General features: G+C 73.4%; 36 protein-coding genes and 1 pseudogene. 19 read left to right on the top strand and 18 right to left on the bottom strand.

Annotation, left to right across the window (positions count from 1 at the left end; genetic code table 11):
• Positions 1-173 precede the first annotated feature (173 nt).
• The 4 genes from AB0J10_RS31010 to AB0J10_RS30995 all read right to left on the bottom strand — a co-directional run bounded on the left by AB0J10_RS31010 (position 174) and on the right by AB0J10_RS30995 (position 3,703).
• Entirely contained in the window at positions 174-548 is a 375-nt protein-coding gene (locus tag AB0J10_RS31010) for an RNA polymerase-binding protein RbpA (protein ID WP_003959706.1), read from the bottom strand.
• A gap of 268 nt (positions 549-816) precedes the next feature.
• The gene (locus AB0J10_RS31005) at positions 817-2,184 is read right to left on the bottom strand and encodes an MFS transporter (RefSeq protein ID WP_363066304.1); all 1,368 of its coding nucleotides are present in this window, start codon (positions 2,182-2,184) and stop codon (positions 817-819) included.
• Positions 2,185-2,228: 44 nt separating this feature from the next.
• Positions 2,229-3,002, bottom strand: coding sequence for a glycerophosphodiester phosphodiesterase (locus AB0J10_RS31000; RefSeq protein WP_363066302.1), 774 nt, complete (start codon positions 3,000-3,002; stop codon positions 2,229-2,231).
• Positions 2,999-3,703, bottom strand: a complete 705-nt coding sequence (locus AB0J10_RS30995; protein ID WP_363066300.1) for a hypothetical protein — start codon at positions 3,701-3,703, stop codon at positions 2,999-3,001. Before AB0J10_RS30995 ends, AB0J10_RS31000 begins: the two co-directional genes overlap by 4 nt.
• A 64-nt stretch (positions 3,704-3,767) precedes the next feature.
• Here AB0J10_RS30995 and AB0J10_RS30990 point away from each other — a divergent pair, with 64 nt between their 5' ends.
• Positions 3,768-5,267 (top strand): PLP-dependent aminotransferase family protein, encoded by a 1,500-nt coding sequence (locus AB0J10_RS30990; RefSeq protein ID WP_363066298.1) that lies wholly within the window; start codon positions 3,768-3,770, stop codon positions 5,265-5,267.
• Between the two features lie 230 nt (positions 5,268-5,497).
• Here the strand turns inward: AB0J10_RS30990 and AB0J10_RS30985 are convergent, their stop codons facing one another.
• Both AB0J10_RS30985 and AB0J10_RS30980 read right to left on the bottom strand, forming a co-directional pair.
• On the bottom strand, positions 5,498-7,204 hold the full coding sequence (locus tag AB0J10_RS30985; RefSeq protein WP_363066296.1) for a hypothetical protein: 1,707 nt from the start codon (positions 7,202-7,204) through the stop codon (positions 5,498-5,500).
• A 47-nt stretch (positions 7,205-7,251) separates the two neighbouring features.
• Positions 7,252-7,446 carry a hypothetical protein gene (locus tag AB0J10_RS30980; RefSeq protein WP_363066294.1) on the bottom strand — a complete coding sequence of 65 codons (195 nt, stop codon included), beginning with the start codon at positions 7,444-7,446 and terminating at the stop codon, positions 7,252-7,254.
• Positions 7,447-7,802: 356 nt separating this feature from the next.
• On the opposite strand from AB0J10_RS30980, the gene AB0J10_RS30975 reads away from it, so the two are divergent.
• From AB0J10_RS30975 to AB0J10_RS30950, 6 genes are all read left to right on the top strand, one after another.
• A complete protein-coding gene (locus AB0J10_RS30975) occupies positions 7,803-8,195 on the top strand; it encodes an ankyrin repeat domain-containing protein (protein WP_363066292.1) in 393 nt (130 codons plus the stop codon).
• 219 nt (positions 8,196-8,414) lie between these two features.
• Positions 8,415-9,833: a HEAT repeat domain-containing protein gene (locus tag AB0J10_RS30970; protein ID WP_363066290.1), complete on the top strand. Its 1,419-nt coding sequence runs from the start codon at positions 8,415-8,417 to the stop codon at positions 9,831-9,833.
• A 376-nt stretch (positions 9,834-10,209) separates the two neighbouring features.
• Positions 10,210-11,325 (top strand): glycosyltransferase family 1 protein, encoded by a 1,116-nt coding sequence (locus AB0J10_RS30965; RefSeq protein ID WP_363066288.1) that lies wholly within the window; start codon positions 10,210-10,212, stop codon positions 11,323-11,325.
• Positions 11,322-12,575, top strand: coding sequence for a glycosyltransferase (locus AB0J10_RS30960; protein ID WP_363066286.1), 1,254 nt, complete (start codon positions 11,322-11,324; stop codon positions 12,573-12,575). The genes AB0J10_RS30965 and AB0J10_RS30960 overlap by 4 nt, the downstream gene beginning before the upstream one ends.
• A 443-nt stretch (positions 12,576-13,018) precedes the next feature.
• The gene (locus AB0J10_RS30955) at positions 13,019-13,888 is read left to right on the top strand and encodes an SGNH/GDSL hydrolase family protein (protein ID WP_363066314.1); all 870 of its coding nucleotides are present in this window, start codon (positions 13,019-13,021) and stop codon (positions 13,886-13,888) included.
• A complete protein-coding gene (locus tag AB0J10_RS30950) occupies positions 13,885-17,487 on the top strand; it encodes a hydantoinase B/oxoprolinase family protein (protein WP_363066284.1) in 3,603 nt (1,200 codons plus the stop codon). The genes AB0J10_RS30955 and AB0J10_RS30950 overlap by 4 nt, the downstream gene beginning before the upstream one ends.
• Before the next feature lie 234 nt (positions 17,488-17,721).
• Here the strand turns inward: AB0J10_RS30950 and AB0J10_RS30945 are convergent, their stop codons facing one another.
• Genes AB0J10_RS30945 through AB0J10_RS30930 form a run of 4 tightly spaced genes read right to left on the bottom strand, consistent with a single transcriptional unit; the run spans position 17,722 to position 21,261 of the window.
• Positions 17,722-18,585: a biotin-dependent carboxyltransferase family protein gene (locus tag AB0J10_RS30945; protein WP_363066282.1), complete on the bottom strand. Its 864-nt coding sequence runs from the start codon at positions 18,583-18,585 to the stop codon at positions 17,722-17,724.
• Complete coding sequence (locus tag AB0J10_RS30940) at positions 18,582-19,208, bottom strand: allophanate hydrolase subunit 1 (RefSeq protein ID WP_363066280.1); 627 nt, start codon at positions 19,206-19,208, stop codon at positions 18,582-18,584. Before AB0J10_RS30940 ends, AB0J10_RS30945 begins: the two co-directional genes overlap by 4 nt.
• The gene (locus tag AB0J10_RS30935) at positions 19,205-19,969 is read right to left on the bottom strand and encodes a 5-oxoprolinase subunit PxpA (RefSeq protein WP_363066278.1); all 765 of its coding nucleotides are present in this window, start codon (positions 19,967-19,969) and stop codon (positions 19,205-19,207) included. The genes AB0J10_RS30940 and AB0J10_RS30935 overlap by 4 nt, the downstream gene beginning before the upstream one ends.
• A 14-nt stretch (positions 19,970-19,983) precedes the next feature.
• The gene (locus AB0J10_RS30930; protein WP_363066276.1) at positions 19,984-21,261 is read right to left on the bottom strand and encodes an MFS transporter; all 1,278 of its coding nucleotides are present in this window, start codon (positions 21,259-21,261) and stop codon (positions 19,984-19,986) included.
• 221 nt (positions 21,262-21,482) lie between these two features.
• Between AB0J10_RS30930 and AB0J10_RS30925 the strand changes: the two genes are divergently transcribed.
• The 4 genes from AB0J10_RS30925 to AB0J10_RS30910 all read left to right on the top strand — a co-directional run bounded on the left by AB0J10_RS30925 (position 21,483) and on the right by AB0J10_RS30910 (position 29,880).
• Positions 21,483-22,190 (top strand): GntR family transcriptional regulator, encoded by a 708-nt coding sequence (locus AB0J10_RS30925; RefSeq protein WP_363066312.1) that lies wholly within the window; start codon positions 21,483-21,485, stop codon positions 22,188-22,190.
• 77 nt (positions 22,191-22,267) lie between these two features.
• Entirely contained in the window at positions 22,268-23,794 is a 1,527-nt protein-coding gene (locus tag AB0J10_RS30920) for a hypothetical protein (RefSeq protein WP_363066274.1), read from the top strand.
• Between the two features lie 211 nt (positions 23,795-24,005).
• Entirely contained in the window at positions 24,006-24,869 is an 864-nt protein-coding gene (locus AB0J10_RS30915; protein WP_363066310.1) for a hypothetical protein, read from the top strand.
• Positions 24,870-24,948: 79 nt separating this feature from the next.
• The gene (locus AB0J10_RS30910; protein WP_363066272.1) at positions 24,949-29,880 is read left to right on the top strand and encodes a hypothetical protein; all 4,932 of its coding nucleotides are present in this window, start codon (positions 24,949-24,951) and stop codon (positions 29,878-29,880) included.
• A 104-nt stretch (positions 29,881-29,984) separates the two neighbouring features.
• Here AB0J10_RS30910 and AB0J10_RS30905 read toward each other — a convergent pair whose 3' ends face one another.
• Complete coding sequence (locus tag AB0J10_RS30905) at positions 29,985-30,398, bottom strand: hypothetical protein (RefSeq protein WP_363066270.1); 414 nt, start codon at positions 30,396-30,398, stop codon at positions 29,985-29,987.
• A 473-nt stretch (positions 30,399-30,871) separates the two neighbouring features.
• On the opposite strand from AB0J10_RS30905, the gene AB0J10_RS30900 reads away from it, so the two are divergent.
• Genes AB0J10_RS30900 through AB0J10_RS30885 form a run of 4 tightly spaced genes read left to right on the top strand, consistent with a single transcriptional unit; the run spans position 30,872 to position 35,163 of the window.
• A complete protein-coding gene (locus AB0J10_RS30900) occupies positions 30,872-33,730 on the top strand; it encodes a nitrate- and nitrite sensing domain-containing protein (RefSeq protein WP_363066268.1) in 2,859 nt (952 codons plus the stop codon).
• Positions 33,727-34,161 (top strand): roadblock/LC7 domain-containing protein, encoded by a 435-nt coding sequence (locus tag AB0J10_RS30895; protein ID WP_363066266.1) that lies wholly within the window; start codon positions 33,727-33,729, stop codon positions 34,159-34,161. The genes AB0J10_RS30900 and AB0J10_RS30895 overlap by 4 nt, the downstream gene beginning before the upstream one ends.
• 11 nt (positions 34,162-34,172) lie before the next feature.
• Positions 34,173-34,577, top strand: a complete 405-nt coding sequence (locus tag AB0J10_RS30890) for a DUF742 domain-containing protein (protein WP_363066264.1) — start codon at positions 34,173-34,175, stop codon at positions 34,575-34,577.
• Positions 34,558-35,163: an ATP/GTP-binding protein gene (locus AB0J10_RS30885; protein WP_363066262.1), complete on the top strand. Its 606-nt coding sequence runs from the start codon at positions 34,558-34,560 to the stop codon at positions 35,161-35,163. Before AB0J10_RS30890 ends, AB0J10_RS30885 begins: the two co-directional genes overlap by 20 nt.
• A 96-nt stretch (positions 35,164-35,259) precedes the next feature.
• On the opposite strand, the gene glpK is transcribed toward AB0J10_RS30885, so the two are convergent.
• The 4 genes from glpK to AB0J10_RS30865 form a co-directional block, all read right to left on the bottom strand.
• Positions 35,260-36,780, bottom strand: a complete 1,521-nt coding sequence (gene glpK / locus AB0J10_RS30880; RefSeq protein ID WP_363066260.1) for a glycerol kinase GlpK — start codon at positions 36,778-36,780, stop codon at positions 35,260-35,262.
• Positions 36,781-36,869: 89 nt separating this feature from the next.
• Positions 36,870-37,631, bottom strand: coding sequence for an MIP/aquaporin family protein (locus AB0J10_RS30875; RefSeq protein ID WP_363066258.1), 762 nt, complete (start codon positions 37,629-37,631; stop codon positions 36,870-36,872).
• A 267-nt stretch (positions 37,632-37,898) separates the two neighbouring features.
• Positions 37,899-39,086: a lipid-transfer protein gene (locus tag AB0J10_RS30870; RefSeq protein ID WP_363066308.1), complete on the bottom strand. Its 1,188-nt coding sequence runs from the start codon at positions 39,084-39,086 to the stop codon at positions 37,899-37,901.
• The gene (locus AB0J10_RS30865) at positions 39,083-39,514 is read right to left on the bottom strand and encodes a zinc ribbon domain-containing protein (protein WP_363066306.1); all 432 of its coding nucleotides are present in this window, start codon (positions 39,512-39,514) and stop codon (positions 39,083-39,085) included. The genes AB0J10_RS30870 and AB0J10_RS30865 overlap by 4 nt, the downstream gene beginning before the upstream one ends.
• Before the next feature lie 405 nt (positions 39,515-39,919).
• Here AB0J10_RS30865 and AB0J10_RS30860 point away from each other — a divergent pair.
• Together AB0J10_RS30860 and AB0J10_RS30855 are read left to right on the top strand one after the other, a co-directional pair.
• Positions 39,920-40,045, top strand: a pseudogene (locus AB0J10_RS30860) (D-alanyl-D-alanine dipeptidase); the annotation flags it as partial.
• A gap of 35 nt (positions 40,046-40,080) precedes the next feature.
• On the top strand, positions 40,081-40,656 hold the full coding sequence (locus AB0J10_RS30855) for an NUDIX domain-containing protein (RefSeq protein ID WP_363066256.1): 576 nt from the start codon (positions 40,081-40,083) through the stop codon (positions 40,654-40,656).
• Here AB0J10_RS30855 and AB0J10_RS30850 read toward each other — a convergent pair.
• On the bottom strand, positions 40,647-43,028 hold the full coding sequence (locus AB0J10_RS30850; protein WP_363066254.1) for a TIM-barrel domain-containing protein: 2,382 nt from the start codon (positions 43,026-43,028) through the stop codon (positions 40,647-40,649). The two genes, AB0J10_RS30855 and AB0J10_RS30850, sit on opposite strands and share 10 nt — an antisense overlap.
• 289 nt (positions 43,029-43,317) lie before the next feature.
• On the opposite strand from AB0J10_RS30850, the gene AB0J10_RS30845 reads away from it, so the two are divergent.
• Both AB0J10_RS30845 and AB0J10_RS30840 read left to right on the top strand, forming a co-directional pair.
• On the top strand, positions 43,318-45,306 hold the full coding sequence (locus AB0J10_RS30845) for an acetoacetate--CoA ligase (RefSeq protein WP_363066252.1): 1,989 nt from the start codon (positions 43,318-43,320) through the stop codon (positions 45,304-45,306).
• 105 nt (positions 45,307-45,411) lie between these two features.
• A complete protein-coding gene (locus tag AB0J10_RS30840) occupies positions 45,412-46,428 on the top strand; it encodes a hypothetical protein (protein ID WP_363066250.1) in 1,017 nt (338 codons plus the stop codon).
• 97 nt (positions 46,429-46,525) lie between these two features.
• Here AB0J10_RS30840 and ptsP read toward each other — a convergent pair whose 3' ends face one another.
• Together ptsP and AB0J10_RS30830 are read right to left on the bottom strand one after the other, a co-directional pair.
• On the bottom strand, positions 46,526-48,196 hold the full coding sequence (gene ptsP / locus AB0J10_RS30835) for a phosphoenolpyruvate--protein phosphotransferase (protein ID WP_363066248.1): 1,671 nt from the start codon (positions 48,194-48,196) through the stop codon (positions 46,526-46,528).
• A gap of 75 nt (positions 48,197-48,271) precedes the next feature.
• Positions 48,272-48,721 (bottom strand): PTS glucose transporter subunit IIA, encoded by a 450-nt coding sequence (locus AB0J10_RS30830; RefSeq protein WP_363066246.1) that lies wholly within the window; start codon positions 48,719-48,721, stop codon positions 48,272-48,274.
• Positions 48,722-49,144 lie beyond the last annotated feature (423 nt).

Below are 49,144 nucleotides of genomic sequence, written 5' to 3'. Positions count from 1 at the left end.
AAAAATACGGGAGTTCCCGTCGTGGCGCAGTGGTTAACGAATCCGACTAGGAACCATGAGGTTGCGGGTTCGGTCCCTGCCCTTGCTCAGTGGGTTAACGATCCGGCGTTGCCGTGAGCTGTGGTGTAGGTTGCAGACGCGGCTCGGATCCCGCGTTGCCGGACGGTGCGCCCCTACGCGGACTTCCGGCTGTCACGCGGGTGCACCGCGATGTTCATGGCCCCGGAGCGGAGGACGGCCAGCCGCTCGGCCAGCACCTCCTCGAGCTCCTCCCGCGTGCGCCGCTCCATGAGCATGTCCCAGTGCGTACGCGCGGGCTTCCCCTTCTTCTCCTCGGGGCCGTCCCCGTCCACCAGGAGTGCCTGGGCGCCGCACGCCTTGCACTCCCACTCCGGCGGAATCTCCGCCTCGACCGAGAACGGCATCTCGAAACGATGTCCGTTCTGGCATGCGTACTCCACCGCCTGGCGCGGGGCCAGATCGATGCCGCGGTCGGTCTCGTAGCTGGTCACCACGAGGCGCGTGCCGCGAAGAGCTCGCTCACTCATGAATCGTGCCTCCCGGGCTTGTCGCCCACAGGACAGGTGTCGCTGTCGTCGTCATCCGGTCAACGTCCGGTCGGCGGTAAAGATTCCCGTTGCCGGTCATGCGTCGTCGCCCGTCGTGCCGCTGCTTTTCCAGGGTTTGGGTACCCACCAGTGCCCGGTTTGTCACATCTGGCAGAAAGTGTCACCCAGCGTTTGGAGCTTTTCAGCGCGCAGTAACGGTCCGCCTGGCAGGCCAAAGGCGTACACTACCGGCCCTTCGCTTCAACGTCTAAATCCGCTCCGGTACCGGGTTCCCCGCCGCGGCCACCGCACGCCTCACCGGGACGCGCGCCAGGAGCACGAATCCCAGTGCGAAGAAGATCACCAGTGAGATGATGGCAGTCCGGTAGCTTCCCGTCAGCTGGAACGCCAGACCGAACACCAGCGGTCCCAGCCAGCTCAGCCCCCGGTCGCTCATCTCGTACGCGGAGAAGTACTCCGCCTCCTTGCCGCGCGGGACGAGATGGGAGAACAGCGAGCGGGACAGCGCCTGGCTCCCGCCGAGCACCAGGCCGATCGCGGCGGCCAGCGCGTAGAACCACACCGGCGTCCGCGCGGGCAGGAAGTATCCGGCTGCGAGGATCAGCGTCCACACGGCGAGCGAGCCCAGGATCGTGCGCTTGGCTCCGTGGAGGCGGGCCAGCCGGCCCATGCCCAGTGCGCCGGCCACCGCCAGCACCTGCACCAGCAGCACCGCCGTGATCAAAGTGGTCTGGTCGAGGCCCAGTTCCTCGGAGCCGTACACCGATGCCTGGGAGATCACCGTCTGCACCCCGTCGTTGTAGACGAGGTACGCGAGCAGGAAGGACAGCGTCAGCGGATGGCGGCGCATGTCCTTCAGGGTTGCGACCAGCTGGCGCCAGCCCGCCCCGACCGCGCCCTGAGTGAGGATCGGCGTCCCGTCCGCGGCGGTCCGACGGTCCCGCAGCCGCCGCAGCGGCACGAGCGCGAAGGCGCCCCACCACACCCCTGCCGAGGCCAGGCAGATGCGGACCGCCTCCGACTCGGAGAGCCCGAACGACTCGTGGCCGGTGTAGAGGACGAGGTTCAGTACCAGGACCAGCGCCCCCGAGGTGTAGCCGAAGGCCCAGCCGCGCGAGGAGACCGTGTCCCGCTCCTCCGGCCCGGCGATCTGGGGCAGGTACGCGTTGTAGAGGACCATCGAGACCGACAGCGAGGCGTTGGCGACGATCAGCAGGAACGCGCCGAGGAGATAGCGGTCCCCGTCGAGGAGGAACATGGCCGTCGTCGCCGTCGCCCCCAGGTACGCGGCGACCGCCAGGAGCGGCTTCTTGCGGCCGGTGCGGTCGGCGACGGCGCCCGCCAACGGCATCACCAGCACCGCCAGCACCACGGATACGGACACCGCGTAAGGGAACACGGAACCGGCGCGGACCGGGATGCCGAGCGGATGGACGAAGCCGTCGGAGTCCGCCGCCGCCTTCGCCACGGCGGTGAGGTACGGGCCGAGGAAGACCGTCAGGACGCTCGTCGAGTAGACGGAGCAGGCGAAGTCGTAGAAGTACCAGCCGCGCTGTTCGCGGCGGCGATCGGCGTCGTCGGCGCCGGTGGTCCGGTCCGCGGTGTCAGCGGTCACGGCCCGCCCCCCTCACTCGTCCCCGTGGGAAGACGCCGCGACGCTCAGACCCAGACCCCCCGGTCGGTCATCACCGTACGCAGCATCTCCAGATGATCGGTCATGATGCCATCCACTCCCAGGTCCAGGAGAGCGGCCGTACGGTCCGGATCGTTCACCGTCCACACGTGCACCTGGAGCCCGCGGGCGTGGGCCTCGCGGACGAAGCGCCGGTCCACCACACGCATCCCGCCCTGCGACTCCGGCACCTGTGCGCACACCGCGCCGGGGCGCACCACCGCCGGGATCCCGAGCGAGCGCAGCCGCAGGCCGAGCACCCCGCGCACGCCGTACGAGGTCGCCAGCCCCGGGCCGGCGAGCCGCGCCGCCCGCGACACCCGGCTCTCCGAGAACGAGCCCACGCAGACCCGGTCCCAGGCGTTGGTCCGCCGCACGAGGTCGACCAGCGGCTCCAGAGCGCCCTCGGCCTTGATGTCCACGTTCCATCGGGACTCCGGGAACTCCTCCAGCAGGTCCTCGAAGAGGGGGAGGGGCTCCTTCCCGGCCACCCGTGCCCGTTCCACCTCGGCCCAGGGCAGCCGGTCGATCCGGCCCCGGGCGTCGGTCACCCGGTCCAGCGTCGGGTCGTGGAACGCGACGAGCCTGCCGTCCGCGGTGGTGTGCACGTCCGTCTCGAAGTAGCGGTAGCCGAGCGCGGCCGCGCGCCGGAACGCCGCCGCCGTGTTCTCCAGGCCGTCGGCCGTGCCGCCGCGGTGGGCGAACGGTATGGGGGCGGGGTGGTCGAGGTACGGATGCCGGGGGCGCGCTGCGGAAGTCACGAACGCAGTATCGCTCGTTCGGGTGACGATCCGGCGACGACGGTGCTTCCTCCACCGCTGGACGGGATGGCGAACACGCGCAGGAACAACTGCGCCAGCGGGCCGATGGACAGGGCGTAGAGGACGGTGCCCGCGCCCACCGTGCCGCCGAGGAGGAACCCGGTGGCGACGACCGCGACCTCGATCGCCGTCCGGACCAGCCGGATCGACCGCCCCGTGAGCCGGTGCAGCCCGGTCATCAGCCCGTCGCGCGGACCCGGGCCGAAACGGGCGGAGATGTAGAGGCCGGTGGCCGCGCCGTTGAGGACGATCCCGGCGGCCATCACCGGGATCTGCACGGCCAGGCCGGTGGTGTCCGGTACGACGGCGAGGGTGCCGTCCATGGCGATGCCGATGACGAAGACGTTGGAGACGGTTCCGAGTCCGGGCCTCTGGCGGATCGGTATCCACAGCAGCAGGACGACGGCGCCGACGATGATCGAGACGATGCCGATGGTGAGACCCGTCCGCTCGGCCAGACCCTGGTGGAGCACCCCCCAGGGTTCGAGGCCGAGACCCCCGCGGACCAGGAGCGCGGAACTCGCCCCGTAGAGCGCCAGGCCGAAGTAGAGCTGCAGCAGTCTGCGGGGCAGATGCCTGCCCCGCAGACCGGACGTGATGGACAAGGTTCTGCCCCCGGTGGTGGAAGTGGACTGATGCATGACACTCTGTGGCCAGGACGTTGAGGTCAACCATGGCCAATCCGAGGAAGGTGGACTGACTGCGATGGCTCAGTGGACTTCGGCCGTGGGGGCGCCCGCGCTGGCCCGGCAACTGCAGGCACAGCAGCCGCGCCCGGCGGGCCCCGGCACTCGCAGACCGCCCGCGTACCGCGCCCTCGCGGACGGTATCCGGCTGCTCGTGCTGGAGGGCCGGGTCCCCGTCGCCGCTCGGCTGCCCGCCGAGCGTGAACTCGCACTGGCCCTGGCCGTCAGCCGTACCACCGTGGCGGCGGCTTACGAGGCCCTGCGGAACGAGGGCTTCCTGGAGTCCCGCAGAGGGGCCGGCAGTTGGACGGCCGTGCCCGCAGGCAATCCGCTGCCGGCGCGGGGGCTCGAACCGCTGCCCCCGGAGTCCCTCGGGTCGATGATCGACCTCGGCTGCGCGGCGCTGCCCGCCCCCGAACCCTGGCTGACCCGGAGCATCCAGGGAGCGCTGGAGGAACTGCCGCCGTACGCGCACACCCACGGCGACTACCCGGCCGGCCTGCCCGCGTTGCGCCGGACGCTCGCCGACCGGTACACCGAGCGCGGCATCCCCACCATGCCCGAACAGATCATGGTGACCACCGGCGCCATGGGCGCCATCGACGCGATCTGCCACCTCTTCGCGGGACGGGGCGAGCGCATCGCCGTCGAGTCGCCGTCGTACGCCAACATCCTCCAGCTGATGCGCGAGGCCGGAGCCCGGCTGGTGCCGGTCGCCATGGCCGAGGGGCTCAGGGGCTGGGACCTGCCTCGCTGGCGGCAGGTCCTGCGCGACGCCGCACCCCGGCTCGCCTACGTCGTCGCCGACTTCCACAACCCCACCGGGGCGCTCGCGGACGAGGACCAGCGGCGCGGGCTCGTCGACGCCGCCCGGTCCGCCGGGACGGTGCTGGTCGTCGACGAGACGATGGCCGAACTCCGCCTCGACGACGAGACCGGGATGCCCCGGCCCGTCTGCGCCTTCGACCCGGCGGGCTCGACCGTCCTGACGGTCGGCTCGGCGAGCAAGGCGTTCTGGGCGGGCATGCGGATCGGCTGGGTACGGGCCGCTCCGGACGTGATCCGCTCCCTCGTCGCCGCGCGAGCCTACGCCGACCTGGGCACCCCGGTCCTGGAGCAGCTCGGCGTCAACTGGCTGATGGGCACCGGCGGCTGGGACGAGGCAGTGGCCCTGCGCCGGGAGCAGGCCCGCCGGAACCGGGACGACATGGTGACGGCGCTGCACCGGGAGCTGCCGGACTGGGAGTTCGAGGTTCCGCACGGCGGGCTGACGCTGTGGGCCCGCGCGGGCGGTCTGTCCGGATCCCGTCTGGCGGAGGTCGGCGAACGGGTGGGCGTGCGCGTCCCCTCCGGGCCGCGGTTCGGTGTGGACGGTGCGTTCGAGGGGTACGTCCGGCTGCCGTTCACCGTCGGCGGACCCGTCGCCGAGGAGGCCGCGGCCCGGCTGGCGGCGGCGGCCCGGCTGGTGAGGACGGGCGTGACCACGGGCACGGAGGCTCCGAGGACGTTCGTGGCATAAGGGGTGCCCGCGGCGTCCGGCCCTCGCGCCGTCCGGCCTCCGCGGTGCGGACCGGCGGGTCCGACGGCCGGTGGACCCGCCGTGGCGGCCTGACGGGCGACGGCCCGGTGGGAGGGCTCTCCGGTGCCGTCGGGTCGGCCGGGTGCGAGGGGTGCGCCCGGCCGCGACGAGAGCCGACACGCCGGGGTGGGGCGGGCGGCCGGACGGTGTGAGCCGGTCCGGCGCCGTGTTCAGCCCTCCGCGGGCACCGGCGTCGAGGAGGCCCTTACGGGTGCGCTCGCCGCCGGTTCCGGCGCGGGCCCGGTGCGCCGATCCCCTGCCGCACCGGCCGGAGGCTCCTCGTGCGGCCCGGTCGGCGTCTCGCCGGGAGCCGCCGGATCGGCCTCCCGCTCCGTGCCCCGCCCGTCCCCGGGCACGTCCGTCGCCCCGGTGGTCCGCCTCTCCGGGAGCAGACGCAGCACGGCCTGCCGGTGTGCCTCGCTCGCCGCCTCGTCGTACGGGTCGGGCGTCGCGGGCACCTGGAGCCTGAGCACCGCTCCGGTCCCCAGCCGGGCATAGCCCCGGCCGGGCGGCACGTCGGAGGTGGGGGTCGTGTGCGGGGGAGCGCCGAGCACGGCCTTCACCTGCTCCGGCGTGGCCGGGCCGAGCACGAGCCGGGCGCGTGTGTGCGTGCGCACCGTCTCGCTCAGGAACTCGAGGCCGTCGAACTGTTCGGCGACCACCACGGTCACGTGCGCGGCCCGGCCGTGCCTGAGCGGGACCTGCAGGAGCTGCTGGGGGTCGGGTCTGCCGTCCGCGGCCGCCAGATGACTGAAGACACTGGGCCTGTCCACCAGGATGCACAGTGGGCGCCGGGTGTCCTCGGGCGCGGGGTGACCGGCCTGCCGTGCCCGATTGGCTGCGATGAGCCGGCGCTCCGTCTCGTGCGCCGCCCATTCCAGACCGGCCAGTGCCCCGGTCAGTCCGCACTCGACGGCGAGCACTCCGGCGCGGCCCGTCAGACAGGCGTACTCGCCGGTGCCACTGCCCTCCACGACGAGGACGTCCCCGTGCGGCAGCGCCTGCAGGGCGAGGGAGCGCAGCAGGGAGGTGGTGCCGCTGCCCGGGTGTCCGACGGCCAGCAGGTGCGGCTCCGTCGAGCGCGGGCCGGTGCGCCACACCACGGGGGGCGCGTCCCTCGTCGCGTCGCCGTCGAGGACGGGCACGGTCCGCTGGACGGAGTCCGGGTCGGTGAAGCCGAGGACCAGTTCGCCGGGAGCGGTCACGAAGCGCTGGGCGGCGATGGAGGTCGGAAGCGGGGGCAGGACGCTCATCAGCAGCTGGTTGGCCTCCTCGTCCCAGACGAACAGGTACTCGCGGCCGCGACCCGACTTGGCGTGGAGCAACTGCTCGATCCGGGCACGGGCCTCGGCCTCGCCGTCGGGGAAGTACGCCGGGTACCGCACGCGCAGCCGGGTCAGCCGGCCGTCCCCGTCGAACTCGTGGTCGCTGAGGGCCTTCGCCCACTCCCCGCCGTGCGCGAAGAGCGGACTCGGATCCTCCGGGACGGAGAAGTACGGCACGAGCGCGTCGTGGAGCGCCTGGAGCCGCGCGACCTGCGACTCGTCGGGGCCGGTGCGCACCGGCGTGCGCTCCCGCCCCTTCCAGGCCGCCACTCCCATCAGGCCGATCAGCCCCAGCAGCGGCCCGTACGGAAGGAGGGCGACGGCCAGGACGCAGACCGCCGCCAGGAACAGCGCGGGGCCACGCCGGTCCTTGGGCGTGTCGGCCCACTTGCGCAGTCCGGCGGCGGCCAGCAGCCGTAGCCCGCGACTGATCGTGATGAGCGGATGGAGGACGTCGGTGGCGTTGTCGGCGGCCGTCCGCGCAAGCTCACGGCTGCGAGCGATCCGGTCGTTGGCGCTGATCGGAATGCGGGGGAGTGCTCGCCGGGCCACGTGGTTCTCCTGCTCCTCATGAGTGTGGGAGGGGTGGTGCGGGGAGGTCAGAACTTGATCCCGCCCAGGAGGCCGGCAAGGCTCGCGCCTCCCGCGGTGATGCTCGGGGCGATGGCCGTGCCCGCGAGGTAGAAGCCGAAGAGCGCGGAGACCAGCGCGTGCGACGCCTTCAGCCCGTCCTTCTTGAAGAACAGGAAGACGATGATGCCCAGCAGCACGACGCCTGAGATGGACAGAATCATGAGCGGTTCTCCTGGTTGAGGGGACAGTCACCATGAGTCCTTCCATCCTCACAGAAGGTATCTATACGATAAAAGGTGCATTCGGGTGAATGCTGGCAATTTTCACCGGATCGGCGGATGGCGGATCGTTGCCGAACGGGTGTTGATCTTCGCGATGCCACTTCGCGTGATCCTCGCCAGGGGCCGCGGGATCGTCCTGACGGGTACGGGGAGTGATCCCCCCGAGGGTGGCGCAGTACCCTGTCGGTTCGCTCGTGCGGCGCCGCCGCGCCCTACGAAGCGGCAGGTCAAACCCCTGTCGGGGGTCCGGGACGCACCGGGCGCCCGTGTCGGCGCAGTGAAAGGCGGTCCTTCGGATGAGTGAAGCCCCGGATCCCGAGGTGGTCGAGCTGGCCTCCAGGATCTTCGACCTGGCACGCCGGGGGGACGCCGAGGCGCTCGCCGCCTACGTGGACGCGGGCGTCCCGGCGAACCTCGCGAACGACAAGGGCGACTCGCTCGTCATGCTCGCCGCCTACCACGGCCACGCCGGCTCGGTGACCGCCCTCCTGGCACGCGGTGCCGACGCGGACCGCGCCAACGACCGCGGCCAGACACCTCTCGCCGGTGCCGTCTTCAAGGGCGAGGACGAGGTGATCCGGGCTCTGCTGGACGGTGGGGCCGACCCGGAGGCGGGAACTCCGTCCGCGGTGGATACCGCGCGGATGTTTGGGAAGACAGACCTCCTGGAGCTGTTCGGCGCCCGGTGAACGGGAGTTGAACGCCAGGCGGAACAGCCGCCCTAAATGTGGTCGCGGCGACGAAATGGCTGGGTCATCATGACGTCGGGCCCGCAAGGGGACACCGACGAGAGGCAGAGGAAGATGGTTTGCACCAAGCGGAAGACGACGGGCAGCCGATCATGTTGCCGCGTGGCCTAGGCGAACACACCCCCGGTCGCGTCGACAGCTTGATGTGAGGCACTTTCCATGTTCGAACCAGTCATAGCGCCGAGCGGCACCTTGCTCGGCATGCTGCAGAGGGGCCGCGGCGACGGCACGCTGCACGCGCTCGCCGCGCCACGCGCCGAAGCCCTCGCGGCCCTCAACCACTGCGTGCTCCACGACCCCCGCCACGACTGGCAGATGGAGAACCGCTCCCTCTACTACGCCCGCCTCTTCCTGGACCTGGGCGGGGGCCTCGACGAGATCGAGGCCCATCTCTTCGCCGCCGAGGACCACCTCGACACCGACGACACCCGGACCGGGCTCGCGCTCTCCGTGCTGGGCCACCTCGCCTCGTACGGACGCGACGACGCGCTCGTGCTGCTGCGCAGGTACGCGGCGACCGGCGCCAACTGGGCCTGGGCCCTCGACGAGCTCGCCCTGCGCGACGACGACTCCGGGCTCCGCTCACTCGCGGGAGCCGTGCTCGGCCGCTTCCCGGCCACCCCGGAGGGCGACGCCGAACTGGCCGCCGCCGTGCGCGACGCCTTCGAGCCGAGGCCCTGGCGGCTCTGGGCCGAGGACCGCCGGAAGGCGGTCGGCGCCCGGGTGCGCGCCGCCCGGGAGCACGGGTCCTTCGACCGCTGGCAGCGTCAGATGCGGCCCACGGGGCCACGCCCCGGCTGGAGTGTCGAGTCGGTGCTCGACTGGGCCCAGCAGAGCCTGGAGCGCGGCGGCGCTCTGCACGTGCCCGCGGCGCGCTGTCTCGGCGCCGTCGCAGGACCCGACGACCGGCCGCTGATCGCCGAGGCCGCGCGCGGCGGGCCCGACGGCGCACGCTGTGCCGCCCTGCACTACCTGGCGGAGGTGCGAGATCCCGCCGTCCTCGATCTCATCGAGGCCGCGGCCGCCGACCCTTCCCGTACCGTCGCCGACGCCGCCGTCGCCGCGTTCGAGCGGATGTGCGGCGAAGCCGCCGTCGACCGGGCGCGTGGCTGGATCCACCGTCCCGACGCGCTCGGCGCCTCCGCCGCAGGCGTGCTCGCCTGTCGTGGCGACGCCCGGGACAGCGAGCTCGTCCTCGGCGCACTCCGCGAGACCGTCCGCGCCGACGGACCCGACGCCCCCCTGTTGTGGGCCCTCGTCGACGGCGCCGGCCGGCTGGGCATCGCCTGCGCCGCACCCGTGCTGCGCCACGTCTACCGCGAGACCGCGTCCTCCCGGTTGCGCGGCCGCACGGCCCGCGCCCTGGCCGCCACCGACCCCTCCTTCGCGACCGGCTTCGCCGTCGAATGCCTCTGGGACTGCGAGGAGACCACGAGAGAGGTCGCCGCACTGCACGCCGAGACCGGTGACGCCCGCGTCGCCGAGCGTCTCCGTCGGCTCGCCGCCGACCCGGCGGAGGAGGCCGAGGTGCAGACGGCCGTCCGCAGCCGTATCGCGCCGGAGGCCCCTCCGCGCTGACCTGACGTGCCGCGGTGCCCGCTGACCGGCGCACCGCGGCGCGTGGAGCGGAGCGAATCGATCCGGTCCGGGCCGCCACCGTGCGGCGCGATGACGGGCAGCGGGCGAGCCCGGCGAGGGCGGGGCCGGCCCGGGCGGCGGGCTCCCCGGCTCCCGGCTCGTCGGCGGCGACGCTCGGCGACGCACGCCTCCCGCCGCCGCCCAGGAGGCCGGCGGCCGAAACCGCAACGGCGCCGTGGCCGAAACGGGCACCCCGGGGCAACGCGGGGCAGGTCCGGTGGGTACACGCGGGGCGGGGCCAAACGCTCATGGGACGTTCGACGCGCGGAAAGATCCACGTTGGCCGCGCCACCCCCGGCGGGACGAGAACACGAGTATGCGTGTCGTCATCGTCACCGAGTCCTTTCCACCCGACGTCAACGGTGTGGCGCACTGCGCCCTGCAGACCGCCCGGCATCTCGCCGCACGCGGCCACGACCCCCTCGTCATCGCCCCGACCGTGGCCGGACCCGACACCACCGCCCCCTGCCCCGTCGTGCGCGTGCCGTCCCTGCCCCTGCCCGGCTACCCCCAGGTCCGGGTCGCGCTGCCCAGCCGGCGGCTGGCCGCGGCGCTCACCGAGCACCGGGCCGATGTCGTCCACCTCGCCAGCCCGTTCGTGCTCGGCGTGCGCGGCATGGGCGTCGCCGCGAGGCTCGGGCTCCCCGCCGTCGCCGTCTACCAGACCGACCTCGCCGGGTACGCCCGTACGTACATGGGCGCGGGGGAGAACACGGCCTGGCGGCGCATCCGCACCGTCCACACGGCCGCGGACCGGACCCTGGCACCGTCCAGTGCCGCCGTCCGGGACCTGGAGGAGCGCGGTGTGCCACGGGTGCGGCTGTGGCCGCGCGGGGTGGACACCGTACGCTTCCGGCCCGAGCTGAGGGACGAGTCGTTGCGGCGGGAACTCGCCCCGGGCGGCGAGACGATCGTCGGCTACGTCGGCCGCCTCGCGCCCGAGAAACGCGTCGAGCTGCTCTCCGGGGTCTGCGCGCTGCCGGGTGTGAAGGTCGTCGTCGTGGGCGACGGGCCCAGCGGCGCCACGCTGCAGAGCTCGCTGCCGGGGGCCGTGTTCCTCGGCCGTCGCACGGGCGACGACCTGGCGAGGGTCTTCGCCTCGCTCGACGTGTTCGCCCACACCGGCCCGTACGAGACGTTCTGCCAGACGGTGCAGGAGGCCATGGCCAGTGGCCTGCCGGTGGTCGCGCCCGCGGCCGGCGGCCCGCTCGACCTCGTCGACCACGGCCGGACCGGCCTCCTCGTACCGCCGCACGACGCGGGTGAGCTGCGGGACGCGGTGGCGGCCCTCGTGGCCGACCCGGAGCGGAGACAGGCGTACGGCCGCGCCGCCCGGGCCACCGTCGAGGGCCGGACCTGGGCCGCCGTCGGCGACCAGCTCCTCGGCCACTACGCCGAGGTGCTCCGCGAGCGCACGGCGGTGGCGGCATGAGCGCGGCGGGCGTCACGAGCGGAGCCGGCCGCGCGGTCCGAACCCACGGCGCACACCTCGCGGGGAGCGCCCGCCGTGCGGGGGGCGCGGACGGCACGCGCGGGCTGCGGATCGTAAGGCTCGCCAACTTCGTCACACCCTCCTCCGGCGGCCTGCGCACCGCGCTGCGCGAGCTGGGGCGCGGCTATCTGGCGGCCGGCCACGAGCCGGTGCTGGTGGTTCCCGGCGACACCGGGAGCGACGAACGCACGGCGCAGGGGCGGGTCATCACCGTGCCCGGGCCCGAGCTGCCGGGCACCGGCGGGTACCGGGTCCTCGCCGGCCGCACCCGGCTGCGCACGCTGCTGGAGGAGCTGGCCCCCGACCGGCTGGAGGTCTCCGACCGGACCACGCTGCGCTGGACGGGGGAGTGGGCACGGCGCCGTCGTGTTCCCTCGGTCATGGTGTCCCACGAGACCGCCGACGGCGTGCTGCGCGCCTGGGGCGTCCCCGGAGCGTTCGCCGAGGGCGCCGCCGACCGGCTGAACAGGCGCAGTGCCTGGTCGTACTCGCGGATCGTCTGCACCACGGAGTGGGCCGAGCGCGAGTTCGTCCGGATCGGCGCGCGGAACGTGGTGCGCGCGCCCCTCGGCGTCGAACTCGACCGCTGCCGGCCGGGACGCCGCAGCCGGGTGCTGCGCGCCCGCTTCACGGAGGGCTCCGACGTCCTGCTGCTGCTCTGCTCCCGGCTCTCCGTGGAGAAGCGTCCCGGCATGGCCCTGGACGCACTCGCCGGGCTGCGCGGGAGCGGGGTGCGGGCGGTCCTCGTGGTCGCCGGGGACGGCCCGCTGCGCGCCGGACTGGCCCGGCGGGCGCGCGAGGAGCGGCTGCCGGTGCACTTCCTCGGCCATGTCGCCGACCGCGAGGCGCTGGCCGACCTCCAGGCCGCGGCGGACATCTGCCTGGCGCCGGGTCCCGCAGAGACGTTCGGGCTGTCCGCGCTGGAGGCGCTCGCCTGCGGCACACCGGTCGTCGCCAGCGCTTCCTCGGCCCTGCCCGAGGTCGTCGGCGACGCGGGAATCGCCGCGCACGACAGACCGGAGGCCTTCGCCGGAGCGGTCAGGGAACTCCTCGCCCGGGCCGAGGGCCCGCGCCGCGCCGCCGCCCGCGCCAGGGCCGAACTCTTCGGCTGGGACCGCGCGGTCGCCGCCTTCCTCACCGCCCACGACGCCCCCACCGGGGTCGCGGGCCGCCCTGGGACGGCGGCATGACCACCGAGCTGGTCCCGCCCCTCGGCGTTGCGGCGGCGGACGCCCCGGTCGGCACGGACGTGCCCGCCCGGGGCCACCGGCACTCGCCGGCCGCGCCCGGTGCGCGGGAGGCCGCTGCGGGAGCGGTAACCGTGCCTGGCGCGGGGGAGAAGCCCCTCGGCCCGGTGGCCGCCGGTTCCGCGGGCGTCACCGTTGCCGAGGAGCCGGTGGAGGTTCCTCCCGGCTCCGGTGACCGAGCCGCCGCGGTGCCGGCGTCACGCGTGGCGGGCGGCACGGTCCGTCGCGGATGCGCCGGCGGCGAACCGTCCGCTACGCCCGCCCCCGCCCCCGGTCCGCGTAACGGTGCCCACGCGGGCGAGCTGCCCCGGGTACTCGTCCCGGCCCCCGGGGCGGGGTCCGCGGCCGTGGGCGTCGTGCCCGGTTCGGCGTTCGCGCCCGCGGCCGTGGCCGCCGCGCGCGTCCCGCGCTTCGCCGCCCTCGGCGATTCGCTGACCGAAGGCGTCGGCGACCGCGTCGACGGGGCGTGGCGCGGCTGGGCCGCGCTGCTGGCCCAGGGGCTAGGCACGAGCGGTGAGCCCGCGGAGTTCCGCAACTTCGCGGTCAGCGGCGCGCTCGCCCGCGATGTGCAGGAGACGCAGGCCCCCGCCGCCCTTGCCTACGCGCCCGACCTCACCTCCGTCATCGTCGGCGTGAACGACACCCTCCGGCACACCTTCGACATCCGCGACCTCGCCGTACGCCTCGACGAGATCTGCTCCGCCCTCAGCGGGAACGGCAGCCGGCTGCTGACGGCCTGCCTACCCGACCCGGGTGCGATGCTCGCGCTGCCCGCCCCCCTCGCCCGCCCGCTCGCGCGCCGTCAGCGCGCCGTGAACGCGGTCGTCCACGCGCTGTCCGAGCGGTACGGCGCCGTCCATCTCCATCTGGCCGACCGGTCCTGGGTCGAGGACCGGTCGATGTGGAGCGCCGACCGGCTCCACCCTGGCGAACGGGGCCACCGGGTGATCGCCCGCCGGTTCCACGAACTGCTCACCGCGGGAGGACTCGCCCTCGGCGCCGCGCCGGGCGGCGAACCCGAACAGCCCGCGCCCAGCCGCACGGCCAAGGCCGTGTGGCTCGCCACGGCCGGTACCGCGTGGGTGGCGCGCCGGTGCACCGACCTGCTGCCCCAACTGCTCGGCCTCGCGGGCGCCGAGCTGGGGCACTGGGCCCGCGGCACCAGCGCCCGACTGGACCACGTCGCCGAAAACGCCCTCACCGCCGCCCTCGCCTCGCTGTCCCCGGTCCCGCCGCTTGCCAGAATGGGGGAATGAGCGGGCGCTGGGAGTTCTGGATCGACCGTGGCGGGACGTTCACCGACGTCGTCGGCAGACGGCCCGACGGGCGTCTCGTCACCCGCAAACTGCTGTCCCACGACCCGGAGCACTACGCCGACGCGGCCGTCGCCGGCATCAGGCTCCTCCTCGGCCTCGGACCGGACGATCCCGTGCCCGCGGACCGCGTCGAGGTCGTGAAGATGGGCACGACCGTGGCCACCAACGCGCTGCTGGAGCGCCGCGGCGAACCCACCGTGCTCCTGGTCACGGAGGGTTTCCGGGACGCGCTGCGCATCGCGTACCAGAACCGCCCCCGGCTCTTCGACCGCCGCATCGTCCTGCCCGAGGCGGTGTACGACCGCGTCATCGAGGTCCCCGAGCGGATCGCCGCCGACGGCGAGGTCGTGCGGCCGCTGGACCTCGCCCCGGTGCGGGAGCGGTTGGGGCAGGCCCGCCGGGACGGCTTCGCGAGCGCGGCGGTCGTCTTCATGCACGGCTACCGCCACCCGGGCCACGAGTCGGCCGTCGCCGCCGCGGCGCGTGAGCTCGGCTTCACCCAGGTGAGCTGCTCCCACGAGGTCAGCCCGCTCATCAAGCTCGTACCCCGCGGCGACACGACCGTCGTGGACGCGTACCTCTCGCCGATCCTGCGCCGCTACGTCGAGGAGGTCGCCAAGGAACTCCGCGCCATCCGCCTGATGTTCATGCAGTCCAACGGCGGGCTGCGGGAAGCCGCCCACTTCCGGGGCAAGGACGCCGTGCTGTCCGGTCCCGCCGGTGGGGTCGTCGGCATGGCCCGCACCTCCGAACAGGCGGGCCACAGCCGGGTCATCGGCTTCGACATGGGCGGTACGTCGACCGATGTGTCCCACTACGCGGGCGAGTTCGAACGGGAGCTGGGTACCCAGGTCGCCGGTGTGCGGATGCGCGCGCCGATGATGAACATCCACACCGTCGCCGCCGGCGGCGGCTCGATCCTCCACTTCGACGGCCGGCGCTACCGGGTCGGCCCCGACTCGGCGGGCGCGGCACCGGGCCCCGCCTGTTACCGGCGCGGCGGTCCGCTCACCGTCACCGATGCCAACGTGATGCTCGGGAGGATCCAGCCGGGGCACTTCCCCGCCGTCTTCGGACCGGGCGGCGACCAGCCGCTCGACGCCGGTGCCGTACGGGAGGGGTTCGAGCGGCTGGCCGAGGAGGTACGGGAGGCCACGGGCATCGAACGCAGTCCGGAGGAGGTCGCGGCGGGTTTCCTCGAGATCGCGGTCCTCAACATGGCCAACGCCGTCAAGAAGATCTCCGTCCAGCGCGGCCACGACGTGACCCGCTACGCCCTGACCTGCTTCGGCGGCGCCGGCGGCCAGCACGCCTGCGGGGTCGCCGACGCACTCGGCATCGACACGGTCATCGTTCCCCCGCTCGCCGGAGTGCTCTCCGCGTACGGCATCGGCCTGGCAGACGCCACCGCGATGCGCGAGCAGTCCGTGGAGGCGGAACTCGGGGAGGACACCCTGGCCCGGGTGCGGGAGCTCTGCGAGGAGCTGGCCGGGCGCACCCGGGCGGAACTGCGGGAGGACGCCGTCCCCGACGAGGCGATCGGGACCCGCGCCCGCGTGCTCCTCCGCTACGCCGGCACGGATGCCGGGATGCCCGTGCCCCTCGGCACGGAGAGCGAGATGCGCGGGGCGTTCACCGCGGCGCACCGCGCACGGTACGCCTTCACCATGGACAAGCCGCTGGTCGTGGAGGCCGTTTCGGTCGAGGCGGTGGGTACGGCCGGGCCCCATGGGGAGGTCGTCGTCGAGGAGGCCACCGGCGGCACGGGCCCGCGGGTGCGGGACACCGTGCGGATGTTCCTGGACGGCCGCTCCGCCGACGCGCCGCTCCTCCGACGCGTGGACCTCTCACCGGGCGACACGGTCGAAGGGCCCGCGATCGTCGCCGAGGCCGACGCCACCACCGTGGTGGACCCCGGCTGGCGGGCGGCGGTCGGCGAGGGAGGACATCTGCTGCTCACCCGGGTACGGCCGCGGCCCGGCCGTACCGCCGTCGGCACGGACGTCGACCCGGTGCTGCTGGAGGTCTTCAACAACCTCTTCATGGCGATCGCCGAACAGATGGGCCTGCGGCTGGAGAACACCGCCCACTCGGTCAACATCAAGGAACGGCTCGACTTCTCCTGCGCCCTCTTCGACGCCGCCGGCAACCTCATCGCCAACGCGCCCCACATCCCGGTGCACCTGGGCTCGATGGGCGAGTCCATCAAGGAGGTGCTGCGGCGCAACGCGGGAGAGCTGCGGCCCGGTGACGTGTACGCCATCAACGATCCGTACCACGGCGGCACCCACCTCCCCGATGTGACGGTCGTGACGCCGGTCTTCGACGAGGCCGGCCGTGAGCTCCGCTTCCTCGTGGCCTCGCGGGGGCACCACGCGGAGATCGGCGGGATCACGCCGGGCTCGATGCCGGCGTTCAGCCGCACGATCGACGAGGAGGGGGTGCTCTTCGACAACTGGCTGCTCGTACGGGACGGGCGGCTGCGCGAGGCGGAGACCCGGGCCCTGCTCACCGGTGCCCGCCATCCGTCCCGCGACCCCGACACCAACCTCGCCGACCTGCGGGCCCAGATCGCCGCCAACGAGAAGGGCATCAGCGAACTGGAGCGAATGGTCGGGGAGTTCGGCCTCGATGTCGTCCAGGCGTACATGGGGCACGTGCGCGACAACGCCGAGGAGTTCGTGCGCCGGATCGTCGCGGGGCTCGGCGACGGTTCATGCCGCTACGAGACCGACAACGGCGCGGTCATCGAGGTCACGCTGACGGTGGACCGGGAGGCCCGCCGCGCCGTCCTGGACTTCACCGGCACCTCCGGTCAGCAGCCGGGCAACTTCAACGCCCCCAGGTCGGTGGTGATGGCGGCCGTGCTGTACGTCTTCCGCACGCTCGTCGCCGACGACATCCCGCTGAACAGCGGCTGTCTGGAGCCGCTGGACGTACGAGTGCCGGACGGTTCGATGCTCTCGCCCGCCTACCCGGCGGCGACGGTCGCGGGCAACGTCGAGACCTCGCAGGCGGTCACGGGCGCCCTGTACGCGGCGCTCGGGGTCCAGGCGGAGGGCTCGGGCACGATGAACAACGTCACCTTCGGCAACGACCGCGTCCAGTACTACGAGACCGTGGCCAGCGGTTCCGGCGCCGGCGACGGCTTCCCCGGCGCCGACGCCGTGCAGACCCACATGACCAACTCCCGGCTCACCGACCCCGAGGTGCTGGAATGGCGCTACCCGGTACGGGTGGACGCCTTCTCGGTGCGGGACGGCAGCGGGGGAGCGGGCCGCTGGCCCGGCGGCTGCGGTGCCGTCCGCCGTATCCGCTTCCTGGAGCCGATGACCGTCACCCTGCTGACCGGCCATCGGCGGGTGAGGCCGTACGGCATGGCCGGCGGCGAGCCCGGGGCAGCGGGATCGAACGCCGTCGAGCGCTCGGACGGGACGACCGAGGAACTGCGCGGCGTGGACTCGGTGGAGGTCGGCCCCGGCGACGTCCTCGTCGTGAGGACCCCGGGCGGCGGTGGCTACGGGCGTCCGGCCGGCTGAATCGGGCCTCGGGACCGGTCGGTCCGGGGCCCTCACCGGAAGCGACCAGGAGTCGCCCGAGGGCCGGGCGACCGGCCGGTGCGCGTCGCCCGGGCAGCAGAGGCCGAGGGGACCGTCACGGCCGCGGATCCGTGGGGCGGAACGCCCTTGGCACGCCGGATATCGGGCCGGAGCGGGCTCGTGCCGCCCGGTCCCCGGGGGGCTTCCGCGGCCGGAAGCGGCGTCCGGCCCGGCTCACCCGGCGGGTACGAATCGCACGGGTGTGCCCGGGGCCGCCTGGGCCGCCGCCGCGAGGTCGTGCTCGCGGACGACGGCCACCACCGGGTAGCCGCCCGTGGTGGGGTGGTCGGCGAGGAAGACCACGGGCCGGCCGTCCGGCGGTACCTGCACCGCGCCGAGCACCATGCCCTCGCTGGGCAGCTCGTCGTGGACGGCCCGCTCCAGCGCCGGCCCCTCCGTCCTCAGGCCGATGCGGTTGCTCGCAGCCGACACCCGGTAGCCGCCCGTCGCCAGCGTCCGGCGTGCTCCTTGCGCGAACCAGTCCTCCCGAGGGCCGAACCGCACCCGCAGCACCAGCTCGGACGGCGGACCGGGCCAGGGCGACCCGTCCACGCGCGCGGCCGGGCCGGCCGGCCGGCCCAGCGGAAGGACCGCTCCGTCGGAGAGCGGTGCCGGACCCAGACCGGAGAGCAGGTCCGTCGAGCGGCTGCCCAGAACCGGCTCCGTCGCGATGCCCCCGGCGAACCCCACGTAGCTCCGCACGCCCCGGACCGCGGCGCCCACCTCCAGCAACGCCCCTGCCGCCACGCGCACCGGCGCTCCCCAGGCCACGGGCCGCCCCCCGACCCGCACCGCGCACGGCGCGCCGCCGACAGCCACGGTCACCTCACTCCGCGGCCGCACCGCGCAGCCGGTGAGGGTGGTCTCGAGCACCGCCGCGTGCCCGGGGTTGCCCACCAGACGGTTGACCAGGCGCAGCGCAGACGGGTCCAGCGCTCCGGAACGGGGTACGCCGAGATGCGCGTACCCCGGGCGGCCGAGGTCCTGAACGGTCGTCAGCGCCCCGGCCCGCACCACGCCCAGGGCCAGATCGGTCACGGGCCGGCCTCCGTCCCCGTCACGAACCGCACCCGGGAGCCGGGGGAGAGCAGGGCCGCCGGCTCCCTCGCTGAGTCCCACAGGACCGCGTCCGTCGTCCCTATCAGCTGCCAGCCGCCGGGCGAGGCACGGGGGTACACGCCCGTGTACGTCCCCGCCAGGGCGACGGCCCCCGCGGGCACCGCCGTCCGCGGCGTGGCGCGCCGTGGCACCGTGTACTCCTCGCCGAGTCCGGTGAGATAGGCGAAGCCCGGTGCGAAGCCGCAGAAGGCGACGCGGAACTCGGCAGCCGAATGGATGGCGCCGACATCCGTCACGGACACGCCCCACAGGGCGGCGACCTCCGCGAGGTCCGGGCCGTCGTAGCGGACCGGTATCTCCGTCACCGAACGGCTGCCGGCGGCGAGCGGCGGAACGGCCCACCGGGGAAGTTCGCCGGCCAGCCGCTCCGGCTCGTCGACGCCGTCGAGGAGGACCGTCCGTGCCGCCGGGACGATCTCCCGTACCGGGGGCATCGTGCCCGCGGCGCGGCGGCGCAGCAGCTCGGCGTGGAGCGCCCCGGCCTCCTCGCCGCTGCCGAGCTCCACCAGCAGTGCCCGCTCGCCGACGGGCAGCAGCCTCATACGAACGCCTCCACCCGGACGCCCGACTCCTCCAGCCGTCCCCGCACCCGGCGGGCCAGGGCCACCGCGCCCTCGGTGTCGCCGTGGAGGCAGAGCGAGCGGGCGCGGACGCCGACGGACCGGCCGCAGTGCGAGGTGACGATCCCGAACCGGGCCATCGACACGGAGCGTTCGACGACCGCGTCCGCGTCGGTGAGGACGGCGCCCGCCCGTCCCCGCGGCACGAGGGTGCCGTCCACCGTGTAGGCGCGGTCCGCGAACGCCTCGGTGACCACCGGAAGTCCGGCCTTCTCGGCGATCGTGTGGAGGACCGAGCCGGGCAGCCCCAGCAGCGGCAGCCGCTCGCCGGTCAGCATCACTCCCGCGACCACGGCCTCGGCCTGCTGTTCGTCGTGGACGACGCGGTTGTACAGCGCCCCGTGCGGTTTGACGTACGAGACGCGTGCGCCGGCGGCACGGGCGAAGACCTCCAGCGCGCCGATCTGGTACGCCACTTCGGCGGCCAGCTCGTCCGCGGGGACGTCCATGGGCCGCCGGCCGAAGCCGGCCAGATCGCGGTACGAGACCTGGGCGCCGATCCGCACCCCGCGCTCGGCCGCCAGCGCGCACACCCGGCGCATGGTGGCCGCGTCCCCGGCGTGGAAGCCGCAGGCCACATTGGCGCTGGTGACGACGGAGAGCAGTTCCTCGTCGTCGGTGAGCCGCCAGCGGCCGAAGCCCTCGCCGAGGTCGGCGTTGAGGTCGATCGAGGCCCAGGTCATGGGCAAGGTTCCTTTCACGCGAGCTCTCGGCCGCGGGTCTCCGGCAGTCCCAGCAGTGCGACGACGGCCAGTCCGTAACCCACGGCGCCGAAGACCAGGGCGCCGCCGACGCCCCAGCTGCCGGCCAGGAAACCGACAAGTGTGGGGAAGAACGCCCCCACGGCACGGCCGGTGTTGTACGTGAAGCCCTGGCCGGTGCCGCGCACGGCCGTCGGGTAGAGCTCCGCCAGGAACGATCCGAAGCCGCTGAAGATGGCCGACATGCAGAACCCGAGCGGGAACCCGAGCACCAGCAGCAGCCCGTCGGCGCCGGAGGGGATGTTCGTGTACGCCAGGATGCAGCCGGCGGACAGCGCGGCGAACAGCGCGATGTTCTTCTTGCGGCCGAGGACGTCGGTGAGGTATCCGCCCGTCAGATAGCCGATGAACGCCCCGGATATCAGGAAGGCCAGATAGCCGCCGGTACCGACGACCGTGAGGCCCCGCTCCGACTTGAGGTACGTCGGAACCCAGGTCGCCAGTGTGTAGTAGCCGCCCTGGACCCCGGTGGACAGCAGCACCGCGAAGACCGTCGTCCGGGTCAGGTCCTTGCGGAATATCGCGGTGAACGACCCGCGGTCGCGGCTCGTCCTGCGGCGCTCGGCTGCCTCGGGCGCGTCCGTCACGTTCCGGCGGACGTACACGACGAGGAGGGCCGGCAGGGCGCCCGTCCAGAACATGACGCGCCATGCCGTGTCGGTGTCGAGGAACTGGAAGACCAGCGTGTAGACGATCACGGCGAGGGCCCAGCCGGCGGCCCACGCGCTCTGGATCGCGCCGAGCGTGCGGCCGCGGTGCTTCGCCGTGGCGTACTCGGCCACCAGGATCGCTCCGACGGCCCACTCGCCGCCGAAACCGAGGCCCTGGAGCGCCCGGAACACCAGCAGGGTCTCGTAGTTGGGCGCGAATCCGCACAGCACGGTGAACAGGGCGTAGGTGATCACCGTGATCATCAGGGCCCGGACCCGGCCTATGCGGTCGGCGAGGATGCCGGCGAGCGCTCCGCCTATCGCGGAGACGACCAGGGTGACGGTGGTCAGCAGCCCGGTCTGGCCGCTGTCCAGGCTGAAGTAGGCGGCGATGGCCACCATGCTGAGCGGCAGCGTGAAGAAGTCGTAGGAGTCCAGCGCATAGCCGCCGAACGCGCCGCCGAAGGCCCGGCGGCCCCGCGGCCCGAGTGCGCGCAGCCAGGCGAACGCACCGGTTTCCTGGGGTAGTTCGCCTTGCTGGGGCTGGGTCTTGGTCGTGCTCATCGGCACCTCGCAGAGGGGGAGGGGGTGCGGCGAGTGGTGATGCTGCGTGACGTACTGGTCCTGCAGAGTGACGCTGGGCCACACCGTAGAGGATTGTTCAACGATCCGACAAGAGTCTCGTAGCCTCCTGTTCGGGTCGATCCTGCTTCTACGATGGGTTACGGACGCCGACGGGGCCGCCGGCGGTGACGGAGAGCGGAATAGAGGGCGCTGTGGGCACGATGGGGTCCGAGCTCGGTGAACTGGCCGGTGACCGCCGGCTCCTGGGGCGCACGAGCACGGCGGAGCGGGTGGCGGACATCCTGCGCACCCGGATCGCGGAGGGCTTCTTCCCGCCGGGGGCGAGGCTCTCGGAGGACGCCATCGGCGGTGCGCTCGGCGTCTCGCGCAACACCCTGCGAGAGGCGTTCCGGCTGCTGACGCACGAACGGCTGCTGGTCCACGAACTCAACCGCGGGGTGTTCGTCCGGGTCCTCGCGGTCGAGGACGTCGAGGACATTTACCGCACCCGGCGGCTGATCGAGTGCGCCGTCGTCCGCGGGCTCGGTGAACCGCCGTTCCCGCTCGACGGGTTGCGCCTCGCGGTGGTCGGCGGTGAGCGGGCGGCCCGGGAGGAGAACTGGCCGGGCGTGTCCACCGCGAACATCCACTTCCACCGCGAACTGGTCGCGCTCGCCCGCAGCGCCCGCACCGACGAACTGATGCGCGGCGTCCTCGCCGAACTCCGCCTCGTCTTCCACGTCGTGGACGACCCCCGCGGGCTCCATGAGCCGTATCTCGTGCGAAACCGGGAGATTCTGGAAGCGCTGGAGGCGGGCAGGCGGGACGACGCCGAGCGGCTTCTCGCCGACTATCTCGACGACTCCCGGGCCCGGCTCGTCGAGGTCTACGCAGGGCTCGTGGCGGACGGCGACGCGGCGGAGCGCTGAGCACCGGGGCGTCCGGCGCGCACGGGGTTTCTGCGCCGTTTCGACCGGTGTCGGTGCGAGGACCTAGTCTGTGCACCGTGACTTCGCCTGCCCCGACGGAATCCGTTCCGCCCCAGCTCAGCGCGGGGCCGCGCCCCGCGCAGGGCCCGGCCGCCGACGAAGGGCTCGCGCGGCGGCTCCGTGCGCTCGCGTGCACCGCCCCGCTGCACGATCTCGACACCCGCAAGGCGAACCTCGCGGGCGAGTACTCGGTCTACGCGATGGCGGAGGTCGCCCTCGCCGCCATCGATCTGGTCACGCTCAACATGGACTTCGACACCGGAGCCGACCACGAGCAGATAGTGGCCAGGCTCCTGCCGCGGATCGCGGCACAGGCCCCGCGGCGCCCCGCAGACGAGCACGAGCGAGTGGCGCGCTGGGTGCTGGAGAACCTGATCAACGTCGGCAGTGTCGACCGCGGCTTTCGCGCCGTTTACGGCACTTTCGGCTCGGACGGGGTGTACGTCCGGCGAGACTACGACTTCAAACTCATCGAGGAAGTACCCGGCTACGGCGGCGGTGTCTATCTGCGCACCACGGACGAGGCCGTGAACGTCCTCGTCGGCGCCCTCGACACGGACGTCACCAGCGCCCAGATCGCCGCGGAGGTGAAGCTGGAGGTGCTGATCAGCCGCGGCCGCCTCGCCGACGCCCAGCTGGCCGCGGAGCAGGCCCGCTACCGGACCGTGCAGTACGCCGAGACCCTGCGCAGGACGCTCGAGGCCACCCGGCGCAATGTGCGCGCCGTCGACTGGCTCAACGCCGTGCCCGACATGATCGCCGAAGCGCTCGACCACGTCGCCGACCGCTACCGCCACGAGAACGCGATCCTCACGAACATCCGCAAGGCGCGCGACGAGGCCGAGGACCCCGAGCACAAGCGCCGGGCCGCCGAGCTGGTCGACATCGTCAAGGACTGCATCCGCCGCCACACCCAGCTCCAGTCCCGGCTGCTGGAGGCCGGCCCGCTCTTCCGGGCCGAGCAGGACCGCCAGGCGTTCGCCGCACCGGCGGCGCGCTCCGGCGTCGACCTGTACGGCCATCTCGTCGCGCCACTGCTCCCCCTGCCCGTCGACCGGGCCATCCGCGTCACCGACGCCTACTTCGCACACGGCACGGGCCTGCGCACTCCCGCTTCCGTCCGGGTCACGGACCTCGTCGAACTGCTGCTCAGCCCGCCCGTCGAGCGCGAACACCTGGGCGCCGAACTGCCCGAGCCCGATCTGATCGCGACCCCGGACGACAGCCGCTTCAGCGACGAGCAGCTGGCGAGCGCCATGGAGCTGCTGGACCTGGAGCACGACGCCCCGCGCCGGCTCTCCGGTCTCCTCGCCGACGCCCGCCGCCGCGATCCGGACCTCCCCCATCTCGTCGCCCTCCTCGCCGTCCACGCGGCCAGCCCTCCGGTCGGCACGGCCTACCGCCAGGGCGAGGCACGGCTGCTGTTCGCCGTCGACGACGGCACCGAACTGGCCGACCCCGAGTTCGGCGGCGCGGACCTGATCGTGGGCACGGCCCTGCTGGACGCGGCCGGCATGGCCGCGGACCGCACGGAGGCCGCGTGACACCGCGTCCGGGGCCCCCTCTCCCCGCGTCCCCGTTCCCGCCCGTCCGGCGCGCACAGCGCACACCTGCCCGGGAGGCCCGCCCGGCCGGCGCCCCGGCGCCCCGCGCAGCCGTCCGGCGCCGTACCCGAGCGTCCCACCACCGCACAGAGGAGCCCCAGCCGTGAGCGACCAGCACGCAGAGCACGCCGGGCCCCGGCGGGAGCCGGACGTGCCGCTCGGGCCGCCGTCCGGGCCGATGTCCGCCTCCACCGGAGTGACCCCCGCCGACGCGGCCGACGCGGCGCGGCTCGTCTCCTTCGGACTGCAGCCCAAGCTGCTGCCCGCCCGCGACGCCGAGTACGCCGACCTGCTGCGGCGCTACCGCGAGGAGCCCCCCTTCGCCCGCCTCGCGGACGCCGTCGCCACCGGGCTCGGCCTGGTCGTCCTCGAGGTGTCGCCCCGCGCGGGGATGGCCGTGACCGCGGCCGAGGACTCGGTCTTCGCCGTCCGTATGGGCGACTACGCCCGACGGGCCTCCGCCGACTCGGCCGACCGGTTCCTCCACGGCCTCGCCCATCTCGCCGTCGCCGCGCTGGCGTTCCCCCGCCCCGAGGACCTCGCCGACGACGGGTACATCGGCCGGATCACCGTCAACGGCGTCGACGCGTTCGTACGGCAGGCCTGCCGCCGTCTGGAGGAGCGGGCCGAGGAGCAGGGGGAGAACACCGACCCGGCGTCCGCGGCGCCGGGACTCGAGGCCGCGTGGCGGATCTACGCGCGGCGCAGCGCCACCGGCGCCACCAAGGACGCCCGCCGCCTCGCCGGCTCCACCACCGGCATCATCGCCAAGGCGGTCGCCTTCCTCACCGACTCCGGTTTCCTGCAGCGCACCGGGGAGGACTCCGGCGGCGCGTACCGGACCACCGCCCGCTACCAGCTGCAGGTCCGCGACATGGCGGGCAGCGCCGCCATGGCCGAACTGCTGGAGCTCGGGGTCGTCCCCGTCACCGACGGCTCCGCCACGCTCGTGCCGGCGCCGGACACCGACGACCTGGAGCTGGCCGCCGACGCCGGCCTCCCCTTCCACCCCTGATCTCGCGGCGGGCCGCCCGCCGCCGTCCACCACGCCCAACCCGCCTCAACACCCCTGAGAACGACGAGAGTCCGCCGCCATGTACGAGCTGTCCCGGGTACGCCTCTACTCCATCGGGCCCGCCGGTGCGCGCTACGCCGACACCGTGCTGGACCTGCGCGGAGTCGGCGCGCCCGTGCCCAACCCGGCCCCGACCCAGGCCGAGTTCTTCGAGGAGGAGCCGGTCGGGCCGCCCCGCCGGCCCGCCCCCGCGGGCGTGCTCTTCCTGGAGAACGGCGGCGGCAAGTCCGTCCTCCTCAAGCTGATCTTCTCGGTGATGCTGCCCGGTCACCGCAACACCCTCGGCGGAGCCAGCTCCGGAGTGCTGCGCAAGTTCCTGCTCGCCGACGACTGCGGCCATGTCGCCCTGGAGTGGCAGCACACCCTCACCGGCGAACTGGTCGTCGTCGGCAAGGCCAGCGAATGGCGCGGCCGCCAGGTCTCCAACGACCCCCGCAAGTTCGCCGAGGCCTGGTACTCCTTCCGGCCCGGTCCCGGTCTCAGCCTGGACTCGCTGCCCGTCGCCGAGTCCACCGCCGTCCGCCCGCCCGTCGAGGGCGCCTCGGGCGCGCGTGGCCGCCGCCGCACCATGAAGGGCTTCCGCGACGCCGTCACCGAGGCGGGGAAGGCGTATCCGCACCTCGAGGTGTACTGGGAGGAGATCCACGACCGCTGGAACGAGCACCTCGGAGACCTCGGCCTCGATCCCGAACTCTTCCGCTACCAGCGGGAGATGAACGCGGACGAGGGAGAGGCCGCCGGCCTTTTCGCGGTCAAGAAGGACTCCGACTTCACGGACCTGCTGCTGCGCGCCGTCACCGACACCCGTGACACGGACGGGCTCGCCGACCTCGTCAGCGGCTTCGGCAGCAAGCTGGGCCGCCGCGCCGAGCTCATCGCCGAGCGCGACTTCACCGCGGGCTCCGTCGACCTCCTCGGCCGCATCGTGGAGGCCGCCGACACCCGGGCCAGGGCCCGCGACATCCACCTCGGGGCCGAGCGCCGCACCCGTTCTCTCGCGCAGCGGCTCTCCGCCAGGGCCGGCGAGGAGCGCGCCCGTACCGCCGAGCTCGCCCAGCAGGTCACCGCCGCCGCGCACGCCGTCACCGAGGCGGAGCGGTCCCGCAGCCGCAGCTCTCTCGTAGCGGCCGAACTGGCCTACCGGCACGCGTCGCTGGCCCTCACCGCGGCGGAGAAGTCCGCCGCCGCCCAGCGCCGCGAGCTGACCGACGCACGCACCCTCCACGCCGCCTGGCAGGCCGCCGAGGCGGTGCTCCGCCACCGGGCCGCCGCCGACCGTTCCGCACGGGTGGCCGCCGCCATCCGCGAGGCCGAGCGGGACGCCGCGCCCGCGCTCGCGGCCCGCGCGAAGGCCGCCGCCGATCTCGTACGCGCCCTTCACTCCGCCGCCGAGGACGGCGAGCGCCTGGCCAACGAGGAGGAGGAGCGCTCCGCCGGGCTCCAGGAAGCCGGCGAAGCCGCCCACCGCGACGCCACCGCCGCCGCCACCGACGCCCAGCGGGCCCGCAGCGAGGCGGGCCATCTGCGCCAGCGCCTCGCCGAGGTCGAGCAGGAGACCGCGGAGGCCGTCCGCGCCGGCTGGCTCGACGACACCGCGCCCGACGCCGATCCGGCGAGGGCCGCCCTCGCGGCCAGCGACGCGGAGCGGTCCGCGGTCGCCGCCTGGGACGCGGCCCGCGATGCAGCTCGCGCGGCCGCGGAACGCGCCCGTGAGACGGCGGCCGCCGAGACCCGGGCCGAACTGACCGCGGCCCGCGCCGCGGACGCCGCCGAGGCGGCCGCCCACGCCTACGAGGCCGAGCGGCTCGCCGCCGCCTCCCTCGCCGGGTCCGAGCGCCTCGTCGATCTGCTCGGTCTGCCGGGGACAGCCGGGTCGGCGGAGGTCCCCGGACCCCGGCGCGAGCCGTCCACCGAGCCGTCAGGTCCCGCCCCGACGGACCCGCGGGCGGCGTTCCCGGCACAGGCGACCGGTTCGGAGGGCGGCCGCCCCGCGACCACTCCGGCCGGGACCGCGGCCGCCGACCGATCCGAGAGCGTCCGGCGCGAACACGGCATCGAAGGCCCCCTCACCGCCGAGGAGTTCGACCGTTGCGCCGACGAACTGCGAGAGCTGCTCGACCAGGGCGTCGCGGCCGCCGAGCGCCAGCTGTTCGACCTGAGGACCGCTGCCGCGGACGACTCCCGCATCCTCGGGGCGCTCGGTGACGGCGGGCTGCTGCCTCCCGGGCCCGACGTCCTGGCGACCGTCGAGTTCCTCGGTGAGCACGGCATCCCCGCACTGCCCGGCTGGCGCTACCTCGCCCAGGCCGTCGCCCCGGCCGACCACGCCGCCGTGCTCGCGGCGCGGCCCGAGCTGGTCGACGGTGTCGTGATCACCGACCCGGTGTCCTTCTCCCGCGCCCGCGAGGTGCTGACCGGCGCGGCGCTGCTGCCGCGCTCCGCAGTCGCCGTCGGAACCGCGGCGGCCCTGCTCGCCCCCGTACCGGGGTCGGCCGCCGGAACGGACACGGACGTGTTCCTCGTGCCGCCGAACCCGGCCATGCACGACGAGCACGCCGCGGACGAGGAGCGGCAGGCACTCCGGGCCCGTGCCGCGGAGCGGGACGAGGAGATCAGGACCCTCGCGGCGCGGCTGGCGGGCGACCGCGCCCTCGCCGCCCGTATCGGCTCCTGGCGCGCCGACTGCCCGCCCGGCGTTCTCGCCGAACTCGCCGGGGCCGCGCGTACCGCCCGGGAGGCGGCCGAGGCCGCCGAGGAGGTGCTCGCCGAGGCCCGCACCGCCCGGGCCGAGGCCGAGGAGGCCGCCGCCGACACCGCCCGGGTGCGCGACGAACGGCAGGACGCCGCCCAGCGGGCCCGCCGTGCCGCGGACGCGCTCGCCGGTCTCGCCTTCCGCCTGCGCGAGCGCGCCGGCTGGCAGGCGAAGCTGCGTGAACTCGCCGACGAGGCGGCCGAGGCCGAGGCCCGCGCCGGCTCCTGCCTCGAACGGGCGAGAGCCGCCGACCAGGACCGCCGGGCAGCCCAGCGCGCTGCGGACGACGCCCGGCGCACCGCACGCGCCCTCCGCGCCGAGCGCGCGGAGATCGCGGGCGCGCCCGAGCAGTTGCCCGGCCCGGACGAGCCGCACGACACGCCCCGTCCGTCGCTGCCCGCCCTGCGGGAGGCGTACCGCGCCGCGTCCCAGCTGTACGAGAAGGTCGGCGTAGGTGCCGACCTCCGTGCCGAACAGGCCCACGCCGAGAGTGACGAGAGCGCCGCGCTCGCCGAACTCGACCGGCTCACCAACAAGGTCCGCACGCGCGCCGCCCAGCTGCTGGAGGGCACGGACGGGGCCGACGGCCCCTCCCGCCAGGCCGCCGCGGCCCGAGCCGAGTCGCATGTGCAGATGCTGGAGACCCGCGCCTCCGAGGCCAGCGAGAAACTCGGGCGGCTGCGTGGTGAGGCCGAGCGCCTCGCGCCCGCCGAGGGTGACGCGCACACCGGGCTTCCCGAGGAGATGGAGCCGTCGGACGCCCAGCACGCCCAGGCACTGCTGCGGACGGCCACCGGGGAGCTGGCCGCCCGCACGGAGGCGCTGGACACAGCCCGGGCCAGGCACGCCGAGCTGCTGCGTGCGCACCGCACGGCCGAGGACGCGGCGAGCGGCTTCGACGAGACGGCGGCCCTCCTGCGCGATCTGCTCAGGGACCACACCGAGGAGGACCGGGAGCTGCCCGAGCCGTACGCGGGCGGACTCGAAGAGGCCAGGCACTCGGCGGCCGAGGCCCGCCGCTCCCTGCGCGGCTGTGCTGCCGATCTGTCCGCCGCCGAGTCGGCGGTGCGCGAGGCGAGCGACGTGCTCGTGCGCCATGCCAACTCCACCCGCTACGAGGCGGTGCGCACACCGGCCCGTCTGCAGATCCGCGAACTGCCCGCGTCCTCCCTGCCTGAGCACGCGGCGCGCTGGGCCGAGGCGTTCGCACCACGGCTGCGCGTACTCACCGACGAGCTGGCGCAGTTGGAGCGCAACCGCGACTCCATCGTGGACCGGCTCCGCGGACTGGTGGAGTCGGCCCTCACCACGCTCCGATCGGCCCAGCGGCTCTCGCGGCTGCCCGAGGGACTGGGGGAGTGGTCGGGCCAGGAGTTCCTGCGCATCCGCTTCGAGGAGCCCGACCAGGCGACCCTCACCGAGCGGCTCGGCGAGGTCATCGACGAGGCCACCCGCGCTGCGGTGAGGAAGAACTCCGATCTGCGGCGCGACGGCATGTCCCTGCTGCTCCGCGGCGTCCAGGCGGCTCTCGAGCCGAAGGGCGTCGTCGTCGAGATCCTCAAGCCGGACGCGGTGCTGCGCGCCGAGCGGGTACCGGTCGGGCAGATGGGCGATGTCTTCTCCGGCGGCCAGTTGCTCACCGCGGCGATCGCGCTGTACTGCACCATGGCCGCGCTCCGCAGCAACGACCGGGGGCGGGACAAGCACCGGCACGCGGGCACGCTGTTCCTGGACAACCCCATCGGGCGGGCCAACGCCACCTATCTGCTGGAGCTGCAGCGTGCGGTGTCGAACGCCCTCGGCGTCCAGCTGCTGTACACCACCGGCCTGTTCGACACCACCGCCCTCGCGGAGTTCCCGCTGGTCATCAGGCTGCGCAACGATGCGGACCTACGGGCGGGTCTCAAGTACATCAGCGTCGAGGAACATCTGCGCCCTGGCCTGCCGCAGCAGCGCACCGAGGGCGAGACCGTGCACGGGGAGATCACCGCGACCCGGATGTTCAAGAGGGCCGCGGACGAGCCGTCGCCCGCGCCGACCGAGAGCCACGGTGGGATGCCGAAAGAGACGGGGACCGCGCCCCCGCCGGGTGCCGCGCCGGGGTCAGCGAGGCAGGCAGCCGATCCTGACGGCGCCGGCACCGACTCCCGGCCGGGGGCCGTCTCGCCCGAACCTCCCGTTCGTCGCGAGGAGGCGTAGCCCGCACCGGCCCCGAGGAGCCGGACGGACCAGCGGGGGCCGTGCTGCCGAGGCTCCCGGTCCGGGTACACCCGGACCGGGAATCCGCCGGACCCCTGAAGCCCTCAGGCCTGGGACAGCCTGCCCGCACCCCTTCGCCGTATCCGCGCGGACTCCCGCGCCTCCGTGCGGACGATCCGTCGTGCCTTCCGCCGCTCACGCCGCAGTTCCCGCGCCGTGCTGCTCGGCACCGACACCACGCCGTGCCGCTGGTTCCACACCTGGCGCGTCACCCACACGTCCAGCACCGCCCAGGTCGCACCGACCGTGCTCGCCACACTGCTCAGGACCGTGGGGAAGGCCAGCCACGACCCCGTCACCGAGAAGAAGAAGGCCATCAACGCCTGCGTCATCGTCACTGCCGTCACGATCACGGCCCGCACGGCCGCCGTGCGCACCGGGTCGGGCAGCCGCCGTCGTCCCACCGGCTCCTCGACCCAGAGCCGCCGCGGTACCACCGTCTCATCCGCCGTCGCCATGGTCTGCGCTCACTCCCCACGAATGTCCGACTGCAGGGTTGGCTACCCGCTCCCGGTTCGTGCACGCTCCGGCGCGGTCCGTCGGTCGGCCCGTGGGCCGATTCCCCCGCAACTCCTGTTCCCCGTACACAAAGACGCACGTAAGCCACGGAAGATTCCCGCTGGAGCAAAGATATCCGGCCATACGTCCATGAAGGGTTTATGACGTCCGGCCAGGTGTCATCGGCCACAGTGCCGAGTGGCAAGTCCGCGAATACCAGGACAACCCCTGATCAACGACTCGACGCCCGGCCGAAAAACGTCCGGACGAGCCTTCGAGTTGTCACTCCGTCAGTAGTAGGCTCGCGCCGTTTGTTGGCGCAGGAAGAGCAACTCCTGGCACAACTCGGCACCACTCACGACAGACACCGGCACCACACGCCAAGCGGACATCACCACCCGCGCCGTCCGCGCGGGTCGAGCTGGGGGAGGCCATGCGCTTTCGCGGGAAGTCCATCCGCCGGAAGATCGTGGCGTTGCTGCTTGTGCCGCTCGTCTCCCTGACCGGGCTGTGGGGGTTCGCGACCGCACTGACCGGCCGTGAGGCGAAGCAACTGCTGGATGCCGGGTACATCTTCGAGAAGGTCGGCCTGCCCCTCGAGGACACGGTCCGAGTCATCCAGGAGGAACGCCGCCAGACCCTCGTCCACCTCGCGGACCCCCGCGCCGCCGACTCCCTGACCGCCCTGCGCGGACAGCGGTCGCAGACGGACAGGGCCGTGGCCGAGATCCGTGCCGGCGCACGGGACTCCGGAGTCAGGGACTCCCTGAGTCCGGACGCCTCCCGGCGCCTCGACCGGCTCGTCGACGCACTCGACGGCCTGGGCTCCCTGCGGCGGAGCGTCGAACAGAGCGCCATCACCCGCGCCCAGGCCATGGAGTTCTACAACCGCCTCGTGGACCCCTGCTACGGCTTCCTCACCTCCCTCAACGGCCTTCAGAGCGTCGAACTGGAGAAGCAGGGCCGTGCCCTCGTCGGCATCGTGCGCGCACGCGAACTGCTCGCCCGCGAGGACGCGCTCGTGACCTCGTCGCTGGTCGCCGGCAAGATCACGGCCGCGGAGATCCGCGCCGTCACCGATCTCGCCGCCAACCGCAAGCTGCTGTACGAGATCAACCTCGAGGTCCTGCCGGCCTCCGAGCGTGAGATCGTCCAGCGTTACTGGGGCAGTCCCGACACCCAGCCCCTGCGCGAGACCGAGGAGAGACTGCTCGCCGCCGGCCCCACCGACCAGCCTCGCGTCGTGGACGCCGAGCGGTGGCAGCAGCTCGCCGGCCCCGTGCTGGACGACCTGGCCCGCCAGTCCAGCGAAGCGGGCGACCGCTACCGGGACCGCGTGGAGCCGGCCGCCTACGGCGTGCTCGTCAAGGCCGGGATCGCCGGCGTCCTCGGCTTCCTCGCCCTCCTGGTGTCCCTCGTCGTCTCCGTGCGCATCGGCCGCGACCTCGCGCGTGCGCTGTCCCGGCTGCGCAAGGAGGCCCACGAAGTGTCCGGCGTCCGCCTCCCCAGCGTGATGCGCCGGCTCGCCGCGGGCGAGAACGTCGACGTGGAGACCGAGGCGCCCCACCTCGAGTACGGCAAGGACGAGATCGGCCAGGTCGGCCAGGCGCTCAACACCCTCCAGCGGGCAGCCGTCGAGGCCGCCGTCAAGCAGGCCGACATGCGCCGCGGTGTCTCGGAGGTCTTCGTGAACCTCGCCCGCCGCAACCAGGTCCTCCTCCACCGCCAGCTCACCCTTCTCGACACGATGGAGCGCCGCACCGAGGACGCGGAGGAGCTGGCGGACCTGTTCCGGCTGGACCATCTCACCACCCGTATGCGCCGGCACGCGGAGGGCCTGGTGATCCTCTCCGGCGCGTCCCCCTCCCGTCAGTGGCGCAAGCCGATCCAGCTCATGGACGTCGTGCGGGCAGCCGTCGCCGAGGTCGAGGACTACGAGCGGATCGAGGTCCGCAGGCTGGCCCGCGTCGGCGTGGCAGGACCCGCCGTCTCCGACCTCACCCACCTCATCGCCGAGCTGCTGGAGAACGCCACGGTGTTCTCGCCCCCGCACACCGGTGTGCAGGTGCACGGCGAGCGCGTCGCCAACGGCTTCACCCTGGAGATCCACGACCGGGGCCTCGGGATGACCCCCGAGGCATTGCTCGACGCCAACCTCCGGCTGGCGGAGACGCCCGAGTTCGAGCTCTCCGACACCGACCGGCTCGGCCTGTTCGTCGTCAGCCGGCTCGCCCAGCGGCAGAACGTGCGCGTCTCCCTGCAGCAGTCGCCGTACGGAGGGACCACCGCGGTCGTCTTCGTCCCGGCGGCGCTGCTCACCGACGCCCCCGACACCGAGGGCACCGGCTTCCGCCTCGACCGCAAGAACTCCCCGGGCGGGCGCGACGGTTCCGCCCGCCGCTCCGAGGCCGGCCGTCTCGCGGCCCTCGCCCAGGTCCCCGCGGGGCTCACGGGTCCCGCCGTCCTCGACGGCCCCGTGGAACTCGAGGCGCCTGTCGGAAGTCTGGGCTTCGACGACCGGCAGACCCCTGGCGCCCGGACGAACCGCATCGACACGGCCGAGCCGATCAACACCGTGCCCGACCCCGCGGCGGACATCGAGGACGCCGAGAGCGAGCGCGGCGGACTGTTCCGGGCCCGGGACTTCCTGCGCACCCCCGACGAGCAGCACCAGCAGGCCTCCGACCAGGCGCCGGAGCGCCCGGGGAAGGGCCCGCGCCGGGCGTCCCGGAGCCCCGTCCCCCTTCCTCGCCGCAAGCCGCCGACCCTGGTCGCCGACAACGGCCGCCGGATCGCCGAGCGGGGACGCCCGCACCCACTGCCCGGACCCGGCAGGGACGAGCCGGAGACCCCCGGCGCGCGCCGGGACTCCGACTCCGCCAGCCCGGCGTCGGGCCGTCCGCCCTCCGCTCCGGTGCCGCTGCCACTGCGGGGCAGGTCGTCTCGCGGCACCGGCGGCACCGAGCGTTCCGGCGGTGCCGCGCGGGTGGACGGTCCGGGGAGCGGCGCCGCCCGCCCGGCGCGCGGCTCCTCGGGACCGACGGCCGGCGGGCTGCCCCGCCGGGTGCGCCAGGCCAGCCTCGCGCCGCAGTTGCGCGAGACCTCCGGCGCCCGTGCCACGCCCACCGAGGCGGAGGACGCCCAGGACTTCGAACGCGACGCGGAACAAGTACGCGACCGCATGGCCTCGCTGCAACGCGGCTGGCAGCGCGGACGTCGCCAGAACGCCGAGGATGCCACCGGCCCCGGCGAGACAGCACCAGGAACGACACCGGAGGGGGACGGTCGATGACCGCACCGAACGCCGCAGCAACCGACACGACCAAGAACGGCGAGCTCAACTGGCTCCTCGACGAACTGGTCGGGCGGGTCGGTTCCATTCGCAAGGCCCTCGTCCTCTCCGGCGACGGTCTCGCCACCGGCTCCTCGAAGGACCTCACCCGTGAGGACGGCGAGCATCTCGCGGCCGTGGCCTCCGGGTTCCACAGCCTCGCCAAGGGCGTGGGCCGCCACTTCGACGCGGGCCGGGTGCGCCAGACCGTCGTCGAGCTCGAGGACGCCTTCCTCTTCGTCACCGCCGCCGGGGACGGCAGCTGTCTCGCCGTCCTGTCCGACGCCGACTCCGACGTCGGCCTCGTCGCCTACGAGATGACGTTGATGGTGAAGCGCGTCGGAGCCCACCTCGCGACGGCACCCCGGACCGGGCTCTCCGCCGGAGGGTGAGTGGACCGGCGATGACTGACGGCAGACAGCAGGTCCGGCACGCCCCCCGCTGGTACGACGACGACGCGGGTCCGGTGGTCCGTCCGTACGCGATGACCCGCGGCCGGACCACGAGTACCGCGGAGCACCGGCTCGACCTGATCGCGCTCGTCGTGCCGGAACCGGCCGCCCAGGACCCCGGCCGGGACCAGACGCTCTCCCCGGAGCACGTGGAGATCGTCGAACGCTGCTGCACCACCCCGCAGTCGATCGCCGAGCTCGCCGCGGGCCTGGACCTCCCCGTCGGGGTGATCCGGGTCCTCGTGGGCGATCTCGTCGACGGCGCCCTGGTCCACGTGACCCGTCCCGTTCCGCCGGCCGAGCTGCCGGACGTCAGCATTCTCCGCGAGGTGATCAATGGTCTTCGGGCGCTCTAGCCGACGGGAGACGCCGGTGGAGCCGGTGACACTGAAGATTCTTGTGGCCGGTGGCTTCGGGGTCGGCAAGACCACCCTCGTGGGGGCGGTCAGCGAGATCAAGCCGCTCCGTACCGAGGAGACCCTGAGCGAGGCCGGCCGGCCCGTGGACGACCTCGACGGGGTGGAGTCCAAGAGCACGACGACCGTGGCGATGGACTTCGGCCGGATCACGCTCCGGGAGGACCTCGTCCTCTACCTCTTCGGCACCCCCGGTCAGGACCGGTTCTGGTTCCTCTGGGACGAGCTGGCCCAGGGCGCTCTCGGCGCGGTCGTGCTCGCCGACACCCGCCGCCTGGAGGACTCCTTCGCGGCGATCGACTACTTCGAGCGGCGCGGCATCCCGTTCACCGTGGGGGTCAACTGCTTCGAGGGCGCCGACCAGTACCCGGAGGAGACCGTGCGGGCCGCTCTCGACCTCGACCCCGAGGTACCGCTGATCACCTGCGACGCCCGGGAGCGGGAGTCGGTGAAGTCGGTGCTGGTGGCGGTCGTGGAGCACGCCCTGGTGCGGTCCACCCGCGAGCGGGAGCCCGCGGCGACCTGACGCACACACCGGGGCGACGACGACGCGACGTGGCAACGACACGGCCCGTACCCCCACCGACAGGGGTACGGGCCGTGGTCCACGGGTGGCGGGCGGCTACGCGCCGTCCTCCTTCTGCCAGCCGAAGCTCCGCTCCACGGCCCGGCGCCAGTTGTCGTACTCGCGATCCCGTACGTCCGCCGGCATCCGCGGCGACCACTCGACGTCGCGCCGCCAGTGCGCCTTCAGCTCGTCCAGCCCGCCCCAGACCCCAGTGGCGAGGCCCGCCGCGTACGCGGCGCCCAGGCACGTCGTCTCGGACACCTTCGGCCGGATCACCGGCACCCCCAGCACATCGGCCTGGTGCTGCATCAGCAGTCCGTTCGCGGTCATGCCGCCGTCCACCTTCAGCGCGGTGATCGGCACTCCCGAGTCCTGGTACATCGCGTCGACCACCTCACGCGTCTGCCAGCTCGTCGCCTCGAGCACGGCCCGGGCCAGATGCGCCTTGGTCACGTACCGGGTGAGTCCGGTCATCACTCCCCGGGCGTCGGAGCGCCAGTAGGGCGCGTACAGCCCGGAGAAGGCCGGCACGATGTACGCCCCTCCGTTGTCCTCGACGCTCGCGGCCAGGGTCTCGATCTCGTCCGCGGAGCGGATTATCCCCAGCTGGTCGCGGAACCACTGGACCAGGGCGCCCGTGATCGCGATGGAGCCCTCGAGGCAGTAGACGGGGTCGGCGTCTCCGATCTTGTAGCCGAGAGTCGTGATGAGCCCGTTCTTGGAGGGCACCGGCCGGCCGCCCGTGTTGAGCAGCAGGAAACTGCCGGTCCCGTAGGTGTTCTTCGCCGTTCCCGTGTCGTAGCAGGCCTGTCCGAAGACGGCGGCCTGCTGGTCCCCGAGCGCGGAGGCGACCGGCACTCCGTCCAACTGGCCGACGGCGGTCCCGTAGACTTCCGCCGAGGAACGGATCTCGGGCAGGACCGCCTCCGGGATGTTCATCGCGGAGAGGACCGAGGCGTCCCACCGGAGGGTCTCCAGATTCATCAGCATGGTGCGCGAGGCGTTGGTGACGTCCGTGACGTGGACGCCGCCGTCCGTCCCGCCGGTCAGGTTCCAGATCAGCCATGAGTCGATGGTGCCGAAGGCGATCTCGCCCCGCTCCGCGCGCCCGCGCAGTCCCGGCACCCGGTCCAGCAGCCAGGCCGCCTTCGGGCCCGAGAAGTAGCTCGCCAGCGGCAGACCGGTGGTGTCGCGGAAACGGTCCTGCCCGTCCGCGCCGCCGAGTTCGGTGCAGAGCGCCGAGGTGCGGGTGTCCTGCCAGACGACGGCGTTGTGCACGGGCCTGCCCGTCGACCGGTCCCAGAGCACCGTGGTCTCGCGCTGGTTGGTGATGCCGAGGGCGCTGAGCTGCCCCGCGCGCAGTCCCGCCCGGGCGAGCGCTCCGGCGACGACCGCCTGCACCTTGGACCAGATCTCGGTGGCGTCGTGCTCGACCCAGCCCGGCCTGGGGAAGATCTGACGGTGCTCCCGCTGGTCGACGGCGACGATCGCGCCGTTCCGGTCGAAGATGATGCAGCGGCTGGACGTGGTGCCCTGGTCGATGGCGGCGACGTATTTCTGGGAGGTGTCCGTCATGACGTCCTCTTGTCGGATGGCGCTGCCCTGAGGCTGCGGTGGGAAGGGTGCTGTCCGGTCGGCGCTCCCGGAGCACGCCGTGCGGCGGATCAGAAGACGATGTCGAAGATCAGGCCCGAGAGAAGTCCGCCGATGAGGGGCCCGACCACCGGCACCCAGGCGTAACCCCAGTCGGACGTCCCCTTGTTGGGGATCGGCAGCACCGAGTGCGCCAGCCGGGGGCCCAGGTCACGGGCGGGGTTGATGGCGTATCCGGTCGGGCCGCCGAGCGACAGCCCGATGCCGACGACGAGCAGCGACACCAGCAGGACCGAGATCCCGGAGCCGTAGATCCCCGCGGCCTCGCCCGGGACCTGGCCGATGCCGATGCCGGCGTTCCGCCCGAAGGCCAGGATCGGCAGCACCAGCCCGACGGTGGCGATGGTCTCGGTGACCAGGTTGGCGGCCGGACTGCGGATCTCCGGGGCGGTCGAGAAGATCCCCAGCGTGGGCCGGGCGTTCGCGGGGTCGGCGTTCGCCCGGAACTGGGCGTGGTAGGCGAGCCAGGCCAGCACGGCCCCGAGGAGCGCCCCGACCAGCTGGGACAGGACGTACAGCGGCACCTTGCCCCACTCGCCGGTGTCGACGGCGATGCCCACGGTCACGGCCGGGTTGAGGTGGCCGCCGGACAGCGGAGCCGCCGTGTACGCACCCGCCAGTACGCCGAAGCCCCAGCCGAAGGCGATGACGATCCAGCCGGACGCCCTGGCCTTGGAGTGGTTGAGGGTCACCGCCGCACAGACGCCGGCGCCGAAGAGGATCAGTATCGCCGTGCCGATGACCTCGCCGAGGAAGATGTCTGCGTTGCTCATGGCGGCTCCAGGCTGGGTGTGGTTCCCATGGCTACGGAGCGCGGAGGCAGGGCGGAGTGCGGGCCGTGCCGTGCGCGGTCTCCGTGACGAGCGTGGTGAGCATGCCGGAACGCCGTACTGCCGCGGGCAGCGGCGCCGACGAAGAGGCAGTTTTCCCGGGGGTCACCGCCCCGTCAAGGTCGCCTGCTCGACACCTGATCCACACCTGCTCCCGGCAGTGACTTCGGCCTTGCGCACGCGAACGGGCCCTTTGGTGAACGGGGTTGCTCAGCGGACGGCGACGACCGCCGAGCCGTGACCGAACAGCCCCTGGTTGGCGGTGATACCGGCGCGGGCCCCGGCCACCTGGCGTTCGCCCGCGGTTCCGCGGAGCTGCCAGGTCAGTTCGCACACCTGGGCGATGGCCTGCGCGGGGACGGCCTCCCCGAAGGAGGCCAGGCCACCGCTCGCGTTGACCGGGATCCGGCCGCCCAGGGCGGTCGCGCCCTCGCGCAGCAGCCCCGCTCCCTCACCGGTCCCGCACAGCCCCAGGTCCTCGTACCACTCCAACTCCAGCGCGGTGGAGAGGTCGTACACCTCGGCCAGCGACAGGTCCTCCGGTCCGAGCGCGGCTTCCTCGTAGGCGGCACGGGCGATCGACTCCCGGAATCCCGTCGACGGTGGCTCGACGGCTGCCGCCGAGTCCGTCGCGATGTCCGGGAGGTCGAGCACGGTCCGGGGATAGGTGGGTGTCACCGTCGAGACCGCGCGGATGCGGACCGGGTTCCCGGCGCCGTGCCCGCGGGCGTACTCCATGCTGGACAGCACCAGCGCGGCGCCGCCGTCGGACGTGGCGCAGATGTCGAGGAGCCGCAGGGGATCCGCGACGACGGCGGAGGAGGCGACCTGCCCGGCGCTCACGGCCTTTCGGTAGCGGGCGTACGGGTTGAGCGCACCGGCCGCCGCGTTCTTGACCTTGACCTGGGCGAAGTCGTCCAGGGTGTCGCCGTGGAGGGCCATGCGCCGGCGCGCGTACAGGGCGAAGTACGCCGGGTTCGTGGCGCCCAGCAGCCGGAAGCGCAGCCAGTCCGGGTCGTCGGGCCGGTCGCCGCCGGCGGGGGCGAAGAACCCCTTGGGCGCGGAGTCGGCGCCCACGACCAGGACCACCTCGGCCAGACCCGCCAGGATCTGGGCCCGCGCGGAGTCGATGGCCTGGGCTCCTGACGCGCAGGCCGCGTACACGCTCGTGACGCGTGCGCCCTGCCAGCCCAGGGCCCGGGCGAAGGTCGCGCCCGCGACATGACCGGGGTAGCCGCCGCGGACCGTGTCGGCGCCGACGACCGACCGGACGTCCTGCCAGCCGATCCCGGCGTCGGCGAGCGCGGCCCGGGCGGCGGCCGTGCCGTACTCGACGAAACTGCGGCCCCACTTGCCCCACGGGTGCATGCCCGCGCCGAGTACCGCGACGTCGTTCACCGAGCCTCCTCCACCGGGCGCCAGTACCAGGTCGTCCACGTCGTGTCGGCGTCCTCGGAGAGGACCCCCGCCACCACCTCGACCTCCGTGCCGACGCCCAGATCCGCGGCCGTGACCCCCGGAACCGCCTGGCCGAGCACCACCATTCGCTCGGCCGCGAGTTCCACGGCGACGAGGGTGTACGGCTCCCATGCGTCCGCCGGATCGGAGACGTAGGGCGCCGGCGGACGGTACCGGCCGACCGTGTACGACCACACGCGTCCCCGCTTCGACAACGGCACCTCGGCCAGATCGCCGCCCGCGCACGCGGGGTTGCGGCAGAACGAGTCCTCGCGGGGGAAGAAGACGGCGGAGCAGGCGCCGCAGCGGGTGCCGAGCAGCCGGAACTCCCGGTCGTCGCCGCCCTCGGTGAACCAACGCGCCACCACCGGTCTGCGCACACGCGTCAAGGCCCCTCCCCGGTCGTCCGCACGGCCCTCACGGAACTGACGATCCGTCAGAACAGTGACAGTGTGCCACGCCCGGGACGCGGACACGACCCCGCGCGGAACACCACTGCCGGAAGAGGCCGACAGATCCGTGAACCGATCCGCCGAACACCAGAACCGCGCAGGCCCGTTCGGCGTCCGGTACCAGTGAACGGGTGGCCGGAATCCACGGGGGTGGTTCCGGCCACCCGTTGCTGATAGACGGTGCGCATGATGCGCACGAGAGGACCCGCGACGGCCCGCCGGATGCTGACCGCCCTTGCCGCCGCGGTCGCCGTCTGCTGCCGCCCCCGAACCTGAGGCCCCCGGGAAGTTCGTCGCCCGCCGCTCCGTGGCCCCGACGACACCCTCGCCGGCGTCGGTTTCGTCAACCTGCCCGAGGAGTGGTGGCACTTCACCCATCGACCCGAACCGTTCCCCGGCACCTACTTCGACTTCCCGGTGCCGCAGCGGTCCCTGACCCGCTCGTGAGGACCGCGGGGTCCGGCGTCGCGTACAGTCCGCGTGTGACCGAGCCCCGCGAACCCACGCCCGAAACCGGCACCGCCAAGACGCCCCCCGCGCCCGCGCCCCGGACGCCCGTGCGGGACTCGCACTGCTCCAGCTGCGGTGCCCCCCGCAGCGGCCCCGCGGGCTGGCCCAGGACCTGCGCCGCATGCGGTGACATCGCCTACCGCAACCCCCTGCCCGTGGCCGTCGCCCTCCTCCCCGTCACCGGCCCGCACCCCACCGGACTCGTCGTCATCACCCGCACCATCGAGCCCCAGCGTGGCCGGATCGCACTCCCCGGCGGGTTCATCGACCACGCCGAGGACTGGAGGCACGCAGTCGTCCGCGAGCTGAAGGAGGAGACCGGTATCGACGCCGCGCATCAGGACGTCCGGCTCGCCGACGCCCTCAGCTCGCCCGGGGGACACCTCCTGATCTTCGGCCTGCTCCCGCAGCGCCCGGCGGACACACTCCCGGCATCGGTGCCGACCGACGAGACGGAGGGCTGGCACGTCCTGCACGAACCCGCCGAACTCGCCTTCCCGCTGCACAGCACGGCGGTGCGCAACTGGTTCGCCGGCCGCTACGGCTGAGAGCCGCGGGGCGGCCGCGCCTCCGTCCCGCCGCGCACCCGCAGCGGACGCCCCGGCCGCGCGGCACCGGCGTCCGACACCCGCTCCACGACCACCCCGCCGTCCACCAGCCGTGACGCATAGCGCTCCACCGCCGGCCGGGCGCCAGGGGCGGCGCGGTCCTCGACGACCAGACCGCTGCCGGTGCGGCCCGCGGCCGGCGCCCACACCTCCAGCTCCGTCCCGCCGTCCTCGCCGCGCACCGGAACCACCGAACCCGCCCGGGCCAGCACCGGGATCCGCGACAGCGGTGCTTCCAGCAGGACCTGGCCCGGACCCTCGAACGCCTCACCGGTCACCGTGTCGTACCAGCGCCCCCGCGGCAGCCGCACCGCACGCCGGTCCGCCCCCGGCTCCAGTACCGGCGCCACCAGCAGCGCGTCGCCCAGCAGGAAGGCGTCCTCGCAGTCGCGCAGCGCCCGGTCGGTCGGCGCGTTCCACCACAGCGGCCGCACGTACGGCGCCCCGGTCAGCCGGGCCAGCTGCGCCAGGGTCACGAAGTACGGGCGCAGGCGTTCCCGTTCCAGCAGCGCGGCCCTGGCGTGCCCGAGGACCCGCGGGCCGAACTCCCACGGCTCCCTGCGCCCAGCCCCGATCGCCGCGTGCGTACGGAACAGCGGCAGGAACGACCCCAACTGGAACCAGCGCAGGAACAGCTCGGGCGACGGGCTCCCGTCGAAGCCGCCCACGTCCGGACCCGAGTAGGGCACCCCGCACAGACCGAGGCCCATCACCAGCGACAGCGACGCCCTCAGCCCCGGCCAGCCGGTCGCCACGTCACCGGACCAGGTCCCGCCGTACCGCTGCATGCCCACCCAGCCCGAGCGCGAGAACAGGAACGGCCGCTCCTGCGGACGCAGCCTCCGCAGTGCCTCGTGGCCCGCCCGCGCCATCGCCAGGCCGTACACGTTGTGGGCCTCACGGTGGTCCCCGCCCCGGCCCTCCAGCCGGTGCCGGGCCGAGCGCGGCAGGGTCATGTCGCCGAAGGGCGTGAACGACACCGGCTCGTTCATGTCGTGCCACACCCCCGAGAAGCCCTGCGCCAGCCGCTCCTCGTACAGACCGCCCCACCACGCGCGGACCTCCGGATCGGTGAAGTCCGGGTACACGCACTCGCCGGGCCACACCTCCCCGCGCACCTCACGGCCACGCCCGTCCCGGACGAACGCGCCGGCCGCCGCGCCCGCGTCGTACACCTCGTTGCCGGGCTCCGCCTTCACCGCCGGGTCGACGATCGACACGAGCCGTACCCCGTCGGCCCGGAGGTCCTTCGCCAGCCGCGGAAGGTCGGGGAAACGCTCCGTGTCCACGGTGAAGACCCGGTGGCCGTCGTAGTGATCGATGTCCAGGTGCAACGCCGACAGCGGCAGGCCCCGATCCCGGTAGCCCGCCACCACCCGGCGCACCTCGCGCTCGCTGCCGAACCCCCAGCGCGCGTGCTGCGGACCCAGAGCCCACGGCGGCGGCGGCGCGGGCGCGCCCGTGAGCCCCGTCCACTTCCGCAGCACCCGGGCGGGTGTGCCGACGACGACCCAGCAGCGCAGCGGCCCGCCGCCCATCCGGACCTCGCTGGTGCCCGGACGGTCGTGCCCCGACCCCGCGCCCTCCTCACCCTCGCGCAGGGTGACCTGCCCCTCCCAGGAGTTGTCGAGGAACGCCAGATGCGTGCCCGCGTCCGCGACCACCAGCTGCACGGGCATCGTGATGTACAGCGGGTCGTCGTCCGGTCCGAAGCTCCCGCGCGGATCGGTGTTCCACAGCCGGTACGTGCCGTCCCTCAGCCGCGGCCCCGACGCACGGCCGCCGAGGCCGAAGAACCGTGCGTCCGCGGCCACTTCACTGCGCTGGAGCCAGCGGCCCGGCCCGCCGCCGGCCGGTTCCCACCAGCGCGGCGGCAGCTCCCTGCGCAGGACCACCCCGCCCGGTGTCCGGATCTCGACCCCGCCCTGCCGGGAGACCGCCACCGTGACCCGCTGCGAGACGATCCGCCAGCCGCCGTCCTTGTCCGGCTCCAGCTCGGCCCGGGGGTCGGGCCGCGGAGGCGTTCCGTCCAGCGCGTACGACGGTTCGGGCTCCGCACCGTCCCAGCCCCAGAAGACGACGCCCGAGGCAGCCACCCGCACCCGCAGCTCCGAACGCGCGAACCGGACGATCCCGCCGCCCGGCGAGGGCTCCGCCCCGGTCACCGGTCCCGGCACCCGCGCCCGCTCCGCACCCCGCGGCGGCAGCCCCTGTGCGTCCGTACGCCTCCGGCGCCACGCCGAACGCGTCGCGCGCAGCCCGCGCACCGTCCCGAATGCCAGCACCGCACGCACCAGATCACGACCGTCCATGCTGCTCACCCTGTCATCCGCGCAGGCCGGGGCGGGGTTCGTTCAACTGCCGTTCACCCGAGGTGCGAGCCCCCGCCCACCGCGGCCCGAAACCCGTCACCCGTGGTCGGAGCACACAATCAGCCACCCCGCCATGGGTGGGGAACCCTGGTGCAGAAGACGATCACATGGCATCGTCCCTGTCAGCCGCGCGAAGGCACACCCACGCCCCGCCGGACACACACGTAGACCACGTGCCGACCGAGTGCCCACCACGCACAGAGCCGCACAGCCGCCCGGGAGCCGCCCCATGACCTCAGCAGCGAACCCTGCCCCCCTCTGGCAGCCGGACGCCGACCGCATCGCGGCGGCCCGGATCACCCGCTTCCAGGCATGGGCCGCCGAGCGCCACGGGGCGCCCGCCGAAGGCGGCTACCCGGCTCTGCACCGCTGGTCGGTCGACCGCCTCGACATCTTCTGGCAGGCGGTCGCCGAATGGTTCGACGTGCGGTTCTCCACCCCCGGCGAGTGCGTCCTCGCCGACCGCGGCATGCCCGGCGCCCGATGGTTCCCCGGCGCCACCCTCAACTACGCCGAACACGCCCTGCGCACCGCCGAAGACCCCGCTCGCGCCCATGAACCGGCTCTTATCCATATGGACGAAACACATGAGCCGACCCATATCAGCTGGGCCGAACTGCGCCGCCAAGTCGGATCACTCGCCGCCGGACTCCGCGCTCTCGGCGTCCGCCCCGGCGACCGGGTCAGCGGCTATCTGCCGAACGTTCCGCAGGCCGTGACCGCTCTCCTCGCCACCGCCGCCGTCGGAGCCACCTGGACCTCCTGCGCCCCCGACTTCGGCGCCCGCAGCGTCCTCGACCGCTTCCAGCAGGTCGAGCCGGTGGTCCTGTTCACCGTCGACGGGTACCGCTACGGCGGCAAGGAACACGACCGCGCCGACACCGTCGCCGAACTCCGCCGGGAACTGCCCACCCTGCGGGCCGTCGTCCACATCCCCCTGCTCGGCACCCCCGCCCCCGAAGGCGCGCTCGAATGGTCCGCCCTCACCGCGGACGACACCGAGCCCGTCTTCGAGCAGGTCCCCTTCGACCACCCGCTGTGGGTCCTCTACTCCTCCGGCACCACCGGGCTGCCCAAGGCGATCGTCCAGTCCCAGGGCGGCATCCTGCTGGAACACTTCAAGCAGCTCGGACTGCACTGCGACCTCGGTCCCGGAGACCGCTTCTTCTGGTACACCTCCACCGGCTGGATGATGTGGAACTTCCTCGTCTCCGGCCTGCTCACCGGCACCACCGTCGTGCTGTACGACGGCAGCCCCGGCCACCCGGACACCGGCGCCCAGTGGGCGATCGCCGAACGCACCGGGACGACCCTCTTCGGTACCTCCGCCGCCTACGTCATGGCCTGCCGCAAGGCGGGCGTGCACCCCTCGCGCGACCACGACCTCTCAACGGTCCAGTGCGTCGCCACCACCGGCTCACCGCTGCCGCCCGACGGCTTCCGCTGGCTCCACGACGAGGTCCGCGAGGACCTGTGGATCGCGTCCGTCAGCGGCGGCACGGACGTCTGCAGCTGCTTCGCGGGCGCAGTCCCGACCCTGCCCGTCCACATCGGCGAGCTCCAGGCCGCCTGCCTCGGCACCGACCTGCAGTCCTGGGACCCGCACGGCAAGCCCGTCGTCGGTGAGGTGGGCGAGCTCGTCGTCACCAACCCCATGCCGTCCATGCCGATCCGCTTCTGGAACGACCCCGACGGCAGCCGCTACCGCGAGAGCTACTTCGAGATGTTCCCGGGCGTCTGGCGGCACGGCGACTGGATCACGATCACCGACCACGGCTCCGTCGTCATCCACGGCAGGTCCGACTCCACTCTGAACCGCCAGGGAGTCCGCATGGGCTCCGCCGACATCTACGAAGCGGTGGAACGGCTCCCCGAGATCAGGGAATCCCTCGTCATCGGCCTGGAGGAACCGGACGGCGGTTACTGGATGCCGCTCTTCGTCCACCTCGCCCCCGGCGCCGCCCTCGACGACGACCTGCGTTCCCGGATCAAGCGGACCATCCGCGAACAGCTCTCCCCGCGCCACGTCCCGGACGACATCATCGAGGTCCCCGGCGTCCCGCACACCCTCACCGGCAAGCGCATCGAGGTTCCGGTCAAGCGCCTGCTGCAGGGAACCGACCTGACGAAGGCGGTGAACCCCGGCTCGGTGGACGACCTCGAGCTGCTGCGCTTCTACGAGGAACTGGCGCGCGAGCGCGGCGCCGAGCGGGAATGAACCGGGACCTCCCCAAGCCCACGAGGCCACGACGCCGCGTTGTCAGTGGCCACGGTTACGGTGAGTGAGCACTGGGCAACAGTGCTCACTCGACCAGGGGGACCCATGCAGCACCGCAAGCACGACGCAACGGCCCGGACCACGGCCCACGGCACGGAGGGCGCACACCGCAGGCACGACGGCCAGGACCGCACCAACTCGGACACCCGCTCCGGGCAGCGCGTCCGCCCCGGCGCGCACGCCCGTGCCCGCGACTCCCGCCGAGCCCGCCACCGGTCGCTGCGACGCGACGTACCCGCAACCGTCGGACTCCTCGTCGACGACCAGGACTTCGCGGCCATGCGCCGTTACCCCACGTTCGCCTTCGACGACCATCCGGACTACCTGCGCCACGCGGAGGGCCTGCTCAAAGCACTCTCCGCCCAGGGCGGGCACACCACCGTCGCCCTCTTCGACCCGGAGGAGTTCGCGGACTACTGCAGGGAGACCGGGCTCGACCCCGACTCCTCGGCCAGCCGCAGCCGGTACACCGCGGAGGTCGCCTCCACCGGCGCGACGGTCGCGTACACCGGACAGCCGCTCGACGAACTCGTACCGCTGCTCCTCAACCGCACGGCCCGGCAGACCACATGGGAGTACGCCACCTCCCTGCTCGCCGACCTCGGCACCTGCTCGGACTGCGGGGAGGACACCGGCCGGTCCGCCTTCGACCGGGCCTCACGGCTGCTGATCGACCTGCTCGACGGCGCTGGCCCCGGCACGCACCACCTCGTCTGCAGCGTCCCGGCGGAGAAGGGGCGGCAACTCCTGGCGGTCCTCCACGCCACACACGCCGCCGACGCCCCGGCCGTGCTCGACCCCTCCGAAGCCGCCGAGTTCGCGACGGTCCTGGCGGTCGGAATCGCCCTCGACACTCCCGGCGGAGTCGTCCTCAGGACGTCCACGGCCGAGGCCCCCGACCGGCTTCACGGCTGGCGTCTCCACGGTGGCCGGCTCGTCGCGCTCACCGAGGCCGAGGTCTTCAGCGCCTACTGCACGGACGCCGACACCGGAGAGCCCCTCTCCCCGGAACCGGGTGTCGAGTACCGCGCGGGCTTCGGCCTCGGCGACGCACATCCGTAGCGGACGGACGCACGGGGGAGCCCTCCGCATGCGCAACCCCGCTCAAGGAAGAGGGGCTCCCCGCCGCACGGCGGGAAGCCCCTCCACACCCGGGCCGTCACTCCCCGGACAGCACCGCCTGCGCGGCCCGCCGCGCCTCGTCGGCGGAGTCCGCGGCGCGTGCCGCAGCGGCGGCACGCTCGCACTGGGCGAGCGTGTACTTCGCCAGCGTCGCCCGGACATACGGGATCGACGCCGCACCCATCGACAGCGAGGTGACACCCAGACCCGTCAGCACACACGCGAGCAGCGGATCCGACGCCGCCTCACCGCACACGCCACAGCTCTTGCCCTCGGCCTTCGCCGCCTCGGCGGACAGCGCCACCAGGTCCAGCAGCGCGGGCTGCCAGGGGTCCTGCAGCCGGGAGACCGCACCCACCTGACGGTCGGCGGCGAAGGTGTACTGCGCCAGGTCGTTCGTGCCCAGCGAGAGGAACTCGACCTCCTGCAGGACCGACCGCGACCGCAGAGCCGCGGACGGGATCTCGACCATCGCGCCGCACTTCGCGTCGAGTCCGGCCTCTCGGCACGCGTCCGCGAACGCCTTGGCGTCCGAGCGGTCGGCCACCATCGGCGCCATGACCTCGAGGTACACGGGCAGTCCCTCGGCGGCCCTCGACAGCGCGGTCAGCTGCGTCCGCAGCACCTCAGGGTGATCGAGCAGCGACCGGAGCCCCCGGACGCCCAGTGCCGGATTCGGCTCGTCGGCCGGAGTCAGGAAGTCCAGCGGCTTGTCCGCGCCGGCGTCCAGGACCCGCACGACCACCCGTCCCTCGGGGAACGCCTCCAGCACCTGCCGGTACGCCTCGACCTGCTTGGCCTCCGACGGCGCCTGCCTGCTGTCGTCGAGGAACAGGAACTCGGTGCGGAACAGTCCCACGCCCTCCGCACCGGCCGCCAGCGCGGCCGGGACGTCACCGGGACCGCCGACGTTCGCCAGCAGCGGCACCTTGTGGCCGTCCGACGTCGCACCCGGACCGGTGGAAGCCGCCAGCGCGGCCTTCCGCTCGGCCGCGGCCTCGGCCAGCCGCGCGCGCCGCTCCTCGCCCGGCGTCACGAACACCTCGCCCGTGCTGCCGTCCACAGCGACCACCGTGCCCTCGGCCAGTTCGCATGCACCCGGGAGCGCGACCACGGCCGGCACTCCGAGCGCCCGCGCCAGGATCGCGCTGTGGCTCGTGGGGCCGCCCTCCTCGGTGACGAATCCGAGTACCAGCGCGGGGTCGAGCAGCGCCGTGTCTGCGGGGGCGAGGTCCCGGGCGATCAGGACGTACGGCTCGTCGCTGTCCGGCACGCCCGGCATCGGAACCCCGAGCAGCCGCGCCACGATGCGGTTGCGAACGTCGTCGAGGTCGGCCACCCGCCCGGCCAGGTACTCACCGGCACCGGCCAGCAGCGCACGGTACGCGGCGAAGGCGTCGTAGACGGCTCGCTCGGCCGTGCTGCCGACGGCGATCCGCCGCTCTACGTCCGCCATCAGCTCGGGGTCCTGCGCCATCATGGCCTGTGCCTCGAGCACGTGCTGCGCCTCGCCGCCGGCCAGGTTGCCGCGTGCGACGAGATCGGCGGCCACGGCGTCCACGGCGTGCCGGGCGCGCCCCTGTTCGCGCTCGGCGTCCTCCACCGGTATCTGCTTGGCCGGCGGCTCCAGCACCGCCGTGCCCATGTGCCGAACCTCGCCGACGGCCACACCGTGGCTGACACCGACGCCCTGCAGCGTTGTCTCCATTTCACCCGTCTCCGATAGTGCGGCGGTCCCAGCCGCCGCGGTGGATGTACGACCGGCCCTCCGAGCAGGGCGGGGTCACTGCCAGCTGAACAGCTCGTCGCCGGTCTTGACGTCGCCGTCCTGGCGGAGCCCGCCCAGTGAGTCGGCGGAGGCCTCGAGGGCAACCACGGGGCAGATCGGAGACTTGCCGGCCTCTTCGACGGCGACCGGGTTCCAGCGCACGATGCCCTGGCCCCGGGTCACGGTGTCGCCCTTGTTGATGAGGAGCTCGAAGCCCTCGCCGTTGAGCTGCACCGTGTCGATGCCGAGATGGGTCAGCACTCCGTGCCCCTCGGAATCGACGACGACGAAGGCGTGCGGGTGAAGGGAGACAACGATGCCGTCCACGGGGGAGACCGCCTCGGACGGTTCCCGCACCGGGTCGATCGCGGTACCGGGACCGACCATCGCACCGGAGAACACCGGGTCGGGCACTGCGGCGAGCCCGATGGCTCGCCCGGCCAGAGGCGACGTCACGGTTGTCATGGGGGCCTCCCAGGGTGGAGATTCACGTGCCGCCGCCACTGCCTGTACCGGGCGGCGTACTGTTCAGAGCGTATGTCATGGGTAGTCCAGGTTCCGTCTGTGACTTACCAGTTGGCGGCCCTGGAGGGCTCCGGAAACGATTTGCCTCGTCTGCCGGTGAGATGTAACGTCGTACCCCTGCCTGGCCACGACGCGTCTCTGAGTCGCAGTTCGGCAGCACCTGTCGAGCCGACATCCTAACTGGTCTACACCACTGTGTGGGTTCTGGTGGGCGTGGCCAGGGGGACGGGAAAAGGCTGGTAGGGTTTTGGACGCCGGAAAGGGAATTCGCGAAAGCGGAAGAACGGCCCGGCAGCCCACTCCAGCGGGTGGCGGAAACGGAAATCGGATCTGCTAGGCTGGAAACACCGAAGGGAAGCGCCC

The sequence above is a fragment of the Streptomyces sp. NPDC049887 genome (assembly GCF_040656535.1).
Classification (GTDB): Bacteria; Actinomycetota; Actinomycetes; order Streptomycetales; family Streptomycetaceae; genus Streptomyces.
This window is presented reverse-complemented; position numbering and strand designations above follow the sequence as displayed.

Coding starts and splice junctions, on each gene's coding strand:
- AB0J10_RS30965 (WP_363066288.1), top strand. CDS start 10,210: ATGCGTGTCGTCATCGTCACCGAGTCCTTTCCACCCGACGTCAACGGT.
- AB0J10_RS30840 (WP_363066250.1), top strand. CDS start 45,412: ATGCAGCACCGCAAGCACGACGCAACGGCCCGGACCACGGCCCACGGC.
- AB0J10_RS30830 (WP_363066246.1), bottom strand. CDS start 48,721: ATGACAACCGTGACGTCGCCTCTGGCCGGGCGAGCCATCGGGCTCGCC.
- AB0J10_RS30970 (WP_363066290.1), top strand. CDS start 8,415: ATGTTCGAACCAGTCATAGCGCCGAGCGGCACCTTGCTCGGCATGCTG.
- AB0J10_RS30895 (WP_363066266.1), top strand. CDS start 33,727: ATGACCGCACCGAACGCCGCAGCAACCGACACGACCAAGAACGGCGAG.
- ptsP (WP_363066248.1), bottom strand. CDS start 48,196: ATGGAGACAACGCTGCAGGGCGTCGGTGTCAGCCACGGTGTGGCCGTC.
- AB0J10_RS30900 (WP_363066268.1), top strand. CDS start 30,872: ATGCGCTTTCGCGGGAAGTCCATCCGCCGGAAGATCGTGGCGTTGCTG.
- AB0J10_RS30885 (WP_363066262.1), top strand. CDS start 34,558: ATGGTCTTCGGGCGCTCTAGCCGACGGGAGACGCCGGTGGAGCCGGTG.
- AB0J10_RS30935 (WP_363066278.1), bottom strand. CDS start 19,969: ATGACCTGGGCCTCGATCGACCTCAACGCCGACCTCGGCGAGGGCTTC.
- AB0J10_RS30960 (WP_363066286.1), top strand. CDS start 11,322: ATGAGCGCGGCGGGCGTCACGAGCGGAGCCGGCCGCGCGGTCCGAACC.
- AB0J10_RS30845 (WP_363066252.1), top strand. CDS start 43,318: ATGACCTCAGCAGCGAACCCTGCCCCCCTCTGGCAGCCGGACGCCGAC.
- AB0J10_RS30975 (WP_363066292.1), top strand. CDS start 7,803: ATGAGTGAAGCCCCGGATCCCGAGGTGGTCGAGCTGGCCTCCAGGATC.
- AB0J10_RS30980 (WP_363066294.1), bottom strand. CDS start 7,446: ATGATTCTGTCCATCTCAGGCGTCGTGCTGCTGGGCATCATCGTCTTC.
- AB0J10_RS30995 (WP_363066300.1), bottom strand. CDS start 3,703: ATGCATCAGTCCACTTCCACCACCGGGGGCAGAACCTTGTCCATCACG.
- AB0J10_RS30940 (WP_363066280.1), bottom strand. CDS start 19,208: ATGAGGCTGCTGCCCGTCGGCGAGCGGGCACTGCTGGTGGAGCTCGGC.
- AB0J10_RS30910 (WP_363066272.1), top strand. CDS start 24,949: ATGTACGAGCTGTCCCGGGTACGCCTCTACTCCATCGGGCCCGCCGGT.
- AB0J10_RS30875 (WP_363066258.1), bottom strand. CDS start 37,631: ATGAGCAACGCAGACATCTTCCTCGGCGAGGTCATCGGCACGGCGATA.
- AB0J10_RS31010 (WP_003959706.1), bottom strand. CDS start 548: ATGAGTGAGCGAGCTCTTCGCGGCACGCGCCTCGTGGTGACCAGCTAC.
- AB0J10_RS30925 (WP_363066312.1), top strand. CDS start 21,483: ATGGGGTCCGAGCTCGGTGAACTGGCCGGTGACCGCCGGCTCCTGGGG.
- AB0J10_RS30850 (WP_363066254.1), bottom strand. CDS start 43,028: ATGGACGGTCGTGATCTGGTGCGTGCGGTGCTGGCATTCGGGACGGTG.
- AB0J10_RS30990 (WP_363066298.1), top strand. CDS start 3,768: ATGGCTCAGTGGACTTCGGCCGTGGGGGCGCCCGCGCTGGCCCGGCAA.
- glpK (WP_363066260.1), bottom strand. CDS start 36,780: ATGACGGACACCTCCCAGAAATACGTCGCCGCCATCGACCAGGGCACC.
- AB0J10_RS30930 (WP_363066276.1), bottom strand. CDS start 21,261: ATGAGCACGACCAAGACCCAGCCCCAGCAAGGCGAACTACCCCAGGAA.
- AB0J10_RS30905 (WP_363066270.1), bottom strand. CDS start 30,398: ATGGCGACGGCGGATGAGACGGTGGTACCGCGGCGGCTCTGGGTCGAG.
- AB0J10_RS30890 (WP_363066264.1), top strand. CDS start 34,173: ATGACTGACGGCAGACAGCAGGTCCGGCACGCCCCCCGCTGGTACGAC.
- AB0J10_RS30950 (WP_363066284.1), top strand. CDS start 13,885: ATGAGCGGGCGCTGGGAGTTCTGGATCGACCGTGGCGGGACGTTCACC.